This is a genomic window from Alginatibacterium sediminis (assembly GCF_003610775.1).
Taxonomy (GTDB): Bacteria; Pseudomonadota; Gammaproteobacteria; order Enterobacterales; family Celerinatantimonadaceae; genus Alginatibacterium; species Alginatibacterium sediminis.
Genome location: NZ_RAQO01000005.1, coordinates 461,372 through 519,042, shown reverse-complemented (window position 1 = coordinate 519,042; position 57,671 = coordinate 461,372). Strand labels below are relative to the sequence as shown.

Below are 57,671 nucleotides of genomic sequence, written 5' to 3'. Positions count from 1 at the left end.
TCAAGGCTTAATGTTTGGTTATGCAAGTGACGAGACCGATGTCTTGATGCCGGCACCTGTGACATATGCACATCGACTAGTACAACGCCAAGCTGAAGTACGTAAATCCGGTGAACTCGATTGGCTTCGTCCTGATGCTAAAAGCCAAGTCACCTTTGCCTATGAAAATGGCATTATTACCGGTGTTGATGCTGTCGTGCTTTCAACTCAACATGCAGAAAGTGTTTCGACTGAAGACCTACGTGAAGCGGTAATGGAAACCATAATCAAGCCGGTACTGCCGGAGCAATGGTTAAGTAAAAATACCAAGTTCTTTATTAACCCAACCGGACGTTTTGTTATCGGCGGTCCAATGGGCGACTGTGGCCTAACCGGTCGGAAAATTATTGTTGATACTTACGGCGGCATGGCACGTCATGGCGGCGGTGCATTTTCTGGTAAAGATCCTTCTAAAGTTGATCGTAGTGCAGCTTACGCAGCGCGTTATGTAGCTAAAAACATCGTTGCTGCTGGTTTGGCTAGCCGCTGTGAAATTCAGGTTTCGTACGCCATCGGCGTTGCTGAGCCAACATCTATCAGCGTTGAAACCTTCGGTACGGGTAAACTCGATGAGCAAAAACTTATCGGACTCGTGCGTCAGTTCTTCGACTTACGCCCTTACGGTTTAATCGAAATGCTTGACCTAGAGCGTCCAATTTATAAAGCAACCGCAGCCTATGGTCACTTTGGTCGTGAAGAGTTTCCTTGGGAGCGCACTGATCGAGCAGCAGAGCTAAAGGAAGCGGCAGGTATCTAGATCATTTGGAACTAGAAAACCGTCTACTTGAGCGAGTTGAGTATTGTTATCAACTCGCTGAGTCTTACTTTTCACGCTCATTCGAGCGTCCAGAAACCAACTTCAAACAACGCGGGAAAATAGCCGGCAGCGCAAAACTTGGGGTCAACGTACTTCGCTTCAACCTCACCTTGTACCGAGAAAATCAAGACCACTTCCTTGAACATACGGTCCCACACGAAATCAGCCACCTTCTATGCTTTGAGCTTTTTGGCCGCGTCCCCGCGCATGGTCAACAATGGCAATCAATCATGCGTGATGTATTTCAACTAGAGCCTATGCGCACGCACCAGTATGATGTGAGTTCAGTACAAGGCAAAGTGTTCGATTACCAGTGTCAGTGTAGTTCTCATCAACTAACAATCCGGCGCCATAATAAGGTATTAAAAGGAATTGAATATCGGTGTAGGCGTTGTGGATCAAACTTGCTTGCAAAATCTTAGAGCGTTTATCGAAAACCATACCGCTGTTGTCATTCCAAGCATTGGCAACCCTGCGTTTTAATTATTGAATCTGTTTTTACAATTATGTAAATCACCACGGGTTTAATCATCAATCATGTAAACATGCCTTGCCATTACATTTACATATCAAAAACATAGACTGGATCTCCTTTTTAGCCTTCTGTAGCTCCAAATCGCTTAAGATTCTGTCAAACTTGCCGAATATAGTTGTTACTTGTAAACGTTTACAGAATCAATAGCTCTGTTTGTTTATCAAGTCAGTCCCAAAGTCGCTAATTAAGGTAGAGATATGCAATTAACAGTGGTCGCACGAACAATTGGTGGTTTTGCCATTTTGTTAGTGCTTTTGTTAGTCCTAGCAGGAGTAGCATTCACAACCCAAAACAGCATGAATGAACAACAGCTGTTTACTCAAAATACTATTTCTCCGATGCAAAGCGAAGCTGCGAAGCTTTCACAGTTGTTACTTAAGGCCAATAAATCTGCGATGCAACATTTGTCGATTCGAGATGCTGCTCAACGCCAACAAGTTGAACAAGAACTTAAGACAACTGAGACTGAATTTAACCAAATTGCTGAACAAGCCAAAGAACGTTATACCCAGTACCCACAACTTCTTAGTAGTTTTGAACAAGCAAATGCTTTGGCTCAGCAGGCATTTGTCTTAGAGCACCAGCAAGAAGAGCATCATAACAAGCAATTGTTGGCCCACGCTAAAGTCCTCAGTGCTTTGCAGAAATTTAAAGAAGACTGGGGATTTTTCAAAGGTGACGCTGATGATTTATCTTGGGATTTAAGTGGCGACGAAAATTCCTCAGACCGATTTGCCTTACAATTTATGACACAAATAGCCGCTGAGTATTCATCTGAAGCCAATGCCTCATTGGCTGTTGCTAACATCAACGATTTCAAAGCCAGCATTTCACTGCAAAAAGATCGCTATGACAACATGGTAATGACCACCGAAAACTTAGGTAACGCCAAAGAAGTCATCATGGACCGTATGGCTGACTACCTTACGGTCATGAATAACTCTTTAAACCAAGATGGAAACTTATACACCAGTTTAGAGAGCTATCTGCAACTAAGCGACGAAGCGTTGCAAATCGTAGCGCAATTAAATGAGACCGTGAATCAAGCAGATCAAAGCTTTCAAGCTCTCGACATTATTGTTGAAGAGCTCGCTAGTGCAACCCATATCAAGTCAAAACAAAGCAGCGAAACAGCGACAATGATACTAGCCATTATCGTTGTCATATCAGTATTCATAGCCTTAATTGTGGGCTGGACAACGGTTCAACGGATTCGTCGTCCGATGAACGTCATTTTGGGTTCACTTGAGAAAATGGCAAGTGGCGATCTCAGCATCGCCTTGAAAATGGATAGCCAAGACGAATTTGGTCAAATTGCAACCCAAGTAAATACCTTGAAAGAAAAACTAGTCTCAATCGTTCAAAACTTAAATGAAGTCTCTGGGAAAGTAACCGAGGTTGCCGAACAAGCAACCGATATAACCCACCGAACTCAACAACAAATTGAACTACAGCGTAAAGAAAGTGACTCGGTTGCAACCGCTATCGCCGAAATGGACGCATCAGCCACCGAGGTGGCGAGTAATGCACAAGCTGCTTTGGACGAAGTTGAATCGATGAACGCAGTTGCGCTGGATAATCGTCAAAGTATCGACAACAACTTAGAGTCAACCAACAACCTCGATAACGAAATGAAAAAAGCCAACGAAGCGCTTGTTGTACTAGAAAAAGAAGTTGACGGCATTGGCGCTATTGTACAAACGATTCAAGAAATCACAGGGCAAACAAACCTGCTAGCCCTCAATGCTGCAATTGAAGCAGCCCGAGCAGGTGCTCATGGTCGTGGCTTTGCGGTTGTCGCGGATGAAGTACGTTCGCTTGCGACTCGCACTCAATCAGCAACTAAAGAAATTGAAGAGCTGGTCGAAAGCTTGCATCGAAGTGCAAAAACAACAGTCTCGAGTATGCAGTCTAATCAAAAAGAAACCCAAACCATGGTTAATCATGCCAGTGTCATGGGAGATTCGTTTGTTGGACTACAAGAAGCGATTTCTAGAGTTCGTCAGTCAAGTACTCAGATATCATCTGCAGCTCACGAGCAGACATCGGTTGCCCACGAGTTAAATACCAATATTTCACGTATTGTAGATATGGCCGGAAACATTGCCAAAGAATCTCAAACCAGTGCCGAACGTTCCGAGACCTTACTTGGTTTGGCTAATCGACAAAAGGATTTGGTTGGAGAGTTCAAGCTTTAATCAGTCATACTAATTCAAAAAAGCCCGCTAAAACGGGCTTTTTTTATCTCTATAACCAGACTATTGTTCGGCTTCTTCAAGTTTGTGTTCTTGTAATAACCCCGCATAAACGCCGCCCAAAGCTAATAATTGAGCATGTTTACCTTGTTCACTAACCCGGCCTTTATCCATCACAAGAATTAAGTCCGAATGACGGATCGTACTTAGGCGATGCGCAATCGCAATTACTGTTTTGTCCTTAAACAATCGACTCAAGGCATTTTGAATGAGTTCTTCAGTTACCGAATCAACTGAACTGGTAGCTTCATCTAGCATCAGTAACGGGCTTCCCTTTGCAACCGCTCGGGCAAATGAAATTAGTTGAGTCTGTCCGGCACTGAGTTGGCTACTACCGCTTTTCAGTTGATGTTGATACTGATTAGGTAACGATTGAATAAATTCATGTGCATACACATATTTCGCTGCCTCTTGCACTTGCTCCAGACTCAACGGTTTGTCTAAAGCAATGTTAAATTGTACATCTTGATCGAACAGATACACGTCTTGCTGCATTAACGAGAACAGATGACTGATGGACTGTTTAGGAATGGCCGACAACTCAATGCCATTGAGCAATATGCTGCCTTCGTAATCCAGGTAAGACTTAGTCAACAAGCGAATAATGGTCGACTTGCCCGAACCCGTTGTTCCTACCAAGGCTAACTTCTCACCCTGCTTTAGTTTAAAGCTAATACCATTGAGCACATAGGGACCATCAGCCTTGTAGCGAAAGCGAACCTCTTTAAACTCCAAACTCTGAAAATCAATTAGCTTAGTTTTTAGCTCTTCTGAACTAATCAGAACTCGATTGTCTTCTTCTAAAGCTTGTGAAAACAATTCTTCGATATGTTCAAAGGCAGCAAAGGAGCGCTGAATTGACGCTATCTGCGAGCTAAAATCTCGAATAGGAACGAAAATCTTTTCTAGAGTATTAATAAATGCAATTAGAACGCCGAGGGTTACAAAGCCTTGCAGTACCTCGTTAGAACCATACCAAATCAATAAACCGATGGTAATTGACGTGATACCTGTAATGATTGAAAACAGCGCAGCATCATAGGCATTAACTTTAAGTTGGGCTTGCTTAAATTGCTCAGTGAAACCGTGATATTTCTCTTCAACCTCAGTTTGAGCAGCGTACAACTGGACTGTTTTGACGCCCAGTAAGCATTCTTGCAAATAACCAGTCCCTTTGGCCAAGGTGCTACGCGTCATCAAATACAATGCACGTAGTCGATTACGCACAAAACGAGTCAATAACAAGACCGGCGGAAACACCAAAATAACCACCAAGGTAAGCTGCCAGTTTATGAAAAACATCAGTCCGAGTATGGCTATCGTATTTAGTGAGTCTTTAACCAAGCCAAGAATTCCTAAAACAAAGGACTCACCAATCGTCTCCAGATCACTAGTTAAACGCGACAAGGTAATACCCGTTGCTGTGTTATCAAAGTAGCTGCGAGGAAATTTCAAAATTCTGGCCACTAGCGCCATACGCATATCAAAAATGCTGAGATTGCCTGTTTTTCGCAAATAGTAACTATAAAAAGCGTCTGCAATATAGTTAATCACCAGTACCAAAATCATAGCAAAAATAATGACAGGTAATCCTTCAAACTGTTTGGGGCTCAAATGCTGATCAATCACTTGAATAATCAACCAAGGAAATGCCAAGTTACAAGCAATTGAAATCGGCATCATCATCAATCCGATACGGGTGTAGGACTTATACTTGGATGTAAACTGAAGGAAGTGTTTCAAGTATTGGATATCAATAGATTTAAGCACTTTGCACCTCGGTTTCATGTTGCTGTAACAACCATGTTTGTCGATAGTAATCGCTAGTTGCTAGTAGTTGAGTATGGGTGCCACGAGCAATAATTTGTCCTTGCTTTAACACCAATATCTCGTCCATTTGTTCCAGCGCACTAACCCTATGCGAAACCACGATGACGCTCTGCCCTTGTATTCTCTCAAACATTCCACTTAAAATTTGACGCTCAGTTTCGTAGTCGACGGCGCTCAGTACATTGTCAAAGACTAAAAGATCGCATGGCGTTAACAGTGCGCGCGCGATACTCAAACGTTGTTTTTGACCACCCGATAACATAATGCCTTTTTCGCCGACGACAGTATGCTTGCCTTGAGAAAAACGACTCAAGTCGTCTCCTAACTGACTCAAGGATAAAACTTTGTCGATTTTCGAATCGTCGCTTTCAAATCCACGAGATGAAGCCCCAAACTTAACGTTCTCACTGATACTATCGGAGAATAAGTAAGGATCCTGAGTTACGGTTCGGATGTGCTTTCGCCAATGGGACAGGGGCGTCGTTGCCATATCACTATCCCCCCAAAAAATGTGCCCAGACTCCACCTCTAGATAATGGTTTAGACAATTGACCAAGGTCGATTTACCACTACCAATTTCACCCAAGATCCCAAGCTTTTTACCGAAGTCGAGGGTAAAACTTACCTGACTAAGTGCATCAATAGTTGCGCCAGCATAGCGGTAATTTAAATTCTTCACCTGCAAGCTTGCACCTTTCGATAAAGGACTTGGTTTAGCTTCGCTGTCAGTGTCCCGACTAGGGATGTCCTGATTTAAAATACTAAGCACACTATCGATGCTCACCATCCCCATCTGAAATACAGTTACTATCCGGCCAAGATGCATCAGTGGTAAGGCTAGCAATACAGAGTACGATAGAAAGGCAGTGATCTGACCAATACTGAGCTCACTTCTGAGCAACATGTATCCACCAAAACCTAAAATTACCACTTTCATTAGATGGTTTGCGTAATCAAGCACAGGGATGACAAAAGTTTGGATTTTCGCGATCTTCAAGGTGGTTTCAAGTAATCGTTGATTAATGGTTTGCGTTTTTTGCTGTACCCATTCACCCATATTTTGCGCTTTAATCACATCAATGCCTGACAAATCGTTCATCAATTGTTCGCTAAGATCTTGCAAACGTTGCAAGCGCTGTACATGTAGCACGCGCATCTTTCTAAATCCGAGAAAAAAGATGACAAAAGCAATGCTAATAGGAATTGCCGTGTATAAGGTTAATACAGGGGATATCCGATACATCCACACTGGTGTCAGCGATAGTGCAAAAACAATATTGAACAACTGTAGAAAGCCAACCCCATAAAATAAGCGTATGCCATTGAGGTCGTTATTAATGATTGAAATTAACCGTCCACTCGCAAATTTCTGATGAAAACTCGTTGGTAGTCGATTGAGGCGATGAAACAGGTCGTTCTTCAAAGCTGCCTCTGTAATCCGCCCTGGATTCAACGCATACATACGCGATAGAATTCTAAGCACTGTCATCAGTAATGCAAAGCCGATGACCCACTGTACATGACCAACCAAAGTTGTATGTGCCAAAGGGCTTGATTCATTAAGTAAGTCTATCGCCATTTGAATATGTCGTGGGATTTCAACCTGCAACCAGCTCACGATCAGTATCAAAACCATCGCAAATAAATACGAATAACGATTCAACCAAAAGTAATGCCCAACAAACTCTCGCTTAGTCATGTGCGTCTCCAGAGGGATCTGTACACAGTTGGTAGTGGCTGACGCAAGCTTGCACAATAAGCTCTCGGGCATCCCCTTGCTCAGACAGTTGCTCAATGAGCCACTGAGGTAGGCGGATTGGTTGGGTTTTTACACCGGGTTTACGACCACAGCCATCGCGACGTCCCCCGCGATTACTGCAGTTTTGGTGTTTAGATTGATTTGCAGACATAAGGTGTCCATATAAGCGATAAAGCTAGAAAATCATTTTCACTTGCTTGTAGGCGCGCAAGAGTAACACCGTGAAATTGAAAAGTGTACATAATTCAAATCGAAAGTTTAGTTTAATCGAACAAATAGCTAATGCAGTTGTTTAGAGTGCTACCAAATATAAGTTATGGCCTATCCATGCTTAATCTGCTTGAACCCATTGATAGCTTTGTTATCCTGCCTAAAAGCCGCAACTATAAAAGCAAATGCGAGAAATTCGAATATTTCAAGATGCCGAACTAAATATCGGCGATACTGTCCACTTGGACTCCGATGCCGCCGGTCATGTGTCACGAGTATTGCGCATACAAATCGGGCAAGAACTCACGCTATTCAATGGCGATGGCTGTGAATACACAGCTCCAATAACAGCGATTGACAAGAAAAATGTTAGCGTAGAAATCCGCACACAAAGTCTCAAACACAATGAAAGTCCCTTAGCTATCCATTTAGGACAAGTGATTTCGCGCGGTGAGAAAATGGAGTTCACCATACAAAAGGCGGTCGAGCTAGGTGTGAATCAAATCACGCCACTGACTAGCGAACGTTGTGGCGTTAAGCTGAATCCGCAGCGGATGCAGAAAAAAGTCCAACAATGGCAAAAAATAGCGATTGCAGCTTGTGAGCAAAGTGGCCGCAGTCACGTACCAAAAATCCATCAGCCCTGTACATTGGAGCAATGGTCTCGAGAACCAAGCGATGCAATGAAGTTGAATTTGCATCCAAAAGCCCCATATACAATTAAAACCCTGCCAACACCGACGCAAGGTGTAAACCTCTTAATTGGCCCTGAAGGCGGATTAAATGATGAGGAAATTGCAATGTGTTCAAGTTTTGGTTTTATCGAAACTCAATTGGGACCGCGCGTACTGCGCACCGAAACCGCTGCATTAAGCGCGATTACAGCCCTACAGTGCTACTTTGGAGATTTAAGTTAAATGGCGATTAAACTTGGCATCGTGATGGACCCCATCTCGCAAATAAACATTAAGAAAGACTCTAGTTTCGCTATGCTTCTTGAAGCGCAAGCGCGTGGCTACGAGCTATATTATATGGAAATGAGCGATTTATACTTAATCGACGGTCAAGCTCGGGCCAGTGCAAGTAAGCTTTCGGTAGAACAAAACCCTGACCAATGGTATCAACTCGAGACCGCGCAAGACATAGCCTTGGGCGATCTGCAGGTTATCTTGATGCGTAAAGATCCTCCTTTTGATACGGAGTTTATCTACGCAACTTATATGTTAGAGCGCGCCGAAGCCGAAGGTTGCTTAATCGTCAACAAACCACAGAGCCTTCGCGATGCCAATGAAAAGCTATTTACGGCTTGGTTTGCAGAGCACACTGCCACCACCTTAGTCACTCGCGATATGCCGCGGATTCGTGCTTTTTATGAAAAGCACCAAGACGTCATAATCAAACCTCTTGACGGTATGGGCGGCGCCTCGATTTTTCGCCTCAAACCAGAAGACCCAAACGTTGGTGTTGTCTTAGAAACGCTAACCGAACACGGTTCTCGTTACGCCATGGTCCAAAACTATCTAGCCCAGATAAAAGATGGTGATAAACGGATATTAATCGTCGATGGAGAGCCAATGCCATACTGCTTAGCTCGCATTCCTCAAGGTAAAGAAACCCGAGGGAATTTAGCAGCTGGCGGACGCGGTGAAGCGCGCCCCTTAAGCGAATCAGATTGGAAAATCGCGCGATCTATTGCGCCTACGCTAAAAGAAAAAGGGCTTATCTTTGTTGGTCTTGATGTCATAGGCGACAAAGTCACCGAAATCAACGTGACAAGCCCAACCTGTATTCGGGAAATTGAAGCTGCTTATGATATTAATATTTCTGGCCAGCTTATGGACGCTATTGAGCGAAGAATTCAAGAGGCCTAATTATGGAAATGCAATCGCTTCAGGACCATTTTTTGCTAGCGATGCCTAGTCTTGATGACTCCTTTTTTAATCGTTCGCTCATCTATATTTGCGAGCACAATGACCAAGGAGCGATGGGTCTAGTCGTTAATATCCCGGTTAATCTTTCATTGAAGTCACTACTAGAACAAGTAGAAATGGAACAAAGCGCTGCGATTAACGATAGTGTAGATATGGAACAAATTGTGTTCCAAGGCGGTCCTATCGCCCAAGAGCGCGGTTTTGTTCTGCATTCACCAAAAGAAGGCTTTAACAGTTCACTGAGTTTGAATAAGCAGTTAATGGTTACCACTTCAAAAGACGTTCTACAAACTTTGGGCACTTTTGATCAGCCTGAACACTATATTGTGGCCTTGGGTTATTCCGGCTGGGAGGCAGGCCAGCTGGAACAAGAAATCATCGATAACGCATGGCTTACCCTACCTGCTTCAGCTGATTTGATATTTAAAGAACCGGTACATAAACGCTGGGAGAGTGCCGCTCAGTTGCTAGGTGTTGATGTATGGCAATTGTCGTCTCAAGTGGGACATGCCTAATGGCTAAACTAGGAGAGCGACAGCTGTTGGCTTTTGACTTCGGTACTCAAAGTATTGGCGTCGCCGTTGGGCAAGAGCTTGTGGGCAGTGCTAGTCCCCTAAATGCGATTAAAGCCAAAGATGGCATTCCAAATTGGGATGACTTAGCTAGCGTATTTGAACAATGGTTACCTGACCTTGTCATCGTCGGCCTGCCGCTGAACATGGATGGAAGCGAGCAAGAGCTTACCCTAAGGGCACGTAAGTTCGGCAATCGTATTCATGGCCGTTTTGGTTTGCCTATCGTTTGGCAAGATGAACGCCTTACCACGGTAGACACCAAACAACGGCTCTTTGATAAAAAAGGCTTTAGGGGTTTACAAAAGGGTGCCATCGACAGTGGCTCTGCCTGCATTATCTTGGAAAGCTGGTGCCGCGAGCAAAGCACCTGAATTAAGGCTTTGTAAACAAAAAAAATGCGGCTCAACAGCCGCATTTTTAATCCACTCAAATTATGTTTATTCGGGCTTTTTGTTCCAAATATCACTCTCAATTTGAGAGTCCAACTCTGGATAATCAGCCGCATTAAAATGCGGAACTTGACCTTTATCCAATTGCTGGTTGTAATCTTTCGCAATTTTAACCACCACCCCAGACAGCATAAGAATAGCTACTAAGTTGATAATTGCCATCATCCCCATAGAGACATCAGCCATATTCCAAATTACATCAATTTTAACGAGCGCGCCAAACATCACCATCCCTAGAACTGCGAGACGGAAAAACAGTAAGCCGGCTTTATGATTATGTTCTAGGAAAATAAGATTGGTTTCAGCATAGGAATAGTTACCTACGATTGATGTGAATGCGAAGAAAATTATCGCAATCCCCACAAACGCACTACCCCATGAACCAACTTGAAGACTTAAGGCCTGCTGAGTCAATGCAATACCGTCACCGGTAAGACCTTGATCATAGCTCAACAAAATTATTGCAGCCGTCGCGGTACAAATAACAATTGTATCCACAAATACGCCCAACATTTGTACATAACCTTGAGAAGCTGGGTGTGGTGGATAAGGCGTGGCAGTAGCGGCGGCGTTCGGAGCACTACCCATTCCTGCTTCGTTACTAAATAGACCACGTTTGATGCCTTGCATCATTGCCGCTCCAACAGCCCCTGCACCAGCCTCATGGAAGCCAAAAGCCGATTTGAATATCAACGCGAAGACTGCTGGGATCTCACTAATATTCATAATAATGACAGCTAGAGCCACTAAAACGTAGGCTAAGGCCATAATAGGTACAACTACTTCAGCGAAACGAGCAATCCCTTTAATGCCACCAAATATAACCAAAGCACTCGCGATTACGACAACAATACCAACAATCCACTTCTCGACACCAAAGGCTTCATGGATTGCACCCGCAATTGAGTTAGCTTGGATGGCGTTGAATACCAAACCAAAAGCCACTATCAAGAAAACAGAAAACAAAACCCCCATCCATCGTTTACCGAGACCTTTCTCCATATAGTAAGAAGGCCCCCCACGATAGTTACCATCATCATCCGTGGTTTTATACAATTGAGCTAATGAGCTTTCAGCAAAACTTGTTGCCATACCCAAAATAGCGATTAACCACATCCAGAAGACCGCTCCTGGACCTCCGAGTGTAACCGCAATCGCAACACCAGCTAAGTTACCGGTTCCAACCCGAGCTGCCAAACTCGTGCACAGTGCTTGAAAAGAAGAAATACCGCTTGAGTCCGTTTTACGGCTAGATTTCATGACTTTGAACATATGGCCAAAGTGGCGAAACTGAATAAAGCCAGTGCGGACGGTAAAAAGCAAACCCGTTCCGATTAGCAAAAATATCAGCAGATTTCCCCACAAGAGATTATTGACCCAGTCAATTATTGAACTCATAAAGGTTCCCATTTATTTTCGAATGAATTTTTCGCAGCGGATTATAGACTGATTAAGCTCATTTTAGCAGTCAACAGCAAACGCTCGGCTACTAAATAGTCGAATTGTTTAATCTTAAACCAAAAAAACCCGCTCAATGGCAACCATATAACAAAAATGAAACAAAAATATTTTACTTTGAATATGTTTATGGTACTTATCAATAGTCGCAGCAGGGGTTTATAGCTGTGCCAACAACAGTAAGGAGATAGCCATGGATCAGGTAAGCTTTGAAAATGTTGAATCTACAACAAAAGGTAGTAAAGGCGCTAACAAGAAACGCAAGTGGCGTGAAATTGAAGCCATTAAAGACCGTATTCGCTTAGAGGAAGAACTACAAAGTATCGATTTTAACTACTCGCTCTCGGAAGAGTTCGAATACTAAGTGAAAAACCCAGCTTCGGCTGGGTTTTGTTATTTTAGGCTTAGGTAAAAACTACTTGGAGTCAGATTTCTCGATGCGGTCTGATAGAGAGCGATATTGAGCTTGTACTTGATGCCCAAACAGCGGATCTTCGTAGTTTCCATGTTGCCAATTCTGTTCTAGATTTCTCCAGTCGTCTTCGGTTAGGTTCTTTTTCAACATTGGAAAAACTTCTTCTTCTTCATAGTTCAAATGCGCCCACTGAGCTTTAACAAAAGCCTCCAAACGGTCTGCAAATTGATCTAAGGGTACTACCGCATCCAACAAAATAACTTCAACTGTGTCGCGAAGCTCCTCGGTAATATCATGAAGTTCTGAATGTTGTAGCTTTAATTTGTTAGCTAAGTCTTCTCCGACTAGGCGATATTTCACATAGTAGTCGTAAATTAAATCTTCTTTAGGGTGGTGATAGCGATCGGCATACTCTTGTAAGTAAGTAATGATATCCAGAATCAATTTGTACTTTACTGCTCGCTCACCGCGAATTGCTTCCAGTTTTTGCTCCAATACTCGCAACAGTTTGGATATGTTAACGTGATCTTCGTGAATGCTTTGTAACATTAGCGCTCCTTGAACGATGCAATTGTAGTTTAGTTAAATATGAATCTGATTTAATTATAAGTGATTAATAATGACAATGGATTGAACTAGATCGCTTTCAACCTCTAAATTTTACATGATTTTGTCCACATCCACACACATTACGTTACAGCTTGGCAACCAATTTAACCATCCATTCAAAAACCACTAAAAAAATAGGTCTATTGCTAAAAACCATTAATTGATCAAGGTCAATTGTTGTATACTTTTAGCACCAGTTGGAAATGAGCTAAAAAGCCAGTTCTGATCTATAAATATTGTAATTTTATTACATTTTTTTGCCAATCGAGGAATGATTATGACTATCGGTATTCAAATTACTAAAGCAGACAATGCAAGCTTGGTAAATTCGTTTTGGTTACTAGATAGCGAGCAAAAACAAGCTCGCTGTATCTGTGTTAAAGATGAACTATTCGCGGAAGATGAAATTGTAGCTTTAGAGCAGCTTGGTCAAATCGAGTATCGCGAAGTAGCTATGCGCGCTGAAACACAACAAGAAGGTGGTCAACACCTTAATGTTAACGTGTTGCAACGCGAAACGCTTGAAGACGCTGTTAAACATCCTGAAAAATACCCGCAGCTTACAATTCGAGTTTCTGGTTATGCGGTTCGTTTTAACTCGCTAACGCCAGAACAACAACGTGATGTAATCACACGTACTTTCACAGAAAGCCTATAATAGCTTACTTTGAACACGTCAATAGCCAGCCTTAGTCGCTGGCTTTTTTGATCTTATAATTACTGTCACGATTAGCTTTGCTTATAAATCCATAAAATGAGCACAGCCACCACCAATCGAACTTATAGCAAGCACCTCATGTTTGCCAACGCCACAGATCAATGTAATTGACATCAGTAAACCCAACACTTTGATATGTCGCATGTGCCTCGTCGGAATATGACCCAACCAAGAAGCGGCGTACACCTTCATCAAACGCTTGTCGAATTAAAGTGTTCATAAGTGCCTTAGCTAATCCTTTACGGCGATGGGCTTGAAGCGTTGCAACGGGCTCAAATACTGCAAGTTGGTTTTGGGTATCGATCCAAAGTACGCTAAATGCTACAAGCTCTCCGTTTTCAGAAATGACGCCTTTATGAAATCGCTGGCGATATGATGGCATCTCTAACAGAGCTTGCACGCTATTCACCGTACTATTTGCCCAAGGAAAACAACCATTATCAATTTTAACTTGTTGTTGCGCCCATGAGTATTCAGTAATTGGAACATCTAGTATTTGATAAGTAGCAGGAGCTGCAATCGATTTTAGAGTCTCTTGGAGGACTAACGAACGACAACAACATTGATTAGCTTGTTTCACAAAGCCTTGCAGCAAAAGTTGCTCAGTTTCCCAAGTATTGTCGCTGGCTGACCAAAGACAAAAAGGCTTAGCTATTCGCTCTTGAGTCCATTTGCACATCAATTGGAAAAGCTCAGGAACATCCTTGGTTCGTAAAAAGTGGAACTCGTCTGGCCCTTCAGCGACGATAAGTCCAACAATTTTATCGGCTTCAAATACTAAAGCGCTATTGTTTTCACGCCCCAACATCCGCTGAACCGAGAATTGAGTTTCCCATCGATCAAGCGCAAAGCCATCCAGACCTAAGCTTGTTGCAAGTCGTACTCGCAGCCAATCACAAACTAGTAAAAAATCACGTTCAGGCTGGTAGCCTTTGATAGTCCATTTATTCACCCGTTCTCCCTGTCCGTTGACGACATGAAGTTCTAGTATGATTCCCGAAAATACAGAATCATAGATGTAGATCAATTAAGCTTTCAAGTATTGAAACATTGTTAACTACTGCGAAACAAAATAACCAACAAAACCCAGCCAACTTAGACCGAGTAAGATCCACGGCAGCCAATTAGTCGCAGATGTAACTGTCTTTGTTTCTGAAAGCGATGCGCTATCGAGCACAATCTGAGTTTGCGATGCTTGCTTGGTTTGCTTTTTTTTAAGCTTGTCCTGTTCTCTTAGTTTTGCCTTGTGTTGTTTCTTATAGGCTTCGATGCCTTTTTCTATACCTTTGGCAATTAGCTTGCTTTGTTCTTTACTCTGACCGGGTCGTTGTGTCGCTTTAGTGATAGCTAAAGCTTGTTCTTGGGTTTGCGAACTAGCTGGGGTTTTACTCATTTTTGTTCCTATAAACAAGATGCTCAAAAACAAAGCAACATCATATTTTACGCTTATCTACTCTGCTAGAATCGATAAAATTTTTATCAACGGAGTTTAGCATGAACACCCCCCTACTCGGAGCCCAAATTCTTTTGGTCGCCTTTGGTGCAACTACACTAGTTCCTTTACTTACAGGCTTAAGTCCTAACTTGGCCTTACTCGGTGCTGGCATCGGCACCTTGATATTTCAAGTGTGCACTCGCCGTCAAATCCCGATATTTTTAGGCAGTTCGTTTGCGTTTATTGCCCCCATTATTTTGGGTACCGAACAATTCGGATTGCCAGCAACTTTATGTGGTTTGATGGCAGCTGGAGTAGTGTTTTTGATTATCAGTGCCATAGTACGCGTGCGCGGGGTAGCGGTTATTGAACGGCTACTTCCACCGGTTGTGGTTGGTCCTGTAATCATGGTCATTGGCTTAGGATTAGCGCCAACCGCTGTCAATATGGCACTGGGTAAAACGGGGGACGGCGCGGCGGTATTGGTCGACCAAGACATTGCAATGCTCATCTCCTCTGCTGCGCTTATTACAACCATTGTGGTCAGCATGTTTGGTAAAGGCATGTTAAAGCTTATGCCTATTTTGTCAGGGGTGGTCGTTGGCTATGGGCTTTCGCTGTATTTTGGACTCGTTGATTTTAGCGCCGTTGCTGCGGCACCATGGTTTGCTATCCCTGAATTTGTAACACCAGAATTTAATTGGCAGGCAATTTTGTTTATCGCGCCTATTGGCCTTATTGTCACTATTGAGCACTTCGGGGACATACTTGCTATTTCGAATGTAACTGGAAAAGATTTTGTCAAAAACCCAGGTTTGCATCGCTCATTACTCGGCGATGGATTAGCAACCATGACAGCTGCGAGTTTTGGTGCCCCGCCAGTGGTCAGTTATGGCGAAGTAACTGGCGCAGTCAGCCTGTTAAAAACCTATAATCCTGTGATCATGACTTGGGCGGCTGGATTTGCAATTGCCCTTGCTTTTGTGGGCAAAACAGGTGCATTGCTATTATCAATTCCAGTACCAGTTATGGGCGGGATTATGTGCCTGCTATTTGGAGCCATCGCTGCTATTGGCTTAGGTACCCTTATTCGAAAACAAGTTGATTTAAATGAGTCACGAAACTTGGTTATCGTATCAGTAACCTTAGTATTTGGTATCGGTGGCATGGCCATCGGCATTGGCGACTTAACCCTAAAAGGTGTTGGCTTGAGCGGTATTATCGCAATCTTGTTAAATTTAATTTTGCCTCAAACGAAAGAACAGTCCAAAGGCTAAACAAGCTTACGAGAACCTAACAAACTTGTTTGATGCAATAGCTTGTCTACAGCCTCAAATAAGTTTGTATCAAAGTCTAAAGCTCGAGGATACTGAGGTAGCTTTCGGTCATCAACCCAATGCTCTCCCCACGAGCCCGTGCTCAACAAAAACTCGGTTGCATAATCTTCACTGTGGTGCAAACAACCCCGAATACAAACATCCAAATAGCTTTGCAAGATTGGTGAGTTATGTTTTGGTTGCCAATGTCTTGGGGCGACATAGGTAAAGACTTTTATTGCTGAATCGGGTAGAACATCAAGGCACTGCAATTGTTCCAAGCCGATTTGAACTCGCTGATAACCACGTTCCCGTTCATCTAACTGCTCAAAGTAGTGTTCATCAAAAGGGATCAGTACTCCGTTAACACTGGTATTTTCTTGTTCCACTATCACAACGGCGCTGCGATCAGCATCTTGACCTAATGCGCTCCAATAGCGCGCGTAACCTTTAAGTCGCGCCGCATAGGCTTGCTTTGCCGGAAACGTATGTTGGCGGCACTCTTGGTCTATCAAACTGCCATATCCAAAAATATAAACCATTGCTTATGATTCCTTGGCGTATTTTTCTAGCTCGACCAAGGACTCCGTCACACTGTCCATACGCTGGTTTAAATGAAGTCGCGCAAGTTCCAGCGCCTGATTATGAATTTGGGGTTCTAACTGTTCATACATAAAATCAAATAAGAACTCCGCATCAAAGTCACCTATTTCAACATCCAGTTCTTGGCTTAAATAGTTTTGTAGTTTTTCTCGATAGTATTCTTTTTGCTGACGATCCATGACAATTCCTTTGTTGAGACGAATAGGTTATTGTTTATTCGCTTTTTGTTGCACTATATTGTGCCTCTATTAAGCCAAATCACACGAATCATAACCGAGACTTAAGCTGCTTAAAACGACCATTTCAAGTTTTTAGTATCAGCGCTTAACTTTAGAGAAGCATCATGGATTTTAGTCTGCTCAATATTGCTATTTTACTAGTACTCGGTGCAATCGCTGGTGTAATAAACGTACTCGCCGGCGGCGGCTCAAACCTAACCTTGCCCGCCTTGATGTTGATGGGCTTGCCTGCTGACGTTGCTAATGCCAGTAATCGGGTTGGGGTATTCTTTCAAGCACTGGTTGGCGTTCGTGGTTTTCAAAAACACAATAAACTTGAAACCACCGAAATAGTCCCGATCTTAATCCCAACACTAGTTGGCGGCGTGGTGGGCGCTGTTCTTGCCTCCTTTCTTCCAGAACAATGGTTAAAACCACTATTACTGCTGACCATGTTAGGTATGACCTTTCTCATGATTATAAAACCCAGTGCAATCGTCGTGGAAAGTGGCACAGTTGCCAAAAAAGTAAGTCAGTCATCTATGGGGTGGTGGTCTTTATTTTTTGCTGGAATTTATGGCGGTTTTGTTCAGGCCGGCGTTGGATTTGTGCTAATTGCCGCGCTTGCTGGCAGTTTAAACTATGACTTAGTGAGAGCTAACGCCTTAAAGCTAGTATGTACACTTGCTTTTACCAGCGTAGCTTTACTGGTGTTTATCTGGCAATCCCAAGTCAATTGGAGTGCCGGTATTATTTTAGGCATCGGCGCCATGGCTGGGGCACAAGTGGGGGTTAAACTTGCGCTTAACATTAGCCCCCAACATTTAAAATGGTTTTTATTCTGGATGACCTTATTTGGGGTAATTGCTGCACTCACCTACTAACGAGCTGACTAGAATTAGGCTATACTCCTGCCCAATATCCGAAAAAGAGACTCGACCTTGCAGTTCAGCGAATTTGCCTTTGACCAACGTATAGTAAACACCTTAGCTCATCTTAACTTTGAGTCGCCAACAGATATTCAACGCCAAGCCATTCCGGTAGCAATGGTTGGACGCGATATCATGGCCAGTTCAAAGACTGGATCGGGCAAAACTTTGGCTTATTTATTGCCATGTGTGCAGCGTTTGCTAAAACAAAAAGCACTAAGCAAACAAGATGCTCGAGCCATCGTTTTATGCCCAACTCGTGAGCTTGCAAAACAAGTCTACGGTCAGTTGCGCTTATTAATAGCTAACACCTCTTTAAAATCGGCATTGATTTGCGGCGGAGAAAACTTTAACGACCAGTTAAAAACGCTGCGTAAAGACCCTCAAATAATTATAGCGACCGCTGGTCGTTTACATGATCACCTACAAAAACGTCATTTGTTTCTCGAAGGCCTTGAGTTATTAATACTCGACGAAGCAGATCGGATGTTTGACTTAGGTTTTTCTGGGCAATTACAAGATATACATAAAGCCGCCAACCATCGTAAGCGCCAAACACTAATGTTTTCGGCCACGATGGATAACCCTGAAGTTGGCAAATTTGCTCAACAGTTGTTAAAGAATCCCGTTCGAATCGCAATTGGCTTCGCCTTCGAACAACACACGGATATTGAGCAACGTTTTTACCTAAGTGAAGACTTAAACCAAAAGCAACAACAGCTTCAGGCCTTGTTATCCGAGGACCATGTACAGCAGGCGATCGTGTTTACCGCAACCCGCGTCGATACAGAGCGCCTAGCAACACATTATCAAGGGCTAGGCTTCTCCTGCGCCGCTCTAAGTGGTGACCTTAACCAAAGCCAACGTAATCAGATTATGGATAGCTTTAGTCGTGGGCATCAAAAAGTGTTGTTTACCACCGACTTGGCCTCTCGAGGTTTGGATATCGTTCAAGTGTCGCATGTGGTTAACTTTGACATGCCAAAACACAGTGAAGAATACATGCATCGTATTGGTCGTACTGGCCGCGCTGGAAACCAGGGCCATGCCCACAGCTTGATAGGGCCTAATGACTGGAATAACTTTGATATTTTGCGTCAGTATCTTCCGCAAACCGTGGTTTTCTCAAGCATAGATGGAATTGAGTCTCGCTTTACTGGATTGCGTGCTAAAAATGATACGCAAACCAGCCAAGCCAATAAACCTACCCCAAAAACCGTCAAAACCAAAGCCAATGGGAAAAATACCGGTGCAAAACGCAACCGTAACTTCCACGAAGGCCAAGATATCGGTGATATCCCCATTCGTCGCAGGGCTGCGCCTGAAGATCTTAGCTTAGATGGTGACGACGAAGACTAAGGCTTACTAGTAGACCTGCAGCTGACGATAAAGCTGCGGGTACTCAAATAGGTAGCGTTCAAGCTCACGGTCAGCACGAATTAAATCCTCATTGTTCTCCGCTTTATTTACCTCGATTGTGCTTAACAACAATAATGATTGCTGCCGACGTTCTAACTCCAACTCATGCTGACACAATAGTTGGTAATCATTTTGGGGCAACATAGATTTCTGTTGCTTTCGCTGATTTCGGTGTGCGCTTACTTGTTTTTGGCTGACTGCAATATCGTTTTTTAGCCGTTCAAGATTTACATCAATCGAATTCGTTCTCGCAAAACACAAAAACAAGATTAGATTTACATTGAGTTCAGATCTATTTTGAGCAACTAGACAGGCTTCACGTATAGCGTCAATTTGATAAAGCTGCGCGCAATAATCCCACAACGCGACACAATGCTGTTCAAGCAAGGCGTGAGTCAACATCGAAGCTTAATCAAACTTAAAGCTTTTAGGCTTTTTCTCAGCCAAAGGTAATAACAAACTTTCAAGCCCTTCGACTTTCAATTCTAGGCAAATAGCCATCAAATAACCCAGTTCCCCTTTAGGAAAACCATCTTTATTTTGAAACCACAGCAAATATTCCTCAGGAAGATGTACAATGGCTGTTCCAGTGTACTTTCCAAACGGCATACGGGTTCGAGCAATCTTTATTAATATCTCTGGGTCAGCCGCTAAATTTTGCTCATTCATTTTTCTGGTCCTTAAGCCAAAGCATTTAATGTATGGCTAGGCAGGCTAGACATACGAGGTTGAAGATTATCATGACATTAACTACCGATAGCGAATCGCTATTAAAAAAACACGAAAAGTTAGTCGAAAGCGTAGAACAGAAAGTTAGATCCCACATTCAGCGTCAAAAAGGTGAATGGTACTTAAATACCATAATGCTGGACAATTATGATGTTGCATTCCGTTATCGCCGCAAGAAGCTTTATAAGAATTTGGTCGGAACAGTGGTCAATCTTAGTTACTACCCTAGTAGCGAAACCGTTCTAGGCATGGAAGTCGAATTTATGAAAGTTGTTCGTTTACGACGAGCGTAAATAGAATCGCTGACATTAGCCATGAATTGTAACAATTTGTGACAAATGTCACAAAAAGCTTGAAATAAACTCTCTCTGCTAATAAAATTGTGACCAAGTTCACATTATTTAGCCAGCGAGAGAATTATGTCTGACAAAACCCGAAATACCCTTACCGAAGTTGCTCATATAACAGGTCTTTTTTCAGCAACAGCTGTATTTGTACTTGCTCAATCTTATTTCTGGATCTAAACAACTTAACAATCACACAATCCGCTCCATTTATCGAAAAATCCTATCGCTGAATAGCTGACATTACGCCTATCTTTGTTACCATGGATGACAACCATGGACGGCTTTTGTTGTATTTAGGAATTGTTTATCAAGCTCACTAACCACCAATCCCAAAGTGCTGCAATGGATGCGGCGCAGTTATTGTTTCAAAACAACCCCTCGGGTATTGGTATTAGCTTTATCGCTTTTACATTCTTGTGTTTTGGTTTTAATGCAGAACAAGTTCCTTTCCTACGCATCTCGCTTTGGCTGATCATGGTGCTAGTTCTGGTATTTCGCTTAGTTTTGGGCTATCGCTGGCGAGCACAGCTCAACAAAGAGCACACCTCGAGTAATACCGCCCAAGATGCGATCAAACAATTTCGTTATGGAGTAATTGCAACCGCATTAACCTGGGCCAGCTACAGCACCTTGCTTTTTCCACACATGGATTTAATCGAGCTAACGTCAGCCATGATAATTTTGTCAGCGATGGCTGGAGGGGCGACCTCTATATTGTCTGCAGATCGTGACCTATGCATCCTATATGCTTGCTTAATGATTGCCCCAATGTCGACTATGAGTCTTTTGAGCGGTCAAGCCCAGTTACCTTTGCTAGGCGTGCTAGGTTTGGGATTTCTAGTTATTTTAATAGCTACCGCATTTCGAAGTTCAAGCTTTACTCACCAAGCAATAGAGTTTAAAAACAATAATTCTCTATTAGCTAAGCAACTATTAGAAGAAAAACAACAACTTAGGCAGCATAAATACGACTTAGAAGAAGCAAATCAAAGAGTAAACATAAACAATCAAGAACTTGAATTGAAAGTCGAGCAACGTACACAAGAAGTCTACCGGCTCTCGAATATCGACCCACTTACTGAGTTATTTAATCGCCATGCTTTTGTAAGAAATCTGCAAACCTTAATGCATGAATGTGATCAGAACCAGCAAAGCTTAAGCATCATTTTTGTTGATTTAAATGACTTTAAACAAGTCAACGATGCTCTTGGGCATGCACAAGGTGATCGTTTACTACAAGTAATTTCACAGCGTTTTAAAGGTCAAAATGAACGGCAATTACTAGGCCGTTGGGGTGGAGATGAATACATTATTGCCGTCCCAAACATCGCGGCCTCACAAGCTCAAAAACTTGCTTTCAATTTGAGTCAGCGCTTGCGTCAACCGATAGCGCTTGATAGCAATGTCTTAAGCATTAGTGCAGCCTTTGGTATTTCGGAATACCCACTGCATAGTCAGGATATACAGCAACTGATCCTGTTTAGTGATATCGCGATGTTTTCAGCGAAAGCGAAAAAACAAAGCATCGCTATATTTAATAGTGATTTGTACGCCCACAGCTTGCAAGAAAGAAAACTAAAGCAAGGTTTATCAGATGCGCTTTTAAACCGAGACTTTGAAATTCATTATCAGCCTATTTTAGATACAAGTACTCAAAAAATCTGGAGTTTCGAAGCATTGTTGCGTTGGAAGTTTGAGCAACAATATGTATCACCTGACATTTTCGTCAGCTTAGCTGAAAAAAGCGGCCTGATAAATGAGCTTGGTTCCTGGGTGCTTGAACAAGCCTGCCTAGAGGCTGCCAAATGGAGTTTTGAAGAGATGCCTAGCGTTTCGGTGAACGTGTCGGCCTTGCAGCTTTATAATCTTGAATTTATAGAACAGGTAGAGCGCAGTTTAGAGCTGAGTCAATTAGCACCTGCGCGTTTACATCTAGAAATAACCGAATCGGTATTAATCAAGAATACCGAACGAGTAAAAGCGCAGATGCGTCAACTACAAGCTTTAGGCGTCCACTTTGCAATCGATGACTTTGGTACAGGCTATTCGTCACTGCAGCAGCTAAATAGCTTACCTGTTAATTTTATTAAAATTGACCGTATTTTTTTGCAGCAGTTGGCCAACAAACAACAATCAATTGTTCGCGCCACCAAATACCTTGCGCGCGAGTTCAATTATCAAGTCATTGCCGAAGGTGTTGAAACCCTTGAGCAACTTGAGATACTCGATGCGATTGGCATCGAGTATGTACAAGGCTTTCATTTTTCAAAAGCACTACCGGCAACTCAACTACAAACTTGGTACAACGAGCATCTTAAAAGCCTAAATGCTTTGGGTTAGAGTGCCGGGAGCGTTCAAGAAAGTGTAACTCGTCTTTGCGACTATGCTACAAGCTGGCCCTGTTTCCGGCTAAGTGGGATAGATCTTCGTCGTACTCTGATCGTCCAAAAGACCAAATGTTGTTGCCATCTTCTTTGAAAATATCGAGAACTTTTGCCATCAACTCTGCGTTGCTGGTTTGTTCTGCGCAGTGAGTATTAATGATGATATTTTGTGGTTTACTGGTGCCGACTAAGGTCGTGCCGATTGAGGTGTTTGAGATAGCAAACTGCATCGCGAGTTGGGCAATATCAAGGTCTTCTACGAATGTGATCATGCTTTTCACCACACCATCGCCAAGGCAGCTAAACATCCAGGTGCAACTACCTTTGTAAATCAAACTCGCTTGCAACTCACCCGTGTCCGATCCTTAGTTGTTGTTGAACAAGGCCATATGGAAAGTGTCATAAAGGAACATTTGCAGATTTTAAAAGCGCTTGATTCTGGGACCATCGATCAAGCCCTCAAAGCGATGCAGTTTCATCTCGACACGGTTTACGCAACCATTGAACGTTTAAAAAACGCTCATGCGGATTTTTTCGTTGATAAAAAGTAAGACTATCGCTTGAGGTCTACATTTGTAGGGATACAGGAAACAAGTTTTAAGCCTAGTTGTTCCATCGAATGGTCGAGTTTGTTGCCGATAACGTTCTCGCTACTAAAGCCTCGTACCCACTTTGATATAATGTCGGGCTGCTAAACCAAGCTAACTATCTAAATAATTTTACTACTATATAATGACGCATTTGTTGCTAAGCCTAGTCGTAGAAGTTGCTTAACATGTCGTCAAAACTACTCAAAATCCTGCCCGTATTTGCGGTCATTTTCAGCCTGTTTCTCTCGAGCTCCAGCTGGGCCCAGGTCGGAAACCATAGCATTAGTTCCTTTCCCAAAGCCAAACGCACTTTAGAGCGCGAGGTATACCAAGATTCGCGTCAAACCTTGTATTGCCAAGCGCAATTTGACAGCCATAAAAACGTTTTCCCTCCCGCTGGTTTCCATACCGAAAAGTACGTAAAACGGGCGCAACGTATCGAGTGGGAACATATTTTATAAATACCCGTTACATGTAACCCAACATAAGGAGCTGTTTTATATAGCTTTATTCCTTGTTGCGTATTTTCATGATGAATACATCATGAAAAGATACTTTTTTGATTTGTTTTTCAATAATATACAGTCACTTAGAGTAAGCTAACTGCGTAACATTGCTGATTTTGGCGTGAACCACACTCAATGCCATATTTTTCCGTATTAACGTGGCATTTTGTGACTGAACCTTAGCCAGCATTTCTTTCAAATCAGCGACCTCTGCTCTAAGCTCTCGATTGCGTTTTTTGTAATCATTCAGTTGAGTTTGCTTGGCATCACGTTGTTGCCGTATGCCTTTATTCGCACCACCTTTAATGCGCTCTAACAGGTCAGGGCAATCTCGATGAATCAACGCTCGGCTTACGCCAGCTTCTTCGGCAACGGCAGCCACACTCATTTTACGTTTATCAGAAACAACATTTGGGCGACCTTTTTCTATACGAATAATGGCAAGTCGTATCGATTTATGTGTCACCTTTTCTTTTTGGTTAGACATTTATCACCTCAATGTTCTCTCTCTGGTTAATCTCTTGCTTCATGGCTTGAACATTGACACCCAATGCCGTCAGAACATTTTCGCAGCGTTCCATGCCTTTCTTGGCAGCCGCTCTACCAGCCTCTCCAATATCATCCAGATGTATCAACTTCATTTGCTGAACGAGTAATCCACCCCAGTAAGGCAAGTGCCGTTTATCTACAATACCGCTTTCACAATTGTCTGGTTTGCCACACTTGCACTCGTCATCATTGGTACACCACCCAATTCCTGTAGAGCGAATCGGTATCGAGCTAGAGAATGCCTTCGCCATAGCACTGAGAGAACCAAATACTTTAATTAGTTCGCCATCCCCACGGACTTGCATTATTTTTTGAGCCATAGCACCACCTGTAATAGGCATGTCTAACTCAAACCAATCTTGCTTAATTTCTTCTTCAACAAGATATTTCTCTCGGAGCAGTTCTTCAAATAGTTCCGCATCCAAATTATCGTTAAAAGCATACAAAACTGTCATGGTGATCGACCAGTGCTTAAAATGGTCTTTCAACGCCCTTAAATCACCCAGCTCGGAATGCACCGCATAGTTAGCAAAGGTGCGACGGAACTGATGCGCAGACAAATTCCAATTGCTATTTACTTGCTCACATAAAATAGGCAATCGAGTGCCGCTAATTGCATGCCCAGACAATATGATAACTGCATTTCCTTTATTCGAATCAACTGACAAACAAATATGGTTTGAGATTTCCTTTAACCTATGAACTTCCATATGGTCGTTATTGGCTTTTGCCTTGATTAAATCACTTTCAAGTTGCTCTTGGAACGGCAGGCTATAACGCTCTAGAATGTCGATAGCTTGAATCGCTATTTCGGGCACAATCCATTCAGCCATGCCAGTGTGAGTTTTTGTGGATACTGATTCAATATAGTAATAGGTAACACCATCCCTTGTTTCACTACGGTACGCTCCACGCTTAATACCTAGTAATTCATGAACACGCATACCTGTCGTAAGTAGCAGCCAGAAGATACAACTATCTCGCAGTAGACATAAATCTTTATTGAAATCAAAAAGCCTTTCATGCTTTGGGGAAATGGACTGTAAGTACTTTCTTTTCTGATGTATTTGCCAGCCTACATTATTACTCGTTGATGTAGGTACAAACGCATCAAGTTTGTCCCGTAGAGCTAATAGTTCATCAACTCTATCTATATATGACTTTGTAAACTGACAAAGAGGTTTTAACACTTCATCGGGAATGATCGGTGTTTTAGATCTTTTTCTTGCTTCTTGTAACTCCTCGCCAATATTCGCTGCTTGTTCACCTGAACAGGAATCAACCCAAGGGTGCTCTTTAACAAAATCAAAATCTTTACAATAACAATAGAGATTTTCTAATGCTCTGAATCTTGCCCTTTTAGTTGTTGAAGAGAACGGCTTCATTTCACCTCCTCTCTTTATCGTACAAGCGTTTACATGCTTAACGTAGGTACTTGAAGTAAAGGCAGTTAAACCATGTGCAACAATAGTTTCTGAACTATTAACCCACAGAAAATAGCTTCTCAGTGTATTTAAACAACTTCGTATAGAACCGGCTGCTAGATCTTCCTTCAACTTGTTCCATACCACCCATTTTGCCATGAGCTTCATCTGCGGATCGCTTATGGAACTAAAGCTATAATTTAAATCGCTTTTACTAGCAGACTTAGTGCCTTTGCTAGCAGGAAACACCCATAAGTCTTCTTCATACCTAGAGAGTATTTGATAGTGACCATTATCGAGTTTAATGTAGCTAACAATACCCACCAGAGTACCAGCTGTAGCTTGCTCAAGCGCACTATCATTTGGAGCTGGGCATTGCTGAGTCATCAACTCAGATTGCGTTAGAGTTAACCCAAAAGAATTCAAAGTATCACCTTCAACATATCGAGATTTTGCCAATACGGGTGTGGATTCGTTCTTGCTCGTTCCTTTTCGGTTTCTACACGCTGTAATTCACCGAGTTTTACAAATTCTGGAACAACTTCTTCATCCACTATTTTTAGGACATTCCTTAGGTGCCGCTTCCATTCCTTGCGACCAAATTCATAACGGTTGCGTACGACAGCCCAGTAAAAGCTAAAGAGCTTATGTAAATCATCACCAGTAATAACAAAGCTTTTACAACGGAAGCACCCTAAAAAGTTGTTGCAAAACGTCCCATTTTTTGGAGCTTTATCTCCATTTATCGTATCCTTACAATGACCGACTGGTACATTAGATTCAACACAAGTTAGTTCTTTGACCCGTATCTCACCCATGAGCCCAAGATTTCGTTTGGCCTGCTCAGGGGCTTGTAAGTAATGGTCAAGCGTACTCGTACCGCTGTGGTTTGCTTGCTGCGCAGTAAGCAATAAATTCTCTCTACTAAGCTCATATATATCATTGATGAAAGTTTTGCGAATTCGGCTCACATTGAGCTTCATTGTGCACCCATCCTCATCATTAAGGTCGTATTCTTTGATGAACTTGGTAATATTTCTCGCAAGTGAAACTTCTTGTAGAGAAGTACTCTTGCTTCCAGCTCCTTGCTCACTATATTTAGATTTATTATAGATAAACACCAAATCCGAATTGCTCTCTTGACGTACTAACGCGTTCAACTGAATAATTTTTTCGATCATATAGGCAACATCAAGTTTTACACCTTGTATCACCTCAAATTGTTCGAGCTTACGCAAGCTACGTATTTGGTTATTATTACCTCGTTTTTTTAACACTCTTAATAGCTTTCGATTATCTTTGAGTGGATGGTCACTTAGGGCGTCAGTGGTCATATTGAGCAACGGTTGCGTATTGATACCTGTCTGAATCGCCATAGCCAGTAAGCACAGCGTTAACTCATAACCAGATAGTGACTCAGTCTTTTGATAAATTGGTTTAATCGCTTGCTTTAACGCAACCACCACTTGCCTTTTTTCATAGGGAGGAAGAGGTTTCTCGCCCTTTTTACGCTTGTTTGAATTAGGAAAAGGGTTCTTAGGAAAGAAATCACTATTGAGATTGATGTTACCAACAGCCAACCAATAGCCCTTTTCATTCATACGACACAAAAGTGATTTGAGAAAAGTGTATCTATTTTTTTGGGTGGTAAACGAAAGTTCGCTAGCTCGAAGGTGAAGCAAGTAGTTCTCAATTAACGCTGGTGTAATATCTGATTGCACTACGCTCTTGCCAATTGCGTTACTGTAGATCTCAAGATATTCGGCAAAATTATTAAAGCCGCTCGCGATGTATGTGTGTTGAGTCTCCTCGGTAAAAGCCTTTGTATTTTTTAGCAGTGTTTTGGATGTGTAATAAACCCGATTAGTGATGTCGTCATAACCCTTCCCGTAATATTTCGTCAAGTCTACGTTAGCGCCAAAACCCCCTTTGGGGCCAATGTTTGGATAATTCAGAACAGGGTTGATTGGTCGGGCAAACTCTTGATTTTGAGTAGCACTAATCGTTGACTCTACTACCGAGGTTTTCTTAATATTGTCTTTGTTAATCGTCAGATTTTTTCTTTGCTTAGCCATGATTTTCCTTCACTATCGCATCAATCTGTTGTTGATATTCAATGGACAAGTCATCGACTAAATCATTGACCAAGTGCAAATACTTCATCGTTGTTGTGATACTCGAATGCCCAAGTCGAGCTTGTAGGTACATCAATGGTTCAAACTTATTGCTTTTGCACTCCAGCAGCCCTTTGAGCATGTGCGTTGCGTAAGTGTGCCTTAGCATGTGAGGTGATACGTGAAATGGTAAATTAAGCGCCTTGAGTGCCTTCCCAAAGGCTGAGCCTTGAGGGGCTAGCTCTTGACCATCTGATGATAAAAACAGGCAATCTGACACCACACCTGACCTTTGCTGCTTCTGAAATCGAGCCTCATTCACATAGCGCCACAAATCTCCCATTAACCTTGAGGGAATGTGTATTTCTCGCTCTTTCTCGCCCTTAGTTCGCGAGATGTTTACTTTGCAGTAAGGTTGATTTACAACTGGTTTTCGTATCACGTTCAAAGGGAAAAGCAGCAACTCTTTACGCCTAATTCCTGTCTGTAGGCATAAACGAACCATCAATTTTAGCGTTGGGTTCTCAATCGCAGATAACAGCTCTTGAACCTCATAAATCGATAAAGACTGAGCTTTTTTTTCATGAGTTCTCATCATCAAATCAGAGCTGTACTTCTTACCGCCGTTCCTCTCGGTATGAGCTAGAAACTGCTGGCCTTTACTAACTGAAACTGACTCTAGGGAATAAGGTAATGAGTCAAACCATTTATCAACACCATAAGAGTAAAAACGCACTATTGTTCTCAGATGTTGATTCGTTGAGTTAACCGACATCCCAAATTCACCAACACAAAGATCACGATAAGCACTGACTAGCATTTCATCTTCACTGCTTTCAGATATATCTCGCCAATCTAAATTGTTCTGCTCACAAAATGTCAGGAATTGACTTAAATGATTACCATACGTCCACCAAGTATTTTCACTGTTCACTCGGCCTCGTTTTAAGCATTCATATATCATAAATTGCATTGCTTCTACACAAAGCATTCCAGGCTCTATCCCTAATTCTGGATTATCAGTTTCCCAAGTTAATAAGGGGAAATTGGGAAACTTGACACTTTCTATTTCAAATTCAGGTGTGGATTTAAGACAAAGCATTCGACCTCCCCTCAGGCATTATATGTAACAACATATAGGTAGGGACTACGCTTTACTAGAATTTTGAGTGGAATTTATGAGCATGTAGACACATAGCAAATTTCTGTCGTTCGCTCGACAAAAAAACTTGAGAAAACAGCACTAACTGGCTGTGTCCGAAAGAAAATCAATAGACTGAACAACACACCCTTTGCAGAAATCATGTGTCTGGTAAAGTAATCAGATCTAGTGTCCTATTACCACGACAAGGAAGTATTTATGCGTTTACGTGCAGCGACCCTATTAACAATCACTATTCTTCTCCCCACTACAACGTGGGCGGACAACATTATTAAGTTGAGCAACAGCGGTATTTGTCATGATAAACATTCATCAAGCTACAACCGCACCAAAAACTTCACCTCGTTTAGCACATTGAAAGCCTGTTTAAATGCAGGTGGAAGATTGCCGAAGGGATACACGCCATATTCAAACGCATCATCTGCTTTAGATAATGAATATTCGCGCAGCAAGTTTGGTCACGGTTGGGCAGATCTTAATGGAGATTGCCAAGATGCCCGAGCTGAAGTTTTGATAGCTCAATCGGTTTCTACTGTGTCTTTCAAAACCGAAAAGTCCTGTCGCGTAGTCTCTGGTCGTTGGGTCTCTTTGTTTACAGGTGATACCATCTACTCAGCTTCAGAAATCGACATTGACCACGTAATTCCTTTGAAGTGGACTTGGGAGCATGGAGCTGATGTCTGGGCCAAAGACAAGCGTAAAGCCATAGCAAACGACCCTGCTAACTTAATCGCTGTAGAAGCCTCATTAAATCGCCAGAAAGGCGCGAAAGGCTTGGATGAATGGTTACCACCAAAGAATCAGTGCCAGTACATATTGAGGTTTATGCGTATCAAAAAAAAGTATGACATTGAACTAAGTGCATCAAAGCGTGAGTATTATAACGCCTTACAAACATCTTACTGCAAAGGGGATCAAGACCAATTGTTATAAATAATTCCCTCCCCCATAGATTGGTTCCTCAAGTCTTTTGCATGTGTTTTTCTAAAGTAAAACACTTCAGACTATCTATAGTCTGAAGTGTTAACTAGCAAATGGACATAAACGTGTTTGGGTGGTCACTTGTGCAAAGGTGTTTCGGATTTGCGGAAGTTTGGAACATTTGGAGTTAACGCCCCACTCACCGGAATTTTGGGAGCGAAGCGAGTAAAATTTCCGTGTGCAGTGGCTTGTTAGCTTTTTCAATGTTCAAAGTTCCACTCCTATAAATTAAGACAATGCAATATCCAATTTCTCTATGGATTCCACGATAGTGTTAACAATTGCATGGTCAAACTCTTCTCGATCATTCTCCTCATGAGTTCCCTTATTCAAATATAACCACGGTGGAACTTGCCCATTGGGACCAAGTAATATCTTAAAGACCTCTATAATTTCTGCTTTGTTAGGTATTTCAGCGTTTGTCTTTGTGAACTTTGCTCTCAAATTATCAACCAGCTGCCTCAAATCCCACGGAGCGTTTGGAGCTCTCCGCGATACGCTAATTAATGCATCAGCCTTATCACAGTGCTTGCCATAATGGGACCAAGCTTTTTCGCTAAGATACTCCAATGCACGGCGAGATGACATAAGAGCATCACGGTATTCTGCTTCCTTTAATAGCTCTGAGGCAGCAAGCACATAGTTAATTGGTCGTTTAAATGAGCTAACTTGTACATGATTTTCACCAACTTGAGGTAGGAATTTATATGATTCAGATTCCTGAGCTGCCTTTTTGCCGATTAGCTGTTGGGTGTCCTTAAAGAACTCATTTCCGTGACAGGCCAAAATGATCTGTTTTTCTTTAAAGAAATCATCTTTAAAGATTGTTTCCCTAATAGCACTTCGATGCTCATCGTCAATAGCATTAACAGGGTCATCGAAAATAAGTAATGGACTGTTTGTTTTGAGGTTTTTAGCCAGCAATATTGCCAATCCAATGCAACGAATATGGCCCTCGCTGAGGATATGTAAAGCGTCAAAGAACTTTTCTGGTTCTTCCTGATAAGCAATTTCTATACGTTGACCTGCTGCCAGTGGTAGCTTTATAGCGGCTAATAAGTCTTTTGGAGAGTCGTTACGATTGAAGCCATTGTACAAAGTTACCACCAGTTCACCTAAATCAGCTACTAGTTTCCCGGGTAACTCTTCTCTATAACCAGCTAAGATAATAACAAAATCACTGTAGCTCGCTGCAATTTTTTGATTGGTTTGGATGATATCTTTTTCAATTTCAACGGACTCGATTAGGTCCTTATTTTCCTCATCAAAAGCGTCAATGGCCGCATGAGCTTTTTTAATTCCTTCCTCAAGAGTCTTCCTTTTAGCTTGTAGCGCAATCACTTCCTCTCTAAGTTTCCGCAGTTCAGTAAGTCTTGTTTGTTTTGGCCCTCGCTCCTCGTTAGCCTTATTTACAGTAATATCACGTTGTTCAAGTTTTTTTACTTGATCCTTTAGTAAATACCAATGCGAAGCTATATCTTCACTGCCTGGCTCTAGCGCTTGCCACCAACCCCAGTCGAATTTTGCTTCGTCTTCCTGTAAGCAAATGCTCAATGAATTAACTTCGCCTTCAATCCCTATTTGTTCAATACAAGTTTTTAGAGCCCTATGAACAGGCATAATTGCTTTAGTAAATTCTGTTTCCAGATCTTCTCGATCTTTCTCAAGCTGGGCGAGATGACCAAGTTTTACTAGTTCATCTTTCGCTAGTTCATAAGGGTTTTTTTCTACCTGAATTAATGGCGTTTTACAGGCAGGACATTTTTCTTTACTAACTTCTTGTAGATCAAGCAAGGCACTATATAACTGCTTGAATGATAGTCCCTCACTGGCATCAGCAAGTTCACCCAGTTTAGCCGTTAACTTTTGATGAGCAGACTCTACTTCTATTTTGCTTGCTTCAAGCGATTTTTCTGTAAGACCTGTAACCAAAGGTTGTTTGTTTTGAAGTTCAACCTCGAGAGCTTGAATTTCACCAGGAGCTTCTTCAGTACCCAACATTACAATTAATTGGTCAAAAGTTGTGTCAGCCTTGAATTTATGTGCGAGCTCAACTTCAAGACCTTCCTGCTCAATGAGAGACTGTTTATTATCTTTGATCGTTAACTCATGGACGTTGAGTTCTTGTTGCTTATCTTTTAACTGCAAACCTTTCTTGCCAATAAGATCAATATGCCGTTCATCAATCTCACGACTAAAGTTTTTTACAAAATCGTAAAAATTATCTAACCCGAACAAGCTGGAAATTAACTCAGTTTGCTTTGCTGGAGCATGAGCAGCGATCCTAGAGAAACTGTCAACCCGATTTTTCTCAACAAAGCAAAAACGGTACAAGGAGTCATTTGGTAAAACTAAAACTTCTTCATCCTTGCTATTAACCCCTTTGATAACAGGGGCAATAAATCGGTTTACATGGGCGTTTTTCAGGTAATTTGGCTGGTTCGCAAAACGTTTGCTTTGGGCCTCTTCAACCGAGCCTAGTAAGCCATATTCCAGTGCTTCGCAGAAGCTTGATTTACCCGAACCATTAGGTCCGTAAATCAATACGAGCGAGCTATAAAGATTCAGGGTTTCTTCTTTTGAAAAGCCTCGAAAGGGTCCAACTTTAATGGACTTAAGTTGTTTAATAACCTCATCAATTGCGCCTGCATCATTCGCTATATCTTTTATTACATCTGATAACTCATCCCAGTTCTTCGATGCCAACTCTGCTATTTTCTTGGCTCGCTTACCTTGCGCTGTACCCAATGGGTGGATTTCATCTAGGTGCTCAATGACAAGGTTTGCGATTTTACGTACCCCGGAAGGAACCTCCTTGGCATTGAGAGTCTGCAAAAAACGCAAATATTCATTCTTGAACATCTTTATACCTTGTAATTTCTTATCTCATTCACCACTAAAGTGGCAGGTGCTTTTCAAAGCTAACGCTTTGCTAAGCGGAAAATAATTGTTGGCTAAAATAACGAGCGAAGCGAAGGTAGCCAACTGTTATTTTCCGTTTAAGCAACTTGTTAGTTTTCGATTGCGGATTGAAGTTAGTTTACCTCTCCATCTCCAATACAAGCCTTGATCTAATTGTTTCGTAAAGCGCAGAAAAACGATACTCCTGAAAACTACTATTTGCATCCATGCCCGTTACTTCTAATAGACCTGTTCTTGAAATGCGTTGAACCAATCCAGCTAAAACTTCTGCTGTAATTCCCAATTGGTCGGATGCATAGTAATAGAAAACATCAGAAACAGTGCCGTCTGGCATTCTTAGTCCGTCCGTCGATAGGTGCTCAAAATACTTAGAATAAAGTGGGTCATTATGTTTAGACTGAATTTTAAGGTCTTTATATTGATGAAGTAAGGATAATATTCTTAATTCCCGATCAGATAGCTCACCTAATATCGAAAATATTTCATAGTAAACGTCATCATTTGACTCTGTCTCTTGCTCTTTATAACACTGCAAATAAAGATTTTTTAATAAATTGGCTTTTGCATCTGTCGATGCTTTTTTTAGAGACTCTACAAATAGATTAAATCTGAAAATTTGGCTATCGGAACGAAATGCTTCTTCGATGGTGATTCCACCATCAGCAAGTTTTTCAAGAGTTTTTTGAGTTCTATGAGTAAGGTACAAATTAATTCCATGCTTTATAGCAAAGGAAGTTAATTTTTTTACAGTGCCAGATGGTACTAATTCGAGCATGATTCACCTTAGAAAACTAACGCCAAGTTAAGTGGTGACAGACGTGTGCCATGTTTGAGCGTAAGCGAGTCGGCACGCGTATGGAATCCATCTTAAACTTTTTGTTATACGCGTTTCTAGCTAACGATGTATTTTAGAGCTAACTTGATATTTTTATCTATGTCTTCGACAGTATCTAGAATAAGCCGTTCAGAAGTATATGGGCTATAGATTGACTTAATTTGAACAATGTCCTCCCAACTTAGTTCATACCAACCTTCAATACCTCGAACTCTCGATAATATACGCTCTTGATGCTTACTTTCATCACTACAAATGCACTCAATATACTTGACTGGCATAGAACGCAAAGAGGGCCAGCACTCGGTTATACGATTTTCAGATGCAATGAAATCAAAAATTACAGAACTACAACTATCAATGTGAGCTTGAGCAATAGTGTCCATCAACTCGTAACCTACACCTTTCATTTGCTTATTCGAAGCGAGCCCTGTTCTGCTGACAGCAGCTTCAAGTTCATCTTTCGAAAATACAGGAAGCTCCAGACACTTCGACAAATCTCTTGCTAAAGTCGTTTTGCCTACGCCAGGTAAACCACCAATAACTATTAATTGTGCATCCATTACAAAATCCTACATTGCGTATAACGCTAAGTAGGCCGCACGTGCGGCCTATCCCGTTCAATGAGCGCGCGGCCTATCACAAAAAACATGACCTTCATCACATTCGCTCATCAATTAATGATTTGATATTAACCCATTGTCTACCTTAGTTTTTTACTCGGTATCAATCAATCGTCGATCCATCTCGATCATTGATTGCTTTGACAAATGACGCAAACGAAACCAGAAACACTGTGCAAATACACAGTTAAAAAGTGCGCAAACCAAGAAAGCTAGACTAATTCCAAAATTCGCTCGTTACCAACTAGTAACGTCAAGATGTAAAACCATTAGTTTTGCTATGGCAAGAGCCTGGTGTGACAGTGGTGTTCTAAAGAGGGTGTAACTCATTTTGGGGCAAAACCTTCTCAGAGCGAAAGACAAACGACGACAAAAAGCATTGGGAAGTTTCAAACTTTATTGTCATAGTTCTAGTCTTTTTTGTCGAGTTCCAAACTTTAATGTTCGACGACAACATATAACGCAATTAAAGCCAGTTCTCTATTCGCAGCCCTTCAACCCGAACAAACTCTTTTTCGTTGTTAGTGACCAACACCAAACCTTCACTTCGAGCGTGACCCGCAATGTGCAAGTCGTTCACTCCAATGGTTGTGCCTTTGCGCTCCAAGTCGCCTCGAATATCGCCATAGTGATTAGCGGCTTTATCCGCATACGCTAAAACCTCAAGGCGCGATGTAAAGTCTTCAACGACTCGCTGATTATGCTCTGGCTTCTCACTTTTAGCTGCTCCATGCATCAGCTCAGCTAGCGTAATGGAGCTAATGCACAGCGTACCGGCATGACGATTAAAGGTTTCCAGCGCTTCGACAGGCTTTCGCTTAATCACGTAGATAACAATGTTCGTATCCAACATAAACTTAAGCATTAAAACGATTCTCGCTCATCTTGATGTTGGCTGGCCCGTTCAGTCATAAAATCATCGGTCACAGAGTTATTGGATAGAAAAAAGCTATCCCAGGTGTTCTCGACGGGTGAAAGTATCCGCTCATTGCCTACAACTCGAACGTTAACTTTCTTAACGCTTTCAGGAAAGCGACTATCAACCGGTAAGCGAACGGATTGAGTTCGATTATTCGCAAATACTGATCCAATACTCATAAGGGATCTCCCAACGAAAAAGCTATATACATCGAGTATATAGCCTTGATTGGTATATCGCAAACTGTCGGAGGAAATTAAAGTTTGAAAATTTTCTACTTCTGAAGTGCTTTTCTATCCTGGCTTCAAGAAGCCAATAATGGCAATAAAGATCGAAACTTAGACTCAGTCAACGTGGCTATACAAAGAAAGTGTGACAACAAAGTTCGAAACTCACTTTTGGACAATTCCGAGTTGCGATCCACAGAACACTCTGACTTTTCGGATTACTTCTAGTATTTCAACGATGCGACCAGCCTACATGTGGTTGGCCAAATTCCTTTGTCTACTACAACATAAGTATTTATGGATAAAATTAAGCAAAAATTTCCAAGTATCTCATTTAAAGTAGACTTAGATTAAATACTAAGTGTGCCTTTTAGCTCAAACTAGATGCCTATTAACCAATAGGCTTCACCTTCTGATCAACTAGGAGTTATAAAAACCATGCCCACGAGTCGTTTTGTTTCTCCGCCAATATCTCAATTTGATAAGCTTCGACAACCTTTAGAGCCTGGTGAAAAGTTAGTTTTCGAATTTTTTGATGCTCACTTACCTGAAGATTGGGAAATCTATATACAGCCTCATTTAAATGGCTTACGCCCTGATTTTGTTATATTGAACCCAAAAGTTGGCATTGGTGTTTTTGAAGTTAAAGACTGGAATTTAAATGCGATGGACTATCGCATAGAAGAGCAGAGAAACCGCCCACCAAAACTCATTGGTACTAAAGACGGAAAATCATTTTCACTGCAAAGCCAAAATCCGATTGAAAAAGTCCAACAATATAAACAAGAAATATTTGATTTATACTGCCCCCGACTCGAACAAGGCTCTGGTTTCGCGGCTATAACAGCAGGTGTCATCTTCCCCTTTGCGAGTGAACAGCAAGTACGTGCTTTGTTTAACAAAAGTATGCTGTACAGAGATATGATTAAGTACTCCCATTTTTATCCTGTTGTTGGTGCAGACTCATTACAGAGTGGTGATTTACTGCGTGTATTTCCTGAAGGAAAGCGCTATTACTCAAAGTATATGAACCAAGATCTCTACTTAGACTTTAAGAACTGGTTGATTGAGCCTGATTTTGCAGCTGAACAACGAAAACCTTTAACGCTGGATAAAGCCCAAAAAAGCTTTGTGAATAGCAGGACAAAAAATGGTTATCGCCGTATTAGAGGTGCTGCGGGGTCTGGTAAATCACTTGTTTTGGCAGCGAGAGCAGCGGAGTTATTAGCTGAAGGAAAAACCGTCTTAGTTGTTACCTACAATATTACTTTGCTTCATTACTTAATGGACGTAGCAGTTCGCTGGCCCAGCGGAGAGGGTAAAACAAGGAAAGATATTACATGGCTTAATTTTCATTATTGGTGCAAGCGCGTTTGTATGGAAAGTGGCCATGAAGATGACTATAAAGCCCTCTGGGAAAACTCTGATGAAGATGACGTATTAAACATTGCACTACCCGCCTTAGTAAACCGAATTATTGATACTGTTCCAGATGAAGTAACACATTATGATGCCGTTTTAGTTGATGAAGGGCAAGACTTCATGCCCAATTGGTGGGCTTTACTAAGGAGAGTCTGTTTAGATAAAGGTGAAATGCTACTGGTAGCTGATGCAACTCAAGATATATACGACACTGCTAAGTCATGGACTGACGAAGCGATGAAAGGTGCTGGATTTAGCGGTGCATGGGCAGAATTAGAAACAAGTTATCGCCTACCTCAATTAGCGATGGATAAAGTTTGTGAATTTGCGACTGAATTTATGCCACCAGAGTTAGTTAATCTACCTAAGTCAGCTCAATTAGGTCTTGCCATCGAACCATGCAATTTACGTTGGGTACAAGTTAATGAAAGCAATGCAATTGATGTTTGTTGTGATGAGTTGATGAGGCTTGCAATAGAAAACAACTTTAATGAAGGCTTATCTATTACTGACAGCACTTTTTTATGTGACAGTAAAAAAATAGGCTATGAAGTAATTAAAAAGCTTGGCAGTAAAGGTGTAAAAACAGTTCATACCTTTGCCCACGATGATAAAGAATCTCGCCGTCAAAAAGTAGGCTTTTACATGAGTGACGCACGTATCAAAGCAACTACCCTTCATAGCTTCAAAGGTTGGGAATCTAGAGCCTTAGTTATTTACGTCAGCAATAAAACAGACCAGAAAACTCTAGCACTTATTTACACAGGATTAACTCGCTTAAAAAGACATGAGGAAGGCAGTTGCTTAACCGTAGTATCTTGCTCAGAGAAGTTATTAAAATACGGTAAGAAGTGGCCAGAGTTTGAAACTAAGATATTACATAGGGCTATTTAATTAACAAACTAGTGGCTGAGTATAACTAGCCACTACAACCCAACCTAATTAACCACGGTTAAGAATCTCTAGAAAAGTCCGTGAAGCCGAACCTCTCTATAGGTGCGAAAAAGGAACTAGCTATACTCTCCGTGTTCTAACTTGTGTAGGTATTCACTAAGTGATTTACGTTCACTCGATGTTTTGAGAAGTTGATTTGGTTTAATGTTACCCAGAGCTGGAATTTTCGTATTGAACAGCTCTTGGGCTAGCTGCGTATCACCATCAAATATTTCACAGGCTTTGGTAAAAAGAGCTTCTCCTGTAACAGCATACTCGGTCATCGTATCTTCCTCTTTAAGTAACTTCGATACCTGCAAAAACACTAAGCTCAAGTCGTCCGATTAAGTTAAATAACCATCTATACGTGTAGTTATGGGATTTTCAGTATCGTGGAATTTTTCGACAATCCTTTTGTTTCATCTTCAAACTCACGTTGACATTTAGAACGTCAAACCAATCTCAGCAAGTAAATATTTGCTCCATACACGTTCATAGTTAAACCAATTTAGGGGGAAGTTTTGAGCAGACCTCGCGCTATCATAAGAGTCACTTCTAAGTTAGCCATAGGGTATCGGCCGGGACTTTCTTCTATTTCACGAGCGAGCTGTTCACGTAACACATCAACTGAAGCAAAATAGCTAAATATTGTTGCTGTACAGACAGAAGCCGCTACCGCAATCTTGCGATGATTCACATCTTGCAAGCCGATGTTTTCAGCTAGTTTAGCCCCTATTTCAAGAAGCTGAGTTTCTCGTTTAGTCCGTGTTAAACGCCTTCGCATAATCAAACTCTTTTAAATATTGTAATTATCAATATAGCTTGAAATTAAAGTATGTCGAATTTACACCTTAGGGATGCTGCGATCTCATCGAAAGTCTACAGTTTTAGGAGTATGGAATTCTAGGCAGCTTTCTTAGGCTCGCATTCTCTTATAGATCTAACGCAGCTTATGGTGCATGGTATTAAATTCTGAAACTATAAGATCTAATTATCATCCTCGGACTTAGTCCTCAAAATTTGGTCGATAAGCTTTTTTCGTCCCTCATCACCAAGCTTCGAGATTAAACAAGCCAACTCAGCAGATGAATCGTCTTCACAAAAAAAATAGTTTAATGGTACCCCTAAAGCGTCGGCCATTTTCTTCAGGGTGCTAATATCAGGCATATGGCGCCCTTTTTCATAATGGTTCATTCTTCCGCTAGCAGAATTTTCATCCATACCTATCATTACCCCCAAATTCTTTTGGGTAATGCCAGATACCTTACGTGCTTGCTTGAGCCTAATTGGGATTGGGTTATCGACCACTGAAGTTTCATCGGTTTTTCTCAGGTAACTTAGATTGTCTAAGTTTTACCTATTTCTGTATACTTAGCAATCCTAAGTATTTTGTTTTGTATGAGCCGTAGATGAAGCGTTCGAAGAAAATCAGTGTAGTTATGCACAAGTTGTTGATAGCAAAAGGAATGGATGGTTTCACCGTTGTGGAAGCTAGGAATGCCTGTTTATCTAAAGACGGAATTAGCTCCGATTTACATGACGCTCGTAAACAAATTTATCGGCAAATACTGCGATATGAGAAAAAGAGCTGGTTACGTTGCGAGGGCACTGGTCAACAAAAACGCTATTTTAAGACTGAAATTTTTACGAACACACTAAACCTAGGCAAGCCATTGGCAAGTATTGAAAGTACAGATTTTAAGTCAACCTTTAAGACGTTGAGTCAAGAACGCAGCAAATACCAAGGAGAATTGGAAATTAGCGTAGGGGAGATTGAGGAATATAAAACTCTTATGAATCGTTTTCCTAGCATAAAGTCAAAACTATTCCCGTTGATGAAACAATCTAGAGCGCAGTCAGCGCAGCTCTTAGGAAAAATAAACGTGCTAACAAATGTTCTCGAAATGCTCAAAGAGGATATACAAAAATGTTAAGAACGTGGCAGAAAGAGTGTTCTGAGCACGCACTAAAGAAGTTTCAATCTAACCAATATCACTATTTTTGCCAAGCGACACCTGGCGCAGGAAAAACAGTATTAGCGGCAGTCGTAGCGTCAAACCTGCTTCATCAAGATATGGTTGACCTTGTCCTGTGTTTTTCGCCCTCCTTAACGATATCCGCTGGGATAAAAAAAACCTTTTCACAAACACTGAATTGTACATTCAATGGAGGCTTAGGTTCTATTGGTCAGTCACTGACATATCAGTCTATACAATTTCTTAACGATGAATTTTGGCAAACATTAAGCAAGTATCGTGTATTTGTAGTGTTTGATGAAATACATCACTGTTCTGGTTCTGAAAATGAAAGAGCTAATGTTTGGGGGCAGCAAGTACTCACTAAGATCCAAGGGCTAGCTACGTATACGTTGGCTATGTCTGGAACACCCTGGCGCTCAGACGCTTTACCAATTGTCATGAGCGAATATAGTTCCCCGGATGGGCAATTACTTGTTGATTACCAGTACACATTAACGCAGGCCATTAAAGATAAAGTTTGCAGAGCACCCAACATTGTTTTGGTCGACAACGAGCATTTGTCTATAAACGACAATGATAGAAACCAATCCTTTTCATCAATACTAGATCTTATTAAACTAAGCAAAACTTCCTATAAAAGTGTTATTCACAATCAAGAAGCCATGGAATACTTGCTTGGGCTAGCGTGTCAAAAGCTATCTGAGGTACGCATGCAATCCCCAAAAGCTGGAGGATTGGTGGTTGCTTCGTCTGTTCAGCATGCTCAAACCATAAAAAGCGTTTTGTCTGAAAAGTACTCGCAGACAGTCTCGATCGTAACTTATCGGCATGAAGAACCACTTGTTGAAATTGATCGTTACCGACAAAACAGCTCACAATGGATTGTTAGTGTTGGAATGATAAGTGAAGGAACAGATATTCCGCGTCTACAAGTCTGTTGTCATATGAGCAGTGTCAAAACCGAGCTGTACTTTCGACAGGTACTAGGGCGTATTCTAAGAGTGAGTGATGCATTTAATCAACAAGCTTGGCTCTTTACGTATGCTGAAGAAAGCTTAATCAACATTGCAGAACGAATAGAACAAGATATTCCTGAGTCCTGTATGTTTGCAAAAATGAATAAGTCCTCTGAGCTCGAATTCGAGTTAGGATTTACGCGAGATTACGATATTGAAAATCCTACATTGAATGAAGCAAAGGGGGGTATAGAAGAATTGGCCTGGGGTTATACTGGATTCTCTGAAAGGGGGGCTAGTAGGCAATTTGACGTATTTGATGAGCTGAGATTTGGAAACTTTAAACAGTCAGTAATATCAGCATTTGTAGGAGTTTTGTAACTTAGTAATAGTTTGAAAGCAAATTCTAAGTGCAGGAAGCTATTAATCTGAATTGAGCTTCCGACGCTATTGCTACCGACACAATCGTTTGCAATTTGTCTATCGAATCACTAAAAATAGAAACTCATTTCTGGACATAAACGAGTTACGTTGTTAGATCAAAAACAGGCGGCTCGGATTAGATTAAGTACGGTTGGATCGGAGTTAACGTCAAGTTATATTTCTATTCTTTGCACCACACACTTCGCACACCAACACTACTAAAGCCTACTGATTTGCAATTCTTGCTACTGGTGCTATTTGGCATTACATAAGTCAAAATTAGCTTGATGCCTAAGGATATTGCATCTTCAATTCGTGCTCTCAGCAAGGCAGTTTGACACCCCTTCGAACGATAACGCTCTTGTGTATATGCATTAGCTAATATTACGCATTCACTCTCGATAAAACTCGTGGCCCAAGCACATGGCTTGCCATTTATTTTTGCAACATAGCTACGAAAAGTATTTGTACAATAAAGTGAGCGCTTCTTCTCCCAGATTTCGTCCGAACACTCCAATCCTGACGTTTTGAGTAGAGCCAAGAATTCATCGACATTATCATGTGACCATCGTTCAACTTTCACTTGTTCTGATGCGTCGGAGAGAGCTACGTAGTCCAACGCCGTTAATTCGAGAAACTCATGCTATAATCTGGCACAAATCCACTGTTTGATAACCAAGTTTTCAGTCTATTGGTTACCGCCTGTGGTTCGATAGAAACCTCAGGTGAAAAACCATGTTTATACAATTTCAGGTGACTCTCTAAGTTTCCTGTATTACAAACATCATGGATAATTATCTGATTATCATACTTCCGTGTTCTGTCTACAAAAGCCGAGCAAGCTTCAGCCTCAACTGAAAAAAGTTCACTTTCTAAATCTGTTGAAAGAGTTCGCTCATTATTAAATTTAAAGTAAGAGCTATATGCGTCTTTGACTCTTTTATCTTGCATCGTTCCCTCGATATTTAATGAAATATAACGCCCGCAGCAACGGCAGGCGAAAATGGCGCAGCTTTTGGTACAAAAGGCGTGACAGTTTTGACTGTCCGATTGCCTGCGCTTGTTACATGATGCTAGTTTAATGCGCATACTTATCTAAGCACCCAGCTAATAGATGACATGAACGATCAAAATTTCCTTTTTGATCGGCGAACTGGTATGCCCATTTAATGCCATGAACTTCATCATATCATTTTTTATGCGCGTTCCGATCGCAATTGAAAGTGGACAAATTCAGATCGGTCGCAATGGCTCTTTGATACATAAAATAAAACTTGGACAGATTGAAAATTTACGAAGTTGGGTTCTAGAAACTTTTTTCTTAATTGACGAAACTTCATCAAATTTCATCTAAAATCACCGCTAAAAAAACAATGAACGTTTCTCAATTAAGTAACGAAGCCCCCTAGCAGGGGGCGTTGTCTACTTCAAATCTAAACGTTGAGCTTCCGAGCTCGAGACGCTACAGCAATCAAACCCAACAAAAAGGAAGCCAGTGTAACTGGCTCAGGTACAGAAGCTGCTTGCGGTGTGGATACTGTGATTCCGAGGCCGCCCCCGTCGGTGTCCTCTTTAAACTCACATGCTTGGTTATTTCGACATGACTGATTTGGTAGAGCATAATCAATTAGTGTAAATTCCCTTATACTGAAATCATCATATTGAGCTTGATTAATACTATCTGGTCTACCGTCATTTGTGTCGAAAAAAGTTCCAGCTGGGGCATAACTAATATAATAAAATCTTTTCAATATATATCCGTTTATAATAGGCACAGCAGTACTCTGCCGGAATGTAAACAAGAACTTATCATCAGTAGTCTGAGCATCGTAATAAGTAAAACCAATCCCAGAATGAACCGTTACGCCGCCAACAACGATATCAACGCTAGTGGAATACGTCTTATGGTTCCGGCCAATAATAGGCACGGAATCTGTATTATGCGTTGTTTTAATTAAATATTCACCCTGATAGGAACTATTAACACCAAAGTCGTATTTTATTATCGTTGCGTAAACTGATGAGCTAAAAATCAGCGTTAGGAAAAGTAAAATTTTCATAGTTGGCACCCTAGTCATAGTTCAACTTAGAATGCACTTATGGTGCCAAGTTGCATCTCATTGTAATAGCTGGGTTTATTATTATTGTAATACTCTATTGTAAAAATGCCTGACTAACACTTTGAGGGGATATAGCCGCCTGTGTACATTAATATCCATATAAGTTTGTCAACGACTTATTACGACTCTTAGAGATATACTGAGCTTACCAGACTCCGAGTAATGTCTTTTTCACGACCTTCGCTGTCAGCTAGATTAAATGACTGCTTCTTTACAATCGACAGAGAATTTTCCTCCCCAGAAATAACAAAAGCGCCATCAAGGGCGCTTCGTGAGTTATGTACTCAATCAGAACGTTATTACCGGACACTGCCTCGACCATTTCTGGTTACGCGATGTCATGCTTTCGCATGTCTGCTATATCGTTAATATGTACGATAGATTATTTTTGAATTACAAATCAAGACAAACTAAATGCTTTGACGACAAATCAAAGCTTTAGACCAAGTATTTTCGATATAGGGTGCTAGGTAATCATCAATAAAATCCATAGGCGTTTAGTGGTTGAGGCGAACCCAGAATCGAGTTTTGCTATTTGCTTGACATGATAAAATACAGTAAACCGTGTATTCAAATCAGCACGCCCAAACCCGTTTTTGGACAGAAACGCGTTTGGGTGGTCACTTATTCAAAGGTGTTTCGGATTAGCGGAAGTATGGAACAGTTGGTGTTAACGCTTTGCTAAGCGGCAATAAAATAGCTGGCTAAAATTAGCGAGGAACGAGCAAAAGCCAGCTGTTTTTTGTCCGTTTAAGCAACTTGTTAACTGCCTATGACTCATAAGCTATTTGTGTTCTAATATATCAAACCTACTTTCAAATAGAGTGTCACTTTGCGCTCCAATTAACGATGGGAAATTAGCTTTAATAAAGCTATCAAATTTCTTTTTTTGTTTATCAATACCATTTACACCAATAACATTTTTATAATCGGAAACCAAATCTCTACTTACTAGTTGGTTACGTAAGAATTCAGTAGATTTTATGTTTGGCGATAGTTCGGCATCTAACTGACGTACGTACCTAATAGTTACCGCAATCATTGTTGTAAAATCTTTTAGAGTTATTTTTCTGGAATCAAAGTTGGATAATGTTTGAGAGATATCTATTGCCGCGTGACGCTGACTAATAATAGCAGAGTTATCAACTAATATTTTCCGAAATGCTGGTGACAATGATGTATTACTATTATGAACAACTTGATTCCTCCATCGTACCAGCAAAGCGACAATAGGTGCCCAATAAGGTTCTAGGTTCGATACTTGTGAAGAAAGCTTTTCTACTTTTTTAGCTGCGCCATCGGTTGTAACTGCTGATAAAATTTTAGCTGGTTGATCTGGGCAATTGCTTATGTATTTGAAATATTCTAACAATGCTTCTTCGACAAAAACTAAAGCAGATCTGACCGCAAAGCTTCTCGCACTAATAGCGGATTGCTTATAGTCATTACTTTCCCATGAAATAGTTAAATCATCTGCTTTTTCTACATTGCCTTTTGACACCGCGGCTAACCCAACACATATAGTGTTTAACGAGTAAACTGCGTCGCCTACAGATTTAAGGAAAACCTTTAAACCTTCACTTTCCATAATTATCCTTAATTGGTGGTGCCGTGAGGACTCGAACCTCAATCTCCTGCTTTAATATAAAAAAGTAATCGACAGGTATCTTTTCCAATTAGACCACAGCACCAATTTTTAAAAGGCAGTTAACGCTAAGTAGGAAGCACGTGCTTCCTATCCCATTCAATGTGCACGCTTCCTATCACCGAAAATGTTATGTGACGTACATTTATCCCATCAGCGTGTCTTTTATCTTAAGCTATTGTCTACTTTCACTCTTTATCAATAATCAATCAATAGCTGTACCTATTTTTCTGTTGATTACTTTGACAAAAGAAGCATACGAAATTACAAATACTGTATATATAAACAGTTTAAAAGTGCGCAGCATGACAAAATCACCTCTGCGACTCCAACAGCGTTTCAGAAATACGATTTATCAACATCATTACAGTATTCGTACCGAACAAACCTATTGGCATTGGATCAAACGTATTTTTATTTCCACGACAAGCAGCCTTAATTCTAGCGGCGATTATATTTGGCATGGAAATCTGACTCAAAACCATTAGTTTTGGTATGGAAAGAGCAGTAGGAAATTTTGCTGTTAGCAAGAAGGCCTAAAGCATTTTGGGGCAAAAGCTTGCTGCAAAAAAGGTCACGAAAACACCCCATGCTCTAAACGGCCGATCAAATTAAGTACAGCCTTAGTATCTTCGGCTGTCGAAAGCATATCAATAGGCCGTTTGTTACCAAGTCCTCTAACTGGGTGCTTAAGCCAGTGATTAACGGCCTCTTCATTTCCAAATAGTGCCAGCGCAGTCTGAAATACTTTGTCAAAATTCTTTTTGTTTTCTCGATTCACCTTAAACTCCGCCTAAATTTATGTGATAAGTCTTATACACCATACCTACATTAAGAAAATTAGGTCAAATAATGATTAGCGAGCTGATAAATCGTAATACTCTCAAAAAAAGGCAGAAATGAGTTTGCAACGAATCACCTCTACAACAGTTAATATTGACCACTAAGAATGAAGTTACACTTTTAGGTATTCATAACACGTCGTACCAGCAGAAAACTTTGGCCGAAGTTTCGAGGAATGGCGCGAAGGTCACCCCCAATGCGTCGATAGCAAAGGTCGGAGTTTCAAAGGTCGAAAGTGTGCCGAAAAAGTAAATTTAGAGTTCAGGTTGATGCAGGCTGATATGCACAACTTATTTCCCGCCATCGGCGCTGTTAATGCACTCCGTAGCAATTACAACTTTGTGATGATGGACGCTAAAGCAAGCGCTAGTTTTGGTAGTTGTCAGATGAAAATACGCTCACGAAAAGCTGAGCCGCCGTCGCACGCCCGGGGTGTGATCGCACGGACTTACCTGTATATGGAACAAAGCTATCCGCATTTTTCGATGAGTCGCCAACAACAACAGCTGATGAGTGCTTGGGATAAACAACACCCTGTTAATGCCTTTGAGTGTCAACGAGCACAGCGTATAGAGAAACTACAACACAATGCCAACAAGGTTGTGAAGCAGCGCTGTATCGATTTCGGGCTATTGTAAGCAGCACTGTTGAACCAAAGCTAGATTAGTTGGTAACGAGGCTAGCTTGCCAGACTTGCTGGCATAATTGAGAGCCATCTTGTTCCAAGGGCGCTGTAAAGATCCAGCTTAGCGGAGCAACCACTGGGCTAGTAATAAAGCGCAGTGTGGTACCGATTAGACCGCCACTGGCAACTCCAATCTTAAAGTCTTCAAAACTTCCGGACACGCTGACCGGAGTTTGCAGATTAAATATTTGCGCCGTTTTTGGCTTGGGGGCTAATCGAAGTGCCAACTCTTGCGCTTTAAAGTCGATGGTACTCTCACCTAGTATTCTAATTTTGGATGTATCTGCTAGCAGTACATCTTGTCGCATTAAGCCATCACTCATGTCGAAACTAGCCACCACGCAATTAACAAGACTGATGTCGGTATCCATTTTTGGCATAACAGCCGAAACCAATGAGACAGCCCATAAATCAATCACTCCAGCTTCAAAATTTTCTGGCCAAACAGCAAAACCTAATTGACCCGACGCACCAGACAATAATCCATATACATCTTGAGTGGAAGACAACAAATCAAGTTTAAGGTCAAGCAATCCCGCCATTTGCGTTGTTGGCTTTAGCTTGCGAGCTAATAAACCGTAATCAAATTTTTCTATGTCTGCTTTTAGGTAACTATCGAAGCCTTGACTGCTTGGTTTAACGCCAGCGCTGAGCTCGACTTCTCCCCCTGGTAACTCTACGTATAGGCGATGTAAGTCCATCTTAGAATCCAAGAGTTGCCATTTTAACTGTCCGGCCCCTAGGTGCTCAGTGCCAACTTCAACTTTAGCGACATTGACTTCCAGCTGTGCATTGATGGCTGCGAGCCGATCTTTAATTGTGTCATCGACCAAAACTTCTTGGCTAGTTTCAATGTCAACCTGCTCTTCAACAGCTACTGAGGGAACATCTAGTGGACGCCAATCGCCAAATTCAAAATCATCTAGCTGAATATATTGAGCATCTAATCCAACGAACAGTTCTGGAACAGCCAAATCCGTGCGCAATGTGGCATTTCCAAGCAAACGACTCTCATCGACACTAAATTGAAAGTCTTTGATTTCGTAACCTTGCGCGGTTAATTCGAATGTTCCGCTGGATTTTAAAGGGCCAAAGGGGGGCAATTGGAAAGGGTGTAGGTGATCTAAACTGTTCATCCGTGGGGCTTCAAGTTTATAGCTTAGGCTCATCGCATCGGCTCTTATGGGTCGTTCTAATTGTGCGCTTGCCTCAATTTTCACATCGTCTAGATTGGCTATCAACGATAAAGGTAGTGATTTGGGTTGCTGTGAAAGCTGCGTTAAGTTTAGACTTTGAAGTGCAACGTTGTAATTTGAGTCCTGAATTTTTCCATCAAGGTTTAAACGTAATGGGCTGCTCGGTGCAATTTTCAAGCTGCCGTTATCAATACTTAGCCTAGCTTGCGCACCTGTATTTTGATCTACGAGAACCCAATAGCCACCGTTCATGGCTAAATCAAACTCTGTATTTAAGATTAATTCTTTTAGATTGTCCCCGGTTAGAATGACACGCAAGGATGCACGGTCGATCACCATATCTAGATCAGCAACTAAATCTAACTTTGACAAGGCGTACCCAAGGTTCAGTTGCTGGGACTGCAATTGCACTGCCATTTTCAGCGGTGATTCGCGTAAATCAAATGCAAATTCTCCGGCATAAGCAGAACCTAAATACTCCAAACTAAAAGGTGATTTTTGCATCCACCCTTCGCGCGCTTTTGCCTGCAAATTTAGTTGTTCAAGGCTTTGACCAGAAACCAGCAGCCTGTCGAGCTTAAGCTTCAAATCTAAGTCGCCAAGATACAATCCATTGGGTAATAGTGGGATTTGCAGTGTCCCGGCTTTTGGAGAATTCGCTTGCGAAGCTGCCGCGGCCTCGGATTGCTCAGGATCTTCAGCTGGCATTAATCCCATCAATTGGTCGATATCAATAAATGAGAAGTCCGCATCAACAGTGACATCGGGTATGTCGTTATCTTGAGAACTAGCATCCCAAAGCCACGTTAGCTGTCCCTGATTATCACCAAGCTGGAAGCGTTCAATATCGATATTTAGCTTGCCTGGCTCGAGCTGGTAATTGGCGGAGAACTCAAATTTGGAATTGTATTCTGGATTGATCCCCAACCAAGCAGATAAGGCGCCAACATTTTGTGAACTGAGCTCCATGTTAACTCGGGCTGAGTTGTTCCAATCACCCTCAGGAAGCTCAACTTCCCCACTAAGTTCAAATGCCGGCGACATCATTTGTATATCTAACAGCCAACGTTCATTTTGAATTTTCTGTAGTGCGGGACTTTGCATCGCAACACTTAAAGGAATACCTAGGATATCTCCATCAATTTGGGCACTAAAATTATCTTTAGGGTCACTAATGAGGTCAACGTTGTGAAGCTGCATTTTGGTGCCCGATGCAAATTGCAGCAGTCCGTCAATGGCATGAAATTCAAGATGCGCTTCACCCACAATTTCTTGTAAATTTTGGCCCTTTAGATTCATCAAAAATTCGCTACTCGCCAGTTGAATACTATCCCCTTCACTAGCGAGCAGATCCAGTTTACTAACCATTTTGCTTAGATCTGCATCGTTGGTAAACAGGCGCACTTGCGCATCCACATCGTTGCTTCCGCCTTGCGCTTTGACAATACCATTGAAGGTGACACCTTCAATGGTAACTGTCGAAGGCGCTACCAATTTACCATCTTTGACCATCGCAGCCAGAGATAGCTGTTTGGTTTCAAATCCAAGCCCCAGTAACTCACCCAATTCGAACTTGATGTCTAAATCACTTTTCTCTAGCGATGACTTCAATATTTGTAATACTGGTGTTTGTTGCTCTGTCTTAGCTGTCGAAGAAATCCTTTCCTTTTGGGAAGCCGCTTGGTCTACGCTGCCACCTTGTAACCAGTGAGAGACATCAATCCGGTCAACATTCAAATGCCCAGTAACTTTAGGTACTTTTCCTCTACTTAAGCTCATTTCCCCTTTGGCGGTTGCTAAACCAAATATCGCATCAACTGAAGGTAGTGCAATAGTCCCTGGTTTGTAGAGTAGCTTGCCTGAGATATTGAGCGGTGAGAGGGGCTCAAATTGAGGACCCAATATGCGAATCAACGAGTCTTGCTCCGGCCAATCCAGTACAAGATCCAAAGTCGATTGCTGGCGAGCATCTAGCGCTAAATCCCCACTGATACTAAGCGTGGCATCAGCCACTTTAAAATTAGCACTAATATGACTCGCTTGGCCGTGTAACAAGGCGTTTAGATGCCAAACGGCGTCTAACGAATAGCTCTCGCCCAACATGCTACCTTCAGCGCTAAGTTCAACTTCATTGGAGTCGATAGCAATTAAAGTGAGCTGGTTTAACCGCCAATCAACAACGGCATCTGCGTCGACATCACGATAAGTAATTGCAACGGCGGTTGCCTGAATATGCTCTTTAATATCAATATCGTAATCAAAGCTAAGGGCCCATTGGGCTAATTCTTCACGTTCATTAATTGATGATTGAGTTTGTTTGGAAGCTTCAACACTTTTGGATTGTTTGTTGTTCAGGCCAGCGAGCCATACATCTAGATTACTTGTACCATCACTTTCGTGAATTACATCTATACTAAGACCCTCAAGTTCGATGAGATCGATATCAATTACTTTTTGTAAAAATGGCAATACAGATAGTTTTGCTTGTACACGATCCACGCTAAGTAGATTGCTATATGGCCACGCATCTGGATTAGGGATTTGAACCTTACTGATTAAAAAAGAGGGGCTTAGGGACAAGTTAAGTTCAATATCTCCGTTTATAACAAGTTCGATACCAAGCGTATCTGCAACCAGATCAGTTATAAACGTGCGGTTTTGTTCTAGGTTAACGCGAATGCCTACCAACAAGCTAAGCGCCAAAAGTATCACGATTAGTAATAAGACAAATATTATACGACCCAAGACTTTCAATTGTCAGACACTCCGTAACCAGGTTGCCAGTACTAGTATTACCTCCAGTATAGCCACTTAAGACATTTATATTTAAGGTTTTATCAGTTTTAATTGGGCTGCAATTAAAACCGCAATTTCTCGATGCCGAGGATGCAAGTAGATGTATAGCGGGCTGCTATAGATGGCTTCGCTAAAACAAAATTGCAGTGCATTGTCTAAATGCTTCAGGGATTCCAATTCAAAGGTTTTTGGTAGCGCTATAAAATCACCTTTGTTTGTCAATAAACTAGCGAAGGCATCCCGAACCGTTTCGACTTCAATAGCTGGTAGTTGAGACGGTTTGAAAATAGCTTCAAATATAAGAATTCCGCGCACTGAAATAGGACGCCAATTTGCCCACAATTCAGTCTTATTCTTTGGACAGGTTCTACCGCTTCGAGTTGCCATCCAATAGTCAATTTGGTCGATGGGATCTGGAACTTGAACTAACTCACTCTTAACCGGCTGTGCCTCTGGATGACGCATTAACGACCCATCGAATTGCCCCTTTAGCACGTAGCTTAAGGCTTGCCGCGCCGGAAGTTCGACAATTTCACTGGTGAAACCAGCCTGAGTAATCGCAAGCTCAGCTTTGGCAATTTGTTGGGGTAAATACTTAGCCGCAGGAGAAATGGTAAATCTTAGTTTGGTTTGGGCAAACGCTGGGTTCATAACGCACAAACATACACTTATCCATACTAGCAAACATCCATGTCGCATATAGATTATCCTTTGTAGTTACTTTAAACCTAGTGCCAAATGCTAGATATTGCGAAATGAAATGCGATTATTTTGCATTTAGTTAGGGATTTAGCTCTATTTAAGGTAATCTGCGCAGCTATTTTCAAGCATCGGCAATAATTAGACGGTGCCCAACTGAGAGCTCAATATGTACTTCTCTGAACTTGGCCTATCTGCCCCGATCCTTGACGCTGTGAATGAACAGGGTTACGACCAACCCACTCCTATTCAAGAGCAAGCTATTCCAGCGGTACTGGAAGGCAAAGATGTTATGGCGGCAGCTCAAACCGGCACCGGTAAAACAGCAGGATTTACGCTTCCAATTTTGGAACGATTGTCTTCTGGCCAACGTGCCCGTGGTAACCAGGTTCGAGCTCTAGTCCTAACACCAACCCGAGAGCTAGCTGCACAAGTGGGTGAAAGCGTTGCAACCTATGGTAAAAATCTTCCCATGAGTTCTGCGGTTGTATTTGGCGGGGTTGGTATCAATCCTCAGATGATGAAACTTCGCAAAGGCGTCGATGTCTTAGTTGCGACACCAGGTCGTCTACTTGACCTGTATCGCCAAAATGCGGTCCGATTTTCACAGCTTGAGATTCTAGTCCTTGATGAAGCTGACCGAATGCTGGATATGGGTTTTATCCACGATATTAAAAAAGTAATCGCGCTACTGCCAAAACAACGCCAAAATCTGTTGTTCTCAGCGACATTCTCAGAAGAAATCCGCGAACTTGCACGTAACCTAGTAAACTCTCCAGTAGAAATTTCAGTCACACCTAGAAATGCTGCAGCCAAAAGCGTAACCCAATGGCTGGTGCCGGTTGATAAGAACGCTAAATCGCGTCTATTGGTTCATTTGATTAAAGACCAAAACTGGCAACAAGTGTTAGTGTTTACACGCACTAAGCATGGCGCTAACAAATTGGCGCAGCACCTAGAAAAATCTAATATCAACGCCGCCGCTATTCACGGCAATAAGAGTCAAGGTGCTCGAACTCGCGCTCTGGCAGATTTCAAAAGTGGCAGCGTTCAAGTATTGGTTGCTACCGACATTGCAGCGAGGGGTCTCGATATTGACCAGTTGCCACAAGTGGTCAATTTCGACTTACCAAACGTTGCCGAAGACTACGTCCACCGTATCGGTCGAACCGGCCGAGCTGGCTCAACTGGGCAAGCAGTGTCATTAGTAAGCCAAGACGAAGCGAAACAGCTAAGTGATATCGAACGCTTAACCCAGCAGTTACTAGAACGCAGAGAAGTTGAAGGCTTTAAAGCTCAGAACCCACTACCGGTTTCAACTCTTAAAGCGCCTAAGCATAAGCGTCCTAAGAAACACAACGATGCGAAAGAAGGCCATCGTGATGGCCAGCGTAGTTCAGATCTAAGTAACGGCCATAAACCCCAGGGCCGAGGCCAACGTCCGAATCAAACTGGTGCGGCTAAACCAAACGAAAACAGAAGACGTCGCCGCTCAAATCCAAAAACCAGTGGAAACGCCTAAACTATAGTCTTGCAGTAGCGTAACAAAATACGCTACTGCTACATCTATATTTGTTCAACGTTCAAAATATGGCTCAGCGTTTGAAAGCAACTGCTTCACCTGCTCTACAATACTCCCTGTGTTCGCAGCTTGTCGATGTACCGCATACAAGGTCTTCCAAAGTCCAGACTTAAGCTCCTCAGATCCACCTCTTAAGTCAATTGCGCGACTGGTAACTAAACCTAAATCTTGAAATCGAGTAATATTCCATTGCGGCAAACAGGCAATTCCTTCGCTTGCTGCAACCCGCTGTAAAATGCTCTGGGTTGAATTGGTCTTAATCCATTGCTTTGCTTGAATCCCATGAGCTTGCATTTGAACAAACAAATCGATATCAGCCCAATCAACGGGAAAACAAAAAATTGCGTAATCTTTGAGTTGTTCTAAGTTCAAAGTTTCAAAACTCGCCAATGGATGGTGACTTGAGAGTAATACCCGCATCTCAAAGTCAAACAAAGCGTCGCATTGCAAACCCTGCATAGACACCATTTCACTGCTGAGCACGATATCTAAATCTTGACTGACTAATTTTGGCAGAGGTTCAAAATCGTTAGCTTGCGGCAACTGAATTTCTAATTCCGGATAACGTTTCTGCAAAGGGCTTAAGCAAGCAAACAGCCAGTCAAAGCAGTAGTGGCAGCGAGCACCGATCCTCAAACTCGTTGGCGATACAGTAGTGCGTAGCAAGGATTGCGTTTCACGGATACTCGGTAGTACTTGATGAGCCAGCTTTGCAATCACTTCCCCCTTATCACTCAATAATAAAGGTTTGGTTTTACGTTTATACACAGGCGCATCCAGCAAACTCTCCAAGTCTTTGAGTTGATGCGACAACGCTGAAGGGCTGATGTGCAGACGCTGCGCGGTTTCGGCCAGACTTCGCGATAAAGACATCGCTTCAAGCATCGCTAAATGGTTGAGCTTAAGCATTAACTTTAGTTTCCTTCAAGTTACTGTTGAGAAAAACGAAATTTACTAATGCAACTTAGAATGGAATTATAGCCATGTAAACATCTGGATGTCCAAAGGAGGGCAACATGACAAAAATTCATATTCTGGGATATCCCCGCATTGGAGCACAAAGAGAGCTTAAATTTGCGTTAGAAGCATATTGGGCTAACAAGATAACGAAGCAAGAGCTATCAGAGGTTGGTAGCCAGCTACGCCAAGATAATTGGAAAAACCAAGATCAAGCCGGTTTAACCTGGGTAACCGTTGGTGATTTTGCTTGGTATGATCACGTGCTCAATACCAGCCTACTTGTTGGGAACACGCCAAGCCGCCACGCTGCGATTGAAGACCCACTAGAGCGTATGTTTGCCATTGCGCGCGGGGTGAGCAGTTCATGCTGCGCAGCGGGCGCCAGTGATATGACCAAATGGTTTAATACAAACTATCACTATATTGTGCCAGAACTGAGCAATGCCACTGAGTTTGAGTTGCAATGGACTCAGCTGTTTGACGAAATTGAAGAAGCTCAAAGCTTAGGCTATCAGGTAAAACCGGTTTTACTCGGTCCTCTGAGTTATCTGTACTTAGCTAAATCTAACGACGGTGTAAATCCTATCGATTTATTGGCTAAGCTTGCTCCTGTGTACCGACAAATATTTGAAAAGCTGGAAGCCCTTGGCATTGAATGGCTACAAATTGACGAGCCAATTGCTAGTCTAGAGCTCGAACAGCCTTGGAAAGAAGCCTTTGCGAGCTTCTATAGTCAATCACCAGCCACGCTTAAGCTGCTTTTTACAACTTACTTTGAAGGCATAGAAAACAATATCGAATGGATAAAGTCATTGCTTATAGACGGTCTTCATTTGGATCTTGTCAGTAACCCTAAGCAACTCGATAGCATTGTTGAACAACTTCCAGAACAATGGATCCTTAGCGCCGGCATCATAAATGGCCGCAACGTCTGGAAAAACAACTTAAACAATAGCTTACAGCTCTTAAACCATACTTACGAAAAGCTAAAGCAACGTTTATGGATAGGCAGTTCTTGCTCCTTGCTGCACAGCCCCGTTGATTTGGACCAAGAATCACAATTAGATCGCGATGTTCGTGATACCTTCTCGTTTGCTAAACAAAAACTCAACGAACTTGCCCTGCTCGCTTCTGGCCTTCAAAACATCGGTGATAGCCGAGATCAGATCCTAAAACAAAGCACTGCCTTGCTTGCGCTTCGAAGTAAGCGAGCAGCCATAAACCCAAGGGTTAGAGAACGCTCTGCCAAACTCGATCAGCATTCCGCGCAACGCCCTGAGAGCTATGCCAAACGTCATGCGATCCAACAACAAGCATTGAACTTACCCTTGCTTCCAACAACAACGATAGGCTCATTTCCACAAACTCCAGATATTAGGAACGCTCGTCAACAATGGAAGCGTGGCGATTTAAGTCAAGACGGCTACCAAGATCAAATGGAGCAACACATCAAAGAAGTGATCGCCTTCCAAGAGGAAATTGGCCTTGATGTTTTAGTCCATGGTGAAGCTGAACGCAACGACATGGTTGAGTATTTTGCGCAGCACCTACAAGGCTTAGCCATCACCCAATATGCTTGGGTGCAAAGCTATGGCTCACGTTGCGTGAAACCCGCCATTGTAGTTGGCGACATTTATCGCGATAAAGACCTCAGTGTCTATTGGAGCCGGTACGCGCAATCGCTTAGTACCAAACCTGTCAAAGGGATGTTGACCGGCCCGATTACGATGCTAGCTTGGACTTTCCCTCGCGATGATTTAGCCGCTAAAGAGGTCGCGACTCAATTTGCATTGGCCATTAGTGATGAAGTTGAAGCGCTACAAAATGCCGGTATTCAAATAATCCAAGTTGATGAACCCGCGTTACGCGAGTTACTGCCATTGCGTAGATCTAAGCAAGATCATTATTTGAACTGGGCAGTTACGGCGTTTCGTTTAAGTGTTGCTCAAGCCCGCAGCGAAACCCAAATCCATACCCACATGTGCTATAGCGAGTTCAACGAAATTATTGAGTCAATCGCGGCCTTAGATGCTGATGTCATAACCATTGAGGCCTCGCGATCTAAAATGGATATTCTCAATGCCTTTGAAGATTTCAACTATCCAAATAGTATTGGACCTGGCGTTTACGATATTCACTCTCCAAGCGTACCGCAAGCTAATGCGATGAGTGAATTAATCGAACAAGCGAGTCGCTATATACCGTTGGAGCGATTATGGATTAACCCCGACTGTGGTCTAAAAACACGTGCTTGGCCAGAAACAAAATCTGCGCTCAAGCACATGGTTGACGCCGCCATCAGTGTTAGGCAGCAACAATTGGTAACTACTAACTAAACAAAGCAAAACGCTTGGGTGAGCCCAAGCGTTTTTTGTTTCCAGAGTGTTTCTTTTGAAATTAGTACTTAAGCAATGCCTCTGAACAAGCCTACTTGCCTTCCCTCTTCCATCTCCCACTGAACCCCATAAGGGTCAATCCAATAGAAAAAGGTGATAGGAAAACCATCAAGCTTATGCGGGTGGTAGGCGCTGCTCGACGAAATCATTTGAACCCCTTCATGCTCACTCAAAAAGTTAAATACTTCGGTACAATTGCTCACTTCCAGCGCAATATGGCGAGGTCCACCGAGGTCATAGGTGCGCGGCTGTGGAGGAAGAGTGGCCTTACCTTGAGGTTTTCGATAATGCATTAGCTCTAAAAAAAGTCGTGCTTGAGGATGGCGCATAAACCTAACGTCAACATCTACTTCACCATTTTCTATTCCAGCATCTAAGGCAAAAGACTCCATGGTTACACCTTGGTAGTCCATGATCGCGCCCTGGTCATCAAACGCCTGCTCAAAGCCCAGCGCACTGGAATAAAACTCACTGGCCTTAGCGACGTCATCCACAATAATGTTTACATGCGACATCCCTAAAACAAAATGCTGCATATCGTGTGCTTTGATACGTTCGAGCAACAGGTCTTTGCAATCCGCACTTACAACCCGAGCATAACTAACCTTGGGGCCGCTGCTAAGCTTTTCAGAACAAATCAAATAAGGCTTCTGGGCATGTTTTTCGGTATCGCTTTCACCTTGAACAATTTCAGCCCTCCACCGCTCTATGGTGAACCATTGCGGTCTGATACAGTAAGCCGCTGCTATCATATCAAAGGGATTAAAGCCCGAAGCACCAAACACCAACTCCCATTCGACTAACCATGGCTCTGATTTTATCGCCAAGTGACGTGCTACCTTGCTACGACCTAGCATTTCTAATAAATCATGTTGTTTAATCCAAACTTTTGAGCAAGCTTCAAAAGGTACCAAACAGATGTTTAGTCCACTCGCTAAGAGTTCAGCATACGCTAAGGGATCAGCTTCGAAGTTTAGATCTCGAAAAGGTTTAGGTTGATGTGAACCAGAGATAAAATGGTCATCAATTGATTGACGTCCAGCAAGCAACACAACCTCTTGAATGTTTGACTTAAGTTCTGGGTAATGCCGCAGTAACAACGCAATATTAGTGGCGGCACCGATACCCAAAATTTGCAAAGGACCTTGCTCCAAGGCTTGTTTCATTGCTTCAATGGCCGCTGGCTTATCGTCAACTTTACATT

The 57,671-nt window shown here is 42.0% G+C and carries 55 protein-coding genes, 1 tRNA gene and 1 pseudogene (2 of these 57 running past the window's edge); 23 read left to right on the top strand and 34 right to left on the bottom strand.

The genetic code is table 11. The annotated features are described in order from the left end of the window. The 3 genes from metK to DBZ36_RS10805 form a co-directional block, all read left to right on the top strand. Window positions 1–796, top strand: partial view of a methionine adenosyltransferase gene (gene metK, locus DBZ36_RS10815; RefSeq protein ID WP_120354951.1) — the 3' portion only. 356 nt of this gene lie to the left of the window's left edge; 796 of the gene's 1,152 nt are visible here — the last part of the coding sequence; the start codon falls outside the window, past its left edge; the stop codon is at window positions 794–796. 5 nt (window positions 797–801) lie between these two features. Continuing rightward, window positions 802–1,278: a SprT family zinc-dependent metalloprotease gene (locus tag DBZ36_RS10810; protein ID WP_120354950.1), complete on the top strand. Its 477-nt coding sequence runs from the start codon at window positions 802–804 to the stop codon at window positions 1,276–1,278. A gap of 310 nt (window positions 1,279–1,588) precedes the next feature. Then, window positions 1,589–3,589 (top strand): methyl-accepting chemotaxis protein, encoded by a 2,001-nt coding sequence (locus DBZ36_RS10805; RefSeq protein WP_120354949.1) that lies wholly within the window; start codon window positions 1,589–1,591, stop codon window positions 3,587–3,589. Between the two features lie 60 nt (window positions 3,590–3,649). Here DBZ36_RS10805 and DBZ36_RS10800 read toward each other — a convergent pair whose 3' ends face one another. The 3 genes from DBZ36_RS10800 to DBZ36_RS10790 are packed head-to-tail and all read right to left on the bottom strand — an operon-like array spanning window position 3,650 to window position 7,386. Then, window positions 3,650–5,416, bottom strand: a complete 1,767-nt coding sequence (locus tag DBZ36_RS10800) for an ABC transporter ATP-binding protein (protein ID WP_120354948.1) — start codon at window positions 5,414–5,416, stop codon at window positions 3,650–3,652. Continuing rightward, window positions 5,409–7,175, bottom strand: coding sequence for an ABC transporter ATP-binding protein (locus tag DBZ36_RS10795; RefSeq protein WP_120354947.1), 1,767 nt, complete (start codon window positions 7,173–7,175; stop codon window positions 5,409–5,411). Before DBZ36_RS10795 ends, DBZ36_RS10800 begins: the two co-directional genes overlap by 8 nt. Then, entirely contained in the window at window positions 7,168–7,386 is a 219-nt protein-coding gene (locus tag DBZ36_RS10790) for a hypothetical protein (protein WP_120354946.1), read from the bottom strand. The genes DBZ36_RS10795 and DBZ36_RS10790 overlap by 8 nt, the downstream gene beginning before the upstream one ends. A gap of 244 nt (window positions 7,387–7,630) precedes the next feature. Here DBZ36_RS10790 and rsmE point away from each other — a divergent pair, with 244 nt between their 5' ends. Genes rsmE through ruvX form a run of 4 tightly spaced genes read left to right on the top strand, consistent with a single transcriptional unit; the run spans window position 7,631 to window position 10,322 of the window. Beyond that, the gene (gene rsmE, locus DBZ36_RS10785; RefSeq protein ID WP_120354945.1) at window positions 7,631–8,362 is read left to right on the top strand and encodes a 16S rRNA (uracil(1498)-N(3))-methyltransferase; all 732 of its coding nucleotides are present in this window, start codon (window positions 7,631–7,633) and stop codon (window positions 8,360–8,362) included. Beyond that, entirely contained in the window at window positions 8,363–9,316 is a 954-nt protein-coding gene (gene gshB, locus DBZ36_RS10780; RefSeq protein WP_120354944.1) for a glutathione synthase, read from the top strand. A gap of 8 nt (window positions 9,317–9,324) precedes the next feature. Next, the gene (locus tag DBZ36_RS10775) at window positions 9,325–9,891 is read left to right on the top strand and encodes a YqgE/AlgH family protein (protein ID WP_120354983.1); all 567 of its coding nucleotides are present in this window, start codon (window positions 9,325–9,327) and stop codon (window positions 9,889–9,891) included. Beyond that, complete coding sequence (gene ruvX / locus DBZ36_RS10770) at window positions 9,891–10,322, top strand: Holliday junction resolvase RuvX (protein WP_120354943.1); 432 nt, start codon at window positions 9,891–9,893, stop codon at window positions 10,320–10,322. Before DBZ36_RS10775 ends, ruvX begins: the two co-directional genes overlap by 1 nt. Window positions 10,323–10,388: 66 nt before the next feature. Here ruvX and DBZ36_RS10765 read toward each other — a convergent pair whose 3' ends face one another. Beyond that, the gene (locus DBZ36_RS10765) at window positions 10,389–11,798 is read right to left on the bottom strand and encodes an alanine/glycine:cation symporter family protein (protein WP_120354942.1); all 1,410 of its coding nucleotides are present in this window, start codon (window positions 11,796–11,798) and stop codon (window positions 10,389–10,391) included. Window positions 11,799–12,051: 253 nt separating this feature from the next. Here DBZ36_RS10765 and DBZ36_RS10760 point away from each other — a divergent pair, with 253 nt between their 5' ends. Continuing rightward, on the top strand, window positions 12,052–12,222 hold the full coding sequence (locus DBZ36_RS10760; RefSeq protein WP_120354941.1) for a DUF3545 family protein: 171 nt from the start codon (window positions 12,052–12,054) through the stop codon (window positions 12,220–12,222). A gap of 51 nt (window positions 12,223–12,273) precedes the next feature. Here DBZ36_RS10760 and DBZ36_RS10755 read toward each other — a convergent pair whose 3' ends face one another. Then, window positions 12,274–12,822: a hemerythrin domain-containing protein gene (locus tag DBZ36_RS10755; protein WP_120354940.1), complete on the bottom strand. Its 549-nt coding sequence runs from the start codon at window positions 12,820–12,822 to the stop codon at window positions 12,274–12,276. A gap of 331 nt (window positions 12,823–13,153) precedes the next feature. Here DBZ36_RS10755 and grcA point away from each other — a divergent pair, with 331 nt between their 5' ends. Next, a complete protein-coding gene (grcA, locus tag DBZ36_RS10750; RefSeq protein WP_407641484.1) occupies window positions 13,154–13,540 on the top strand; it encodes an autonomous glycyl radical cofactor GrcA in 387 nt (128 codons plus the stop codon). A gap of 136 nt (window positions 13,541–13,676) precedes the next feature. Here grcA and DBZ36_RS10745 read toward each other — a convergent pair whose 3' ends face one another. Both DBZ36_RS10745 and DBZ36_RS10740 read right to left on the bottom strand, forming a co-directional pair. After that, on the bottom strand, window positions 13,677–14,552 hold the full coding sequence (locus tag DBZ36_RS10745; protein ID WP_120354938.1) for a GNAT family N-acetyltransferase: 876 nt from the start codon (window positions 14,550–14,552) through the stop codon (window positions 13,677–13,679). A 105-nt stretch (window positions 14,553–14,657) separates the two neighbouring features. Beyond that, window positions 14,658–14,993, bottom strand: coding sequence for a DUF2956 domain-containing protein (locus DBZ36_RS10740; protein WP_120354937.1), 336 nt, complete (start codon window positions 14,991–14,993; stop codon window positions 14,658–14,660). Window positions 14,994–15,094: 101 nt separating this feature from the next. On the opposite strand from DBZ36_RS10740, the gene DBZ36_RS10735 reads away from it, so the two are divergent. Next, window positions 15,095–16,312, top strand: a complete 1,218-nt coding sequence (locus DBZ36_RS10735) for a uracil-xanthine permease family protein (protein ID WP_120354936.1) — start codon at window positions 15,095–15,097, stop codon at window positions 16,310–16,312. Here the strand turns inward: DBZ36_RS10735 and DBZ36_RS10730 are convergent. Next, the gene (locus DBZ36_RS10730) at window positions 16,309–16,893 is read right to left on the bottom strand and encodes a gamma-glutamylcyclotransferase family protein (protein ID WP_120354935.1); all 585 of its coding nucleotides are present in this window, start codon (window positions 16,891–16,893) and stop codon (window positions 16,309–16,311) included. The genes DBZ36_RS10735 and DBZ36_RS10730 overlap by 4 nt on opposite strands. Before the next feature lie 3 nt (window positions 16,894–16,896). Further along, the gene (locus DBZ36_RS10725) at window positions 16,897–17,133 is read right to left on the bottom strand and encodes a DUF2164 domain-containing protein (RefSeq protein ID WP_120354934.1); all 237 of its coding nucleotides are present in this window, start codon (window positions 17,131–17,133) and stop codon (window positions 16,897–16,899) included. A 164-nt stretch (window positions 17,134–17,297) separates the two neighbouring features. On the opposite strand from DBZ36_RS10725, the gene DBZ36_RS10720 reads away from it, so the two are divergent. Both DBZ36_RS10720 and DBZ36_RS10715 read left to right on the top strand, forming a co-directional pair. Then, on the top strand, window positions 17,298–18,056 hold the full coding sequence (locus DBZ36_RS10720; protein WP_120354933.1) for a sulfite exporter TauE/SafE family protein: 759 nt from the start codon (window positions 17,298–17,300) through the stop codon (window positions 18,054–18,056). A 57-nt stretch (window positions 18,057–18,113) separates the two neighbouring features. Further along, a complete protein-coding gene (locus DBZ36_RS10715) occupies window positions 18,114–19,460 on the top strand; it encodes a DEAD/DEAH box helicase (protein WP_120354932.1) in 1,347 nt (448 codons plus the stop codon). A gap of 6 nt (window positions 19,461–19,466) precedes the next feature. Here the strand turns inward: DBZ36_RS10715 and DBZ36_RS10710 are convergent, their stop codons facing one another. Both DBZ36_RS10710 and DBZ36_RS10705 read right to left on the bottom strand, forming a co-directional pair. Continuing rightward, entirely contained in the window at window positions 19,467–19,922 is a 456-nt protein-coding gene (locus DBZ36_RS10710) for a DUF2390 domain-containing protein (RefSeq protein ID WP_120354931.1), read from the bottom strand. A gap of 6 nt (window positions 19,923–19,928) precedes the next feature. Next, entirely contained in the window at window positions 19,929–20,189 is a 261-nt protein-coding gene (locus tag DBZ36_RS10705) for a DUF3820 family protein (RefSeq protein WP_120354930.1), read from the bottom strand. 71 nt (window positions 20,190–20,260) lie between these two features. Here DBZ36_RS10705 and DBZ36_RS10700 point away from each other — a divergent pair, with 71 nt between their 5' ends. Together DBZ36_RS10700 and DBZ36_RS10695 are read left to right on the top strand one after the other, a co-directional pair. Continuing rightward, window positions 20,261–20,542: a hypothetical protein gene (locus tag DBZ36_RS10700; RefSeq protein ID WP_120354929.1), complete on the top strand. Its 282-nt coding sequence runs from the start codon at window positions 20,261–20,263 to the stop codon at window positions 20,540–20,542. Between the two features lie 354 nt (window positions 20,543–20,896). Beyond that, window positions 20,897–22,936: a putative bifunctional diguanylate cyclase/phosphodiesterase gene (locus DBZ36_RS10695; RefSeq protein WP_147395018.1), complete on the top strand. Its 2,040-nt coding sequence runs from the start codon at window positions 20,897–20,899 to the stop codon at window positions 22,934–22,936. A 46-nt stretch (window positions 22,937–22,982) separates the two neighbouring features. Here the strand turns inward: DBZ36_RS10695 and DBZ36_RS10690 are convergent, their stop codons facing one another. Continuing rightward, on the bottom strand, window positions 22,983–23,252 hold the full coding sequence (locus tag DBZ36_RS10690) for a hypothetical protein (RefSeq protein WP_120354927.1): 270 nt from the start codon (window positions 23,250–23,252) through the stop codon (window positions 22,983–22,985). On the opposite strand from DBZ36_RS10690, the gene DBZ36_RS10685 reads away from it, so the two are divergent. Both DBZ36_RS10685 and DBZ36_RS20465 read left to right on the top strand, forming a co-directional pair. After that, entirely contained in the window at window positions 23,217–23,531 is a 315-nt protein-coding gene (locus DBZ36_RS10685) for an FCD domain-containing protein (RefSeq protein ID WP_158589078.1), read from the top strand. The genes DBZ36_RS10690 and DBZ36_RS10685 overlap by 36 nt on opposite strands. A 224-nt stretch (window positions 23,532–23,755) precedes the next feature. Further along, entirely contained in the window at window positions 23,756–24,031 is a 276-nt protein-coding gene (locus DBZ36_RS20465) for an HNH endonuclease family protein (RefSeq protein ID WP_147395017.1), read from the top strand. A gap of 124 nt (window positions 24,032–24,155) precedes the next feature. Here the strand turns inward: DBZ36_RS20465 and DBZ36_RS10680 are convergent, their stop codons facing one another. Genes DBZ36_RS10680 through DBZ36_RS10665 form a run of 4 tightly spaced genes read right to left on the bottom strand, consistent with a single transcriptional unit; the run spans window position 24,156 to window position 29,265 of the window. Next, on the bottom strand, window positions 24,156–24,563 hold the full coding sequence (locus tag DBZ36_RS10680) for a TetR family transcriptional regulator (RefSeq protein ID WP_120354925.1): 408 nt from the start codon (window positions 24,561–24,563) through the stop codon (window positions 24,156–24,158). Beyond that, window positions 24,556–26,436, bottom strand: coding sequence for a site-specific integrase (locus tag DBZ36_RS20610; protein WP_233558125.1), 1,881 nt, complete (start codon window positions 26,434–26,436; stop codon window positions 24,556–24,558). The genes DBZ36_RS10680 and DBZ36_RS20610 overlap by 8 nt, the downstream gene beginning before the upstream one ends. Window positions 26,437–26,471: 35 nt before the next feature. Beyond that, entirely contained in the window at window positions 26,472–28,124 is a 1,653-nt protein-coding gene (locus DBZ36_RS10670; RefSeq protein WP_120354924.1) for a hypothetical protein, read from the bottom strand. Continuing rightward, window positions 28,117–29,265, bottom strand: coding sequence for a tyrosine-type recombinase/integrase (locus tag DBZ36_RS10665; RefSeq protein ID WP_120354923.1), 1,149 nt, complete (start codon window positions 29,263–29,265; stop codon window positions 28,117–28,119). Before DBZ36_RS10665 ends, DBZ36_RS10670 begins: the two co-directional genes overlap by 8 nt. A gap of 258 nt (window positions 29,266–29,523) precedes the next feature. On the opposite strand from DBZ36_RS10665, the gene DBZ36_RS10660 reads away from it, so the two are divergent. Further along, a complete protein-coding gene (locus tag DBZ36_RS10660; protein WP_120354922.1) occupies window positions 29,524–30,258 on the top strand; it encodes an HNH endonuclease family protein in 735 nt (244 codons plus the stop codon). Between the two features lie 276 nt (window positions 30,259–30,534). Here DBZ36_RS10660 and DBZ36_RS10655 read toward each other — a convergent pair whose 3' ends face one another. The 5 genes from DBZ36_RS10655 to vapB form a co-directional block, all read right to left on the bottom strand. Next, entirely contained in the window at window positions 30,535–33,168 is a 2,634-nt protein-coding gene (locus DBZ36_RS10655; protein WP_120354921.1) for an AAA family ATPase, read from the bottom strand. A 178-nt stretch (window positions 33,169–33,346) separates the two neighbouring features. Next, complete coding sequence (locus DBZ36_RS10650) at window positions 33,347–34,003, bottom strand: hypothetical protein (protein WP_120354920.1); 657 nt, start codon at window positions 34,001–34,003, stop codon at window positions 33,347–33,349. A 116-nt stretch (window positions 34,004–34,119) separates the two neighbouring features. Beyond that, window positions 34,120–34,626 carry an AAA family ATPase gene (locus DBZ36_RS10645; RefSeq protein ID WP_120354919.1) on the bottom strand — a complete coding sequence of 169 codons (507 nt, stop codon included), beginning with the start codon at window positions 34,624–34,626 and terminating at the stop codon, window positions 34,120–34,122. Window positions 34,627–35,152: 526 nt separating this feature from the next. Then, the gene (gene vapC, locus DBZ36_RS10640; protein ID WP_120354918.1) at window positions 35,153–35,551 is read right to left on the bottom strand and encodes a type II toxin-antitoxin system tRNA(fMet)-specific endonuclease VapC; all 399 of its coding nucleotides are present in this window, start codon (window positions 35,549–35,551) and stop codon (window positions 35,153–35,155) included. Next, window positions 35,551–35,784: a type II toxin-antitoxin system VapB family antitoxin gene (gene vapB / locus DBZ36_RS10635; RefSeq protein WP_120354917.1), complete on the bottom strand. Its 234-nt coding sequence runs from the start codon at window positions 35,782–35,784 to the stop codon at window positions 35,551–35,553. Before vapB ends, vapC begins: the two co-directional genes overlap by 1 nt. A 486-nt stretch (window positions 35,785–36,270) precedes the next feature. Here vapB and DBZ36_RS10630 point away from each other — a divergent pair, with 486 nt between their 5' ends. Then, window positions 36,271–38,148, top strand: coding sequence for an AAA family ATPase (locus DBZ36_RS10630; RefSeq protein WP_120354916.1), 1,878 nt, complete (start codon window positions 36,271–36,273; stop codon window positions 38,146–38,148). Between the two features lie 116 nt (window positions 38,149–38,264). Here the strand turns inward: DBZ36_RS10630 and DBZ36_RS10625 are convergent, their stop codons facing one another. The 3 genes from DBZ36_RS10625 to DBZ36_RS10615 all read right to left on the bottom strand — a co-directional run bounded on the left by DBZ36_RS10625 (window position 38,265) and on the right by DBZ36_RS10615 (window position 39,495). After that, entirely contained in the window at window positions 38,265–38,471 is a 207-nt protein-coding gene (locus tag DBZ36_RS10625; RefSeq protein ID WP_120354915.1) for an antitoxin Xre/MbcA/ParS toxin-binding domain-containing protein, read from the bottom strand. A 224-nt stretch (window positions 38,472–38,695) separates the two neighbouring features. Continuing rightward, entirely contained in the window at window positions 38,696–38,971 is a 276-nt protein-coding gene (locus DBZ36_RS10620) for a hypothetical protein (RefSeq protein WP_120354914.1), read from the bottom strand. Between the two features lie 203 nt (window positions 38,972–39,174). Continuing rightward, a complete protein-coding gene (locus DBZ36_RS10615; RefSeq protein ID WP_120354913.1) occupies window positions 39,175–39,495 on the bottom strand; it encodes a helix-turn-helix domain-containing protein in 321 nt (106 codons plus the stop codon). 101 nt (window positions 39,496–39,596) lie between these two features. On the opposite strand from DBZ36_RS10615, the gene DBZ36_RS10610 reads away from it, so the two are divergent. Further along, window positions 39,597–40,121, top strand: a complete 525-nt coding sequence (locus tag DBZ36_RS10610; RefSeq protein WP_120354912.1) for a hypothetical protein — start codon at window positions 39,597–39,599, stop codon at window positions 40,119–40,121. Next, entirely contained in the window at window positions 40,115–41,503 is a 1,389-nt protein-coding gene (locus DBZ36_RS10605) for a DEAD/DEAH box helicase (RefSeq protein ID WP_120354911.1), read from the top strand. Before DBZ36_RS10610 ends, DBZ36_RS10605 begins: the two co-directional genes overlap by 7 nt. 223 nt (window positions 41,504–41,726) lie before the next feature. On the opposite strand, the gene DBZ36_RS20830 is transcribed toward DBZ36_RS10605, so the two are convergent. The 6 genes from DBZ36_RS20830 to DBZ36_RS10575 all read right to left on the bottom strand — a co-directional run bounded on the left by DBZ36_RS20830 (window position 41,727) and on the right by DBZ36_RS10575 (window position 46,091). After that, window positions 41,727–42,128 (bottom strand): GNAT family N-acetyltransferase, encoded by a 402-nt coding sequence (locus DBZ36_RS20830; protein ID WP_407641485.1) that lies wholly within the window; start codon window positions 42,126–42,128, stop codon window positions 41,727–41,729. A 41-nt stretch (window positions 42,129–42,169) separates the two neighbouring features. Then, the gene (locus DBZ36_RS20600; protein ID WP_199711830.1) at window positions 42,170–42,496 is read right to left on the bottom strand and encodes a hypothetical protein; all 327 of its coding nucleotides are present in this window, start codon (window positions 42,494–42,496) and stop codon (window positions 42,170–42,172) included. Window positions 42,497–42,978: 482 nt separating this feature from the next. Beyond that, on the bottom strand, window positions 42,979–43,605 hold the full coding sequence (locus DBZ36_RS10590) for a PEP-CTERM sorting domain-containing protein (protein WP_158589077.1): 627 nt from the start codon (window positions 43,603–43,605) through the stop codon (window positions 42,979–42,981). A gap of 844 nt (window positions 43,606–44,449) precedes the next feature. Next, entirely contained in the window at window positions 44,450–45,253 is an 804-nt protein-coding gene (locus DBZ36_RS10585) for a hypothetical protein (RefSeq protein WP_120354908.1), read from the bottom strand. A 13-nt stretch (window positions 45,254–45,266) separates the two neighbouring features. Beyond that, window positions 45,267–45,356, bottom strand: a tRNA-OTHER gene (locus DBZ36_RS10580). Between the two features lie 528 nt (window positions 45,357–45,884). Next, on the bottom strand, window positions 45,885–46,091 hold the full coding sequence (locus DBZ36_RS10575; RefSeq protein WP_120354907.1) for an antitoxin Xre/MbcA/ParS toxin-binding domain-containing protein: 207 nt from the start codon (window positions 46,089–46,091) through the stop codon (window positions 45,885–45,887). Window positions 46,092–46,287: 196 nt separating this feature from the next. Here DBZ36_RS10575 and DBZ36_RS10570 point away from each other — a divergent pair. Further along, window positions 46,288–46,791, top strand: a pseudogene (locus DBZ36_RS10570) (endonuclease); the annotation flags it as partial. Between the two features lie 25 nt (window positions 46,792–46,816). On the opposite strand, the gene DBZ36_RS10565 reads toward DBZ36_RS10570, so the two are convergent. Then, window positions 46,817–50,779: an AsmA family protein gene (locus DBZ36_RS10565; RefSeq protein ID WP_267900179.1), complete on the bottom strand. Its 3,963-nt coding sequence runs from the start codon at window positions 50,777–50,779 to the stop codon at window positions 46,817–46,819. 81 nt (window positions 50,780–50,860) lie between these two features. Further along, window positions 50,861–51,529, bottom strand: a complete 669-nt coding sequence (locus DBZ36_RS10560) for a hypothetical protein (protein ID WP_147395016.1) — start codon at window positions 51,527–51,529, stop codon at window positions 50,861–50,863. A gap of 169 nt (window positions 51,530–51,698) precedes the next feature. On the opposite strand from DBZ36_RS10560, the gene DBZ36_RS10555 reads away from it, so the two are divergent. Further along, entirely contained in the window at window positions 51,699–53,051 is a 1,353-nt protein-coding gene (locus DBZ36_RS10555) for a DEAD/DEAH box helicase (protein ID WP_120354904.1), read from the top strand. Between the two features lie 54 nt (window positions 53,052–53,105). Here the strand turns inward: DBZ36_RS10555 and DBZ36_RS10550 are convergent, their stop codons facing one another. Beyond that, window positions 53,106–54,020 carry a LysR substrate-binding domain-containing protein gene (locus DBZ36_RS10550; protein WP_120354903.1) on the bottom strand — a complete coding sequence of 305 codons (915 nt, stop codon included), beginning with the start codon at window positions 54,018–54,020 and terminating at the stop codon, window positions 53,106–53,108. A 107-nt stretch (window positions 54,021–54,127) separates the two neighbouring features. Between DBZ36_RS10550 and metE the strand changes: the two genes are divergently transcribed. Then, the gene (gene metE / locus DBZ36_RS10545; RefSeq protein WP_120354902.1) at window positions 54,128–56,407 is read left to right on the top strand and encodes a 5-methyltetrahydropteroyltriglutamate--homocysteine S-methyltransferase; all 2,280 of its coding nucleotides are present in this window, start codon (window positions 54,128–54,130) and stop codon (window positions 56,405–56,407) included. Window positions 56,408–56,475: 68 nt separating this feature from the next. Here metE and DBZ36_RS10540 read toward each other — a convergent pair whose 3' ends face one another. Beyond that, window positions 56,476–57,671: the 3' portion of a nucleoside hydrolase gene (locus DBZ36_RS10540; protein WP_120354901.1), read on the bottom strand. 271 nt of this gene lie beyond the right edge of the window; only the last 1,196 of its 1,467 coding nucleotides appear in the window; its start codon lies off the right edge, out of view; its stop codon occupies window positions 56,476–56,478.

Excerpts from the sequence above, each read along its gene's own strand:
- DBZ36_RS10755 (WP_120354940.1), bottom strand. The coding sequence starts at position 12,822 with ATGTTACAAAGCATTCACGAAGATCACGTTAACATATCCAAACTGTTG.
- DBZ36_RS20610 (WP_233558125.1), bottom strand. The coding sequence starts at position 26,436 with ATGACTCAGCAATGCCCAGCTCCAAATGATAGTGCGCTTGAGCAAGCT.
- DBZ36_RS10690 (WP_120354927.1), bottom strand. The coding sequence starts at position 23,252 with ATGATCACATTCGTAGAAGACCTTGATATTGCCCAACTCGCGATGCAG.
- DBZ36_RS10805 (WP_120354949.1), top strand. The coding sequence starts at position 1,589 with ATGCAATTAACAGTGGTCGCACGAACAATTGGTGGTTTTGCCATTTTG.
- vapB (WP_120354917.1), bottom strand. The coding sequence starts at position 35,784 with ATGAGTATTGGATCAGTATTTGCGAATAATCGAACTCAATCCGTTCGC.
- DBZ36_RS10705 (WP_120354930.1), bottom strand. The coding sequence starts at position 20,189 with ATGAATGAGCAAAATTTAGCGGCTGACCCAGAGATATTAATAAAGATT.
- DBZ36_RS20600 (WP_199711830.1), bottom strand. The coding sequence starts at position 42,496 with ATGCAAGATAAAAGAGTCAAAGACGCATATAGCTCTTACTTTAAATTT.
- DBZ36_RS10775 (WP_120354983.1), top strand. The coding sequence starts at position 9,325 with ATGCAATCGCTTCAGGACCATTTTTTGCTAGCGATGCCTAGTCTTGAT.
- metE (WP_120354902.1), top strand. The coding sequence starts at position 54,128 with ATGACAAAAATTCATATTCTGGGATATCCCCGCATTGGAGCACAAAGA.
- DBZ36_RS10590 (WP_158589077.1), bottom strand. The coding sequence starts at position 43,605 with ATGAAAATTTTACTTTTCCTAACGCTGATTTTTAGCTCATCAGTTTAC.
- DBZ36_RS10585 (WP_120354908.1), bottom strand. The coding sequence starts at position 45,253 with ATGGAAAGTGAAGGTTTAAAGGTTTTCCTTAAATCTGTAGGCGACGCA.
- DBZ36_RS10630 (WP_120354916.1), top strand. The coding sequence starts at position 36,271 with ATGCCCACGAGTCGTTTTGTTTCTCCGCCAATATCTCAATTTGATAAG.
- DBZ36_RS10680 (WP_120354925.1), bottom strand. The coding sequence starts at position 24,563 with ATGTCTAACCAAAAAGAAAAGGTGACACATAAATCGATACGACTTGCC.
- DBZ36_RS10655 (WP_120354921.1), bottom strand. The coding sequence starts at position 33,168 with ATGTTCAAGAATGAATATTTGCGTTTTTTGCAGACTCTCAATGCCAAG.
- DBZ36_RS10550 (WP_120354903.1), bottom strand. The coding sequence starts at position 54,020 with ATGCTTAAGCTCAACCATTTAGCGATGCTTGAAGCGATGTCTTTATCG.
- DBZ36_RS10725 (WP_120354934.1), bottom strand. The coding sequence starts at position 17,133 with ATGGATCGTCAGCAAAAAGAATACTATCGAGAAAAACTACAAAACTAT.
- DBZ36_RS10735 (WP_120354936.1), top strand. The coding sequence starts at position 15,095 with ATGAACACCCCCCTACTCGGAGCCCAAATTCTTTTGGTCGCCTTTGGT.
- gshB (WP_120354944.1), top strand. The coding sequence starts at position 8,363 with ATGGCGATTAAACTTGGCATCGTGATGGACCCCATCTCGCAAATAAAC.
- DBZ36_RS10610 (WP_120354912.1), top strand. The coding sequence starts at position 39,597 with ATGAAGCGTTCGAAGAAAATCAGTGTAGTTATGCACAAGTTGTTGATA.
- DBZ36_RS10625 (WP_120354915.1), bottom strand. The coding sequence starts at position 38,471 with ATGACCGAGTATGCTGTTACAGGAGAAGCTCTTTTTACCAAAGCCTGT.
- DBZ36_RS10795 (WP_120354947.1), bottom strand. The coding sequence starts at position 7,175 with ATGACTAAGCGAGAGTTTGTTGGGCATTACTTTTGGTTGAATCGTTAT.
- DBZ36_RS10560 (WP_147395016.1), bottom strand. The coding sequence starts at position 51,529 with ATGCGACATGGATGTTTGCTAGTATGGATAAGTGTATGTTTGTGCGTT.
- DBZ36_RS10555 (WP_120354904.1), top strand. The coding sequence starts at position 51,699 with ATGTACTTCTCTGAACTTGGCCTATCTGCCCCGATCCTTGACGCTGTG.
- DBZ36_RS10660 (WP_120354922.1), top strand. The coding sequence starts at position 29,524 with ATGCGTTTACGTGCAGCGACCCTATTAACAATCACTATTCTTCTCCCC.
- DBZ36_RS10645 (WP_120354919.1), bottom strand. The coding sequence starts at position 34,626 with ATGGATGCACAATTAATAGTTATTGGTGGTTTACCTGGCGTAGGCAAA.
- DBZ36_RS10620 (WP_120354914.1), bottom strand. The coding sequence starts at position 38,971 with ATGCGAAGGCGTTTAACACGGACTAAACGAGAAACTCAGCTTCTTGAA.
- DBZ36_RS10740 (WP_120354937.1), bottom strand. The coding sequence starts at position 14,993 with ATGAGTAAAACCCCAGCTAGTTCGCAAACCCAAGAACAAGCTTTAGCT.
- rsmE (WP_120354945.1), top strand. The coding sequence starts at position 7,631 with ATGCGAGAAATTCGAATATTTCAAGATGCCGAACTAAATATCGGCGAT.
- DBZ36_RS10605 (WP_120354911.1), top strand. The coding sequence starts at position 40,115 with ATGTTAAGAACGTGGCAGAAAGAGTGTTCTGAGCACGCACTAAAGAAG.
- DBZ36_RS10710 (WP_120354931.1), bottom strand. The coding sequence starts at position 19,922 with ATGTTGACTCACGCCTTGCTTGAACAGCATTGTGTCGCGTTGTGGGAT.
- DBZ36_RS10700 (WP_120354929.1), top strand. The coding sequence starts at position 20,261 with ATGACATTAACTACCGATAGCGAATCGCTATTAAAAAAACACGAAAAG.
- DBZ36_RS10720 (WP_120354933.1), top strand. The coding sequence starts at position 17,298 with ATGGATTTTAGTCTGCTCAATATTGCTATTTTACTAGTACTCGGTGCA.
- DBZ36_RS10650 (WP_120354920.1), bottom strand. The coding sequence starts at position 34,003 with ATGCTCGAATTAGTACCATCTGGCACTGTAAAAAAATTAACTTCCTTT.
- ruvX (WP_120354943.1), top strand. The coding sequence starts at position 9,891 with ATGGCTAAACTAGGAGAGCGACAGCTGTTGGCTTTTGACTTCGGTACT.
- DBZ36_RS10760 (WP_120354941.1), top strand. The coding sequence starts at position 12,052 with ATGGATCAGGTAAGCTTTGAAAATGTTGAATCTACAACAAAAGGTAGT.
- DBZ36_RS10765 (WP_120354942.1), bottom strand. The coding sequence starts at position 11,798 with ATGAGTTCAATAATTGACTGGGTCAATAATCTCTTGTGGGGAAATCTG.
- grcA (WP_407641484.1), top strand. The coding sequence starts at position 13,154 with ATGATTATGACTATCGGTATTCAAATTACTAAAGCAGACAATGCAAGC.
- DBZ36_RS10790 (WP_120354946.1), bottom strand. The coding sequence starts at position 7,386 with ATGTCTGCAAATCAATCTAAACACCAAAACTGCAGTAATCGCGGGGGA.
- DBZ36_RS20465 (WP_147395017.1), top strand. The coding sequence starts at position 23,756 with ATGTCGTCAAAACTACTCAAAATCCTGCCCGTATTTGCGGTCATTTTC.
- DBZ36_RS10665 (WP_120354923.1), bottom strand. The coding sequence starts at position 29,265 with ATGCTTTGTCTTAAATCCACACCTGAATTTGAAATAGAAAGTGTCAAG.
- vapC (WP_120354918.1), bottom strand. The coding sequence starts at position 35,551 with ATGCTTAAGTTTATGTTGGATACGAACATTGTTATCTACGTGATTAAG.
- DBZ36_RS10730 (WP_120354935.1), bottom strand. The coding sequence starts at position 16,893 with ATGGTTTATATTTTTGGATATGGCAGTTTGATAGACCAAGAGTGCCGC.
- DBZ36_RS10670 (WP_120354924.1), bottom strand. The coding sequence starts at position 28,124 with ATGGCTAAGCAAAGAAAAAATCTGACGATTAACAAAGACAATATTAAG.